The sequence below is a fragment of the Sagittula sp. SSi028 genome (assembly GCF_048553715.1).
GTDB lineage: Bacteria > Pseudomonadota > Alphaproteobacteria > Rhodobacterales > Rhodobacteraceae > Sagittula.
In genome coordinates, this window is sequence record NZ_JBLZNC010000002.1 from 1 (window position 1) to 57,671 (window position 57,671).

Below are 57,671 nucleotides of genomic sequence, written 5' to 3' on the forward strand. Positions count from 1 at the left end.
AAACACGAAAGGAGGCCAAAACATTGACCGCGTCATAAGCCACGACGCATAACTGAGGGTGGGTCAAATCTCGGTGAAAATACCGGGTCAGTTCTCAGTGACAATCAACACCCGCGCGCCCTTTTCGAGATCCCAGACGAACCGGGCCTCCTTGTCGCGCACGAGACCGTTGAGGCCTCGACAGTGGATTTCCCGGAACCCACGCTTCAGGGTGGAAGTTCCTAAAACCTTCCAGGTTGCAGAACGAAGGCGGATGACGGAGCCGGGAGTGGGGTGCGCTGAGATCATAAACGGTCCGTATCTATAAGGCCGCCGTACATAACCTCGATCCGCCGACCGAAACCTATCGCACAGCGATTTCGTTAATTTCGCGCATGGGCGCCGTAATCGGGCCGCCCGACGTCCACGCTGCTCCGGCCATCCAAAGCCATTTTTTGCAGGTATTCAACCCGGTTAGAGAGGGAAAACGAACCGGCAGTTTTGATCGTTTCACCCCTCTTCTAAACCTGACATGCGGCCTTCGATTCCGGCCCGAAACCGTGAAACCATACAGCTTCGACTGACGGTTCCCCTCTGGTGATGTGAGACCGCGACGTCCTACACATCGCGCCTTGCCGCGCGGAACGGGCTGTCGGCGGCTGCGTTCTGCCGAGAATTCGGCATGTTGTTCCCGTCGGTTGTCGATGGTGACCCTTCTGCCGTATGAACGATGGCATATCTCGGGGGCTTTCCACGGACCCATCTGGCGGACCGGTCCCCGATATCTCTCGGAGAGCGGCGGATTTCGTTCCGCGATAATTCTTCCCCACCGATGCCTTAACTGCCAATGGCCAAATACCTACAAAGAGCGATTGCAGAGAACGTTTCGCACCATAAGATATTGAGATAGCATAGTTTCAATTTCAGCGCAGCTTAACTGCCGTGTTTAACCACATGAGCGCATTGCACTTCCTCTCGTAAGGCATCATTGCTGTGCATCTCCGAGAGAGGGTCGCCATGGACACTGCGCTTCCAATTTCTGTGCCTCTGCTCCCGAGGGAGACGGCTTCGTCCTTCTTGTCTCGTTTGGCCAGGGCGAACGGTGTGAACGCCCAAACGTTCGCGCTTGAACTCGACCTATCGTTCAAGGGCGTAATCGATGGCAGCATCCAAGACGTGAGAAGGCTGGCCGCTTTAGGATCCACGTCCATCGATCAACTGCGGGCCTGGTCTCCAATATACCTCGGGAACAGTCACCATAGTTTCAGGGGCGAAACATTTCACGCCAGCGCATTGCGTAGCCCGACCGTTCGGGGTTGCCCTAAGTGTCTGGAAGACTGTTTGGCCGGCCAGGATGGCATGCACCTACAAGGCCACTGGGCACTCACACACGTCACGATCTGCTTGGACCATGGGCACGCACTGGTTCCTCTATGGCGCGAGAACGCTATTTACCCTCGCATGGATGCGGCCGAACAATTTCGACTGCTTGAAGACGACATCTGCGCCGGCGTCCTGACCTCAAGCTTAAGGAGGATCACGCCCTTCGACCTATGGCTGGACAATCGGCTTGCCAATGGCGCGGGCGACAATTGGCTCGATGGATTTCCCCTCCATGCGGCCGCCAACTTCTGCCACCTGCTTGGCCACGCCCTTATGCGCCATTTCACTTCGGCACCGTCTCGTGTCGAAAAGGAAGACCGCTGGATGCAGTATGAGCTTGGCTTCGCTGTGGCATCGAAAGGCGAACAGGCTATTCGATCAGCACTGCAGGAACTTCAGGAACTGCCAGGCGGTCCTTCAGATGGCCCCAAGAAGATCTTTCCGCTGCTCTATGATCGCCTCGCCAGAGACTACGCCGGCACGCCAGATTACCAGGATTTCAGGCGCATCCTGCGAGAGCATCTACAGGAAACTTGGCCCTTGGGACCAGGCGATGACATCATGGGGGAACCGGTCTCGGAGCGACGATTGCACTCTATCAAGACGGCGTCTCGCGCTACGGGAATTGATGCGCGACGGTTACGCAAGATGCTCGAGAGCAGCCCCATCTTGTCGAAAGAGATGGCCTCCCGGCCAGATGCCTGGGCCGTCTTTGATGCCACGCTTGCGGAAGATTTCCTGAGTTCCGCAACCGAACTTGTCGACGCAAAAACCTTCCAGGAGACCATGGGCATTTCCAGGTCACAGTTTGACTTGCTCGTTGAAGATGGCGTCCTGGCGCCAGCAATCGATACGCCTGAGGTAAAAGCAGTCTGGGATCCGCGAGAAGGCAACACCTTGATCGAAAGGCTCTTGCGAGGGGCGATCTTGTTGCGCCAAGCCCAGCACAGTTGGTGTCACCTGTCCAAGTCCGCTGCAAGGTTGAAGATCCGTCAAGGTGCTTTGGTACGCGCTATTCTCGAAGGCCAGATTCGCCGTGTGGGCAACCATGCCGATTTCGACGGTTTCGCTGCCATCTATGTTGACCATGACGAAGTCGTGGCGCTGCTTTCGGACCAGGGTGCTTCGGCACTCACCATCGAGCGGTTCGCCAAATCCGTTGGAATTGGCAATCCAACAATACTGAAGCGCCTGATCACCGACGGGCATACTCCCTACACCGAGCTGAGGAACCCGCGGACACATACACTTCAGGCTTACATCGCCGAAACCGACGCCGCCGAATTTCACACGCGTTTCTTCACGCTCAGGACCATGTCGCTTCATTTCGGCATGTCGTGGCAACAGCTGTCGTCCAGACTTCGTGCCCGCGGAATCCAGCCCTTCTCACCGGAGGGTGCCGATTTCGGAAGCCTGTACCTTAGGTCGGAGGTCCCTGAAGACCTTTGAACGGGACAAGCCAAAACAACCTATGCGAAAGCAAAAATGGAGCGGAAATTCCGCTCCATTTTACTTTAATTATAACACCTTAGGCGCTAAGGGCCTCGGAAATTCATCGCCAACCGAGGGGTTGCGCACGCTCTTAAATTTTCTTTGCGCACGCTTCTCCTTTTTCTGGCTATTTCCCGCGCCTCAAATCACCCGCACTTGGAATGTCCGCAGGAGGAGCAGGTCATGCAGCCCTCGACCATCATCATGGTGAACTGGCCGCACGACGGGCAGGCTTTGCCGCGGGGGGCGTCGAGGCCTACGACTTTGGCAGTCGGATCGGCTTTCAGGCCCATGCCCTCCCCTTCGAGGAAGCCGGTGGCCACCAGATGCTGCTCAATCACGCCGCCGATGGCTGCAAGGATCGAAGGAATGTATTTCCCCTTCACCCATGCCCCGCCGCGCGGGTCAAACACCGCTTTCAGCTCTTCCACGACAAAGGACACATCACCGCCGCGACGGAACACCGCCGAGATCATCCGGGTCAGCGCCAACGTCCAGGCGTAGTGCTCCATGTTTTTGGAATTGATGAAGACCTCGAACGGACGGCGATGCCCACCAACGATAATATCGTTGATCGTCAGGTAGATGGCATGCTCGCTGTCGGGCCATTTCAGCTTGTAGGTGTTGCCTTCGAGGTGCTCGGGGCGGTCCAGCGGCTCGGCCATGTAGATCACGTCGCCATGGGGTGTCTGCGGCTCTGCGTCGTCGTTGGCGACCACGGCGGGCGCTTCTTTCTTCTCCTCGGAGACCGACAGAACCGAACCGGTCACATCGTTGGGACGGTAAGTGGTGCAGCCCTTGCAGCCGGTTTCATAGGCTTCGAGGTAGACCTCTTTGAACGCCTCGAAAGAGATGTCTTCGGGGCAGTTGATGGTCTTGGAAATCGAGCTGTCCACCCACTTCTGCGCTGCGGCCTGCATGCGCACGTGGTCCAGCGGCGCCAGCGTCTGCGCGTTCACGAAATACTCAGGCAGTTCCGCATCGGCGCCGAATTTCTCGCGGTACATCTGAACCGCGTAATCGACCACTTCCTCTTCGGTGCGGGTGCCGTCCTTTTGCAGAACCTTGCGTGTGTAGGCATAGGCAAAGACCGGTTCGATCCCCGAGGACACGTTGCCCGCATAAAGCGAAATGGTGCCGGTCGGCGCAATGGACGTGACAAGCGCGTTGCGGATGCCGTGGGTGCGCACCGCCTCGCGGACATCGTCATCCATCGCCATCATATTGCCAGAGGCGAGGTATTTCTCCGCATCGAACAGCGGGAACGGGCCTTTTTCTTTGGCCAGTTCCACCGACGCGAGATAAGAGGCGCGCGCGATCTGTTTCAGCCAGGCTTCGGCCACGCCAGCCGCTTCGACGGTGCCGTATTTCTGGCCACACATCAGCAGCGCGTCCGCCAGCCCCGTCACACCCAGACCGATGCGGCGCTTGTTGCGGGCCTCTTCGGCTTGTGCGGGCAGCGGGAATTTCGACACGTCGACCACGTTGTCCATCATGCGGACAGCCCGCGCCACCAGTTCGTTCAGTGCTTCCTGGTCCAGATCCGCGTCCGCCTCGAACGGGTTTTTCACCAGACGGGCAAGGTTGATGGACCCCAGCAGGCAGGCACCATAGGGCGGCAGCGGCTGTTCCCCACAGGGGTTGGTCGCCGCGATGGTTTCCACATAGTTGAGGTTGTTGGCCTTGTTGATGCGGTCGATAAAGATCACACCGGGCTCGGCGTAGTCGTAGGTCGCCTTCATGATGGTGTTCCACAGATCGCGCGCCTGCACGGTCTTGTAGACGACACCGTCGAACTTCAGCTCCCACGAACCGTCTGCCTTGACCGCTTCCATGAAGGGATCGGTGACCAGAACGGACAGGTTGAACATGCGCAGACGCGCACTGTCGGATTTGGCGGCAATGAACTGTTCCACATCAGGGTGGTCGCAGCGCATGGTCGCCATCATCGCACCACGGCGCGAGCCTGCGGACATAATCGTGCGGCACATGGCGTCCCAGACATCCATGAAGGACAGCGGGCCAGAGGCATCCGCCGCCACGCCCGCCACCGGTGCGCCCTTGGGGCGGATGGTCGAGAAATCATAGCCGATCCCCCCACCCTGCTGCATGGTCAACGCCGCCTCTTTGAGCATGTCAAAGATGCCGCCCATGCTGTCGGGCACGGTGCCCATGACGAAACAGTTGAACAGGGTCACGGTGCGGTCGGTGCCTGCGCCTGCGGTGATGCGGCCTGCGGGCAGGTATTTGAAATCCTCCAGCGCGTCGTAGAACTTCGCTTCCCATGTCTTGGGATCGGCTTCGGCCTGCGCCAGCGCGCGGGCGATTCGACGCCATGTGTCTTCTACGCTGGTGTCGATCGCCGTGCCATCGGCTTCTTTGAGACGATATTTCATGTCCCAGATCTGTTCAGCAATAGGCGCGGCAAAGCGGGTCATGGCAGGCGATTCCTCTTGGTCGATATAAGGCGTTGAGCAGGCGCTTTGGGTAGCCAATCCGCGCCCTCATTTGAAGCCCAAAATTGGCTGCCCTGACGTGAATTTTGACTACCACTTGAAGCAGCACAGCGTTTGACTACTATATACAGCCTCAGAGGGGAAATTCGTAGTGGCTGATTTGACACACTTGGTAAAGCTCTCGGCAGGCACCGAAAGCGTTGAAAGCCTGATGGCCTGGCAGTCGGGATTCGCCAAACGCTTCGCCGACGGGCGGCCGCGCCACCGCACCCGCATGTGGCCCAAGAAAGAGCCGCAGATCGTCGGCGGGGGATCTATCTACTGGGTGATCAAGGGGTTGATCCAGTGCCGTCAACGGGTTCTCGCGATGGAGGAGATGATCGCAGACGACGGCATTCGCCACTGTCTGTTGGTGCTGGATCCGCAAATCGTGCGCACCACCACCGCGCCCAAGCGTGCCTTTCAGGGCTGGCGCTACCTGTCGCCCGATGACGCCCCCAAGGATTTGCCCAAGGGCCGCGCCGCCGAAGAGCCCCTGCCCCCGGAACTGGCCGGTATGCTGGCGGAAATCGGTGTCATCTGAAACGCAAAAAGGCGGCCACGGAGGCCGCCTTTTCTTATCCATGCATTCTGAACGGCCTCAGAAGCCGGTCGCGCCCAGAAGCGAGGTGACACCATTGCGGTGAACATCAAGGCTGCTGCTTGCGACCGAATTGGCCGGAACGCGTTTGCGCTGCGCATCGCCGAGCAAAATGGTCGCCCCAAGCGACAGACGGTCGCCATCGGCAAAGGCAAAATCGGAATTGCCGGTGGCATTCGCATATTCACCGCTGAACATGACACCCTGCCCGCCCAGATCGGCGGTGTAGGACAGGCCCAGAGACGCCACATTGGCAGAGCCCGTGGTTCCATCGACGCTCATCGACTGGTAGCTGGCAAAAGTGCCAAAGCCGTTGTCCATCAGCACAGACCCACCAATTGTGGTCGAATGCACATCGGAATCAGCACCGGCACCATCGGGGCGCGACCGCACGTGCGAGCCCCAGAGGCTGAACATATGCGACAGATCCGCCTGCACCGTCAGACCGACGTCATTCATCGTTCCGGCGTTCTCCAGATCGGTTTCGCCAAAGAACAGACCGCCTGTGATGCCGTTGCCGGTCACCTTGCCTTCCAGACCGTAGCTGAGCGCGTCGATCTCGAAATCGTCGTTGAACTCAATCTGGTCCTTGGCAAGGTAAATGCCGCCGCCAAAGCTGTTCGTGAACCAGTAGGTCGGTGTGACATCCACGCCAAAATGCGTCGCGTCATCGCCATCATCGGACAGCTGGTTCACGCCCAACGCCAGATCCAGCTCCAGATTGCCAGACCGCATCCCGTGCTCAAGATCCAGCGACACACCGCTGGCGTCTTCGTCCTGCAGGGACACTTGGCCAAAACCCAGACCGATGGCGGTGCTTTGATAAGACTCTTGCGCCAAGACCGGCGCGGCCAGAAACAGGCCGCCCGCGGCGGCCAAAACCAGTTTGCTCATAATTTGCCTCAATATTTTTTTGATTGGTTTCTGTGGTTTGGTAGCCTGCCGTAGGTCGATCCGACAAGTGTTAAAGATGCCAGAAGCAGATATTTTTGGTTGACCAAGCCACCACATAGAGTCCCGCGCCAACTCCCGACCACTGCATGTAGCACCCCCACCCCTATCTGCATGCGCGCACAGGGGGCGCTGCACAATCCGCCCTTCCATCCGGCGCATCATTCGCTACCTTCTGCCCCAAGCAACAGGAGCGATCATGACCGACACTTATACCCCCCCTAAAGTCTGGACCTGGGACGCGCCCTCGGGCGGCGCTTGGGCCAACCTGAACCGCCCCATCGCAGGCGCCACCCATGACAAGGACCTGCCCAAAGGCGACCACCCCTTCCAGCTGTATTCCATGGGCACGCCCAACGGCCAAAAGGTCACCATCTTGTTCGAAGAGCTGCTGGCCGCCGGGCATGCCGCCGAATATGACGCATGGCTGATCAAGATCGGAGATGGCGACCAGTTCGGATCGGGCTTTGTCGAGGCGAACCCCAACTCGAAAATTCCGGCACTGTGGGATCACAGCGGTGATGCCCCCGTGCGCGTCTTCGAATCCGCAGCGATCCTGATGCATCTAGCAGAGAAATTCGACGCCTTCCTTGGACCGCGCGAACAGCGCGCCGAAATGCTGTCGTGGCTGTTCTGGCAGATGGGCAGCGCGCCCTACCTTGGCGGCGGCTTTGGTCACTTCTACGCCTACGCGCCCGAGAAATATGAATACCCCATCAACCGCTTCACCATGGAGGTCAAACGACAGATGGATGTTCTCGACCGTCATCTGGCCAGCAACCAGTTCATGGTGGGCGACCATTACACCATTGCCGATATGGCGATCTGGCCGTGGTACGGGCGCACCGTCCATGGCGAGGCTTATGACGCGGGCGAATTCCTCGACGTGGGCATCTACAAAAACCTCAAACGCTGGGCGGACGAGATCCTTGACCGCACCCCTGTGCAGCGTGGCCGGATCGTCAACCGCTCGGGCGAGGGCCTGCTGGAAAACCGCCACAGCGCGGCAGATATTGACGCCGTGCTCAAGGGCTAAGCGTTTCGCTCCCGTAGGGCGGGGCTGTGCCCCGCCCGTCTGGGGCACACCAGCGGCCTTTCCAAGACATATCGGCCCGCTAGATCACCGGCTATGAGCACCGATGACAGCCGCCCCGTTCCCCAGTCCCGCCTTGCCCGCGCCGCAGGTCTCGGGCGCCTGACCACGGCCACGCTGGCCAATGCAGCCGTGACCGCCTCTGGCCAACTGATACGCGGACAGCGCCCCGACGCGCGCAGCAGCTTTGTCACCCCCGCCAACATCACCCGCCTGACCCGCGAGCTGTCGCGCATGCGCGGTGCCGCTATGAAGCTTGGGCAGTTGATGTCCATGGAAAGCGCCGACATGCTACCGCCCGAACTGGCACAAATCATGGCGCGCCTTCGGGCCGAGGCCGCGCCAATGCCGCCCGCCCAGCTTAAACAGCGGCTTGTTGAAAGCTACGGGTCAGACTTTCGCGCCCGCTTCACCTCCTTTGATCCACGCCCCATCGCCGCGGCCTCCATCGGGCAGGTGCATCGCGCCACCGCGCGCGACGGGCGGAAACTGGCGCTGAAAATCCAGTACCCCGGCATCCGCCAATCCATCGACTCCGACATCGCGAACCTTGGCAGCCTGCTGCGGCTGTCGCGCTTGCTGCCTGCTGACGTCGATCTGGACCGGCTGCTTGGTGACGCACGGGACCAGCTTCATGCAGAGGCGGACTATCTCCTTGAGGCGCGCAATCTGCGCCAAGCCTCGACCCTTCTGGACGGCACCCCCGACTTCATCGTGCCCACCCCGCACGAGGATCTGTCCACCCCGCATATTCTGGCCATGGGTTTCATCGACAGCCATCCGCTGGAGGAAACCGCCCTGCCCGATCAAGCCAGCCGCGATCTGGCCATGACACGTCTGTTCGATCTGTTCCTGCGCGAGCTGTTTGACTGGGGCGTGGTACAAACCGACCCCAACCTCGCCAATTATCGCATCGATCCCGCAGGGCGTCTGGTGTTGCTCGATTACGGCGCGGCGCGCGATTACGCCACGGACAGGATCGTGCAAATGCGCCAGTTGCTACGCGCCACCATCACAGGCGACGGCTTTGCCGAGGCCATGGCGGACAACGGATATACCGCCCCCGACACAACGGACGCCCAATGGGATAGCCTGCATCAGATTGCCGGATTGGTGAAAGACGCGCTGTCCACCGATGCCGATTTCAACTTCGCGGACACCCGCGCGCTGGAGCAGGCGCGCCGCCTCGGGCAGCGCTTGACGCTGGAACAGGGCTACAGCCGCCTGCCCCCGACCGACGTTTTGCTACTACAGCGCAAGCTCGCCGGTCTGGTGCTGATGGCCACACGGCTTGGGGCACAGGTGCCCCTTGGCCGCTTGGTCAAACCCTATCTGTGATCACTCGACGCCCAGTTTTTCGCACAGGGCGCGCAGGGTGTTGCGCTCCTGTGTGTCCACCCGCGCCTTGCGCGATCTGAACAGCGTGGCCTGCGACCGCAGCACCGGCTCTTCGCCCAGCACCTTGAGGTGATTGGCGCGCAGGGTCTCTCCGGACGAGGTGATATCGGCCACGGCCTCGGCGGTCAGGTTCTTGACCGTGCCCTCGGTCGCGCCCTGACTGTCGATCAACTGGTAGTCGGCCACACCGCCGTCATGCAGGTACTGACGCACCAGACGGTGGTATTTGGTGGCAATCCGCATCCGGAACCCGTGACGCGCCCGAAAGGCAGAGGCCGCCGCATCCAGATCGTCCAGCGTGTCCACATCCACCCAACAGGCAGGCACGGCAATGATCAGATCCGCATGGCCAAAGCCAAGCTCGGCCAGCGGTTCGACCTTCTGGTCCCATTGCACCAGTTTTTCCTGCACCAGATCGATACCGGTCACGCCCAGATGGATCCGGCCCGCGGACAGTTCCCGCGGGATTTCCCCGGCGGACAACAGCACCAGTTCGACACCATCGATGCCTTCGACCGCGCCCGCATATTCCCGTTCCGATCCGGTACGCATCAGCGACACGCCGCGCGCGCCGAACCAGTCGAACGTCTTTTCCATCAACCGCCCCTTGGACGGCACACCCAGTTTGATGGTCATGCGCGGTCCTCCAGACGACAAATCAGATCGGGACGGATGACACCGCCCACCGCAGGGATCTCGCGCCCCTGCCCCAGCCGCGCCACCAGCGCGTCATAGCGCCCGCCCATGGCCACCGGCCCCAGATCAGGTTGACGCTCGGGCACAAAGCCAAAGACGAAACCGTCGTAATATTCCATAGAGGTGCGGCCATAGCTGCCCTCGAAGGCGAGCGCATCCACATCCACCCCCTTGGCGGACAAGGCATCACAGCGGGCGCTGAACCGTTCCAGCGCGGGCACAATCGCGGGCAGATCGACCGAGATATCGCGCAGCTGTTCCAGCGCAAAAGGCGCGGTTTCCCGCACGTTCAGAATGGAATCCAGCAAGGCCACCTGATCGGCGGACAAAGGGGCCGCCGCCGCGTCATCGCGCAGCGCCGTGATACGCGCGGTGATTTCCGCCCCGCTGCGCAGACCGATCATCGGCACATCGTCGGACAAAGGCGCGTCAGAGGCCAGCAGCGCCTTGCGCGCAGCCGATGGCTTGCCCTTGCCGGAAAACCGATCCAGCAAAGCGCGGAACCGGCGGGGACGCCAGATGTGCCGCATCAAGGCCGCCTTGCGCGCGTCCGTGGTGTCCAGCCCGGCCACAGCCGCCGACAGGATGCCGATGTCTCCGGTCACGGGGGCAACGGGCAGCCCCTGCAACTGGCCTGCCAGCGTCACGAAGGCTTCGGCATCTGCCTCGGCCCGATCCTCGCCGAAAATCTCGTAGCCCACCTGCCAATATTCGCTGGCGCGGCTGTCGTCCTCTTCCTGACGGCGAAACACCATGCCCGCATAGGCATAGCGCGCCGGATCGGCCCCGACGGTCATATGCATCTGCACCACCGGCACGGTGAAATCCGGACGCAACATCAGCTCGCCCCGGCTGGGGTCCTGCACCGTATAGGCACGGGTGCGGATGTCTTCGCCATACAGATCCAGCAGGGTTTCCGCCGGTTGCAGGATCTCGCAATCCAGACGCACCGCCCCTGCGGCGATGAACCCTGACAGCATCTCTTCCGCCTTCAGGCGGGCATCGGCGAGCTGTTTCATGTCTCACCTTCATACAGCGACAAGATCTCGCGCACTTTGGCCACCAAAGCGTCGCGCGGCACCTCGTATTGGCTGGGGCGGTCTTTCCATTCGTCCAGCGTGGCGTTCTCTGCCAGCTTCGCGCCAAGGATCAGATCCTTGATCTGGATGACCCCACGGTCCTTTTCATCGCCGCCTTCGATGACAGCCACGGGCGAGAGACGTTTGTCCGCGTATTTCAGCTGGTTGCCAAAGTTCTTGGGGTTGCCAAGGTAGACCTCGGCGCGGATGCCCGCCTGCCGCAGCTCCGCCACCATGGCCTGATAATCGGCCATGCGCGCCTTATCCATAACGGTGACAATCACCGGTCCCTGCTCGGTGCCGCCAATGCGGCCCTTTTCACGCAAGGCCGCCAACAGACGGTCTACACCGATCGACACGCCGGTGGCAGGCACCACCTGCCCGGTGAAACGTTTGACCAGATCGTCATAGCGACCACCGCCCGCCACCGATCCAAACTGCCGCTTGCGTCCCTTTTCGTCGAGGATCTCAAAGGTCAGTTCCGCCTCGAACACCGGACCTGTGTAATAGCCAAGGCCACGCACCACCGACGGGTCGACGACGATGCGGTCGGGGCCATAGCCCTGCGCGGCCAACAGTGATGCGATCTCTTCAAGCTCGGCCACGCCTTCGGCACCAACCGCGCTGTCGCCGACCGCCGCGCGCAGATTGGCCAGCGTTTCCTCGTTCGTGGTGCCCTTGGAGGTCAGGAAAGCCACGACCGGCTCGGCCTGCGCATCGGCCAAACCAACCCCGTCGATATAAGCGCCAGAGGCATCCAGACGCCCCTTGCCCAGCAATTCGCGCACGCCCGCTTCGCCCACCTTGTCGAATTTGTCGATGGTGCGCAGAACATCCGCCGATTGCGCCTCGTCGCTGACGCCCATCGCCTCGAGCACGCCATTGAGCACTTTGCGGTTGTTCACACGCACCACGTAATCGCCACGCGGAATGCCCAAAACTTCGAGACAATCCGACAGCATGGCGCAGATTTCCGCATCCGCCGCCACGCTTGCCGCGCCCACGGTGTCCGCGTCACATTGATAGAACTGGCGATAGCGCCCCGGCCCCGGCTTCTCGTTGCGCCAGACCGGCCCCATGGCAAAGCGCCGATAGGGCAAGGGCAGATCGTTGCGGTGCTGGGCGTAGACCCGCGCCAAAGGCGCCGTCAGATCATAGCGCAGCGCCATCCAGTTGTCGTCATCGTCCTGCCAGGCAAAGACGCCTTCGTTCGGGCGGTCCACATCGGGCAGGAATTTCCCCAGCGCCTCGACCGTTTCCACGCCAGAGGATTCCAGCGCCTCGAAGCCGTAGCGATGATAGACCCCGGCGATGGCGCGCAGCATCTCTGTGCGCTCTGTCACCTCTGTTCCGAAATAGTCGCGGAACCCCTTGGGCGTCTGCGCCTTGGGGCGGGGGGATTTCTTCACTTTGGCCATGGGTCACCCGGCAGTTGGTTTGTCGCGCATCCTCTACCGGCTCCGGCGCAAGGGGGCAAGCAAGCCGACCGACGCGGCCCTTGCGGTGTGGCATTGTCCTGCATAGACAGTCCGCACCACCGCGAAAGGCTTATCCCATGTCCGACACCACGCAGGCGCTTGAAGAGCGGATCGCGCATTTGCAGCACACCGTGGACGAGCTGTCCGATATCGTGGCCCGTCAGGATCATGAGTTGCTGACGCTCGCGCGCAAGGTCGAGGTGCTGATCCGGCGCGAGGCTGAACGCCAAGCCGATGATCCCGGCTCGGCCATCTTTACCGGCGACCGCCCGCCCCATTACTGACACCCGTCCGGCGGCCACGAAAAAAGGCGCCCCAAAGGGACGCCCTACGTTCGCTCGGCACCCAATGGCGCCCGTCGCGACGAATCATTCGTCGTCGTCGACCAGATCGGGATCATCCTTGGGCATATCGAATTCCAGACCGTGGGCGGCACGGATCTTATCCTCGATCTCCAGCGCCACGCGCTTGTTTTCCCGCAGATAGGTCTTGGCGTTCTCGCGGCCCTGACCGATGCGCTCGTCCCCGTAGGAGTACCACGCGCCGGATTTGTCCACGACACCGGCCTTCACGCCCAGATCCAGCAGCTCGCCCATTTTCGAGATGCCTTCGCCATACATGATGTCGAATTCCACCTGCTTGAACGGCGGCGAGACCTTGTTCTTGACGACCTTGACGCGGGTCTGGTTGCCCACCACTTCGTCGCGGTCCTTGATTGCGCCGATGCGGCGAATGTCGAGACGGACGGACGAGTAGAATTTTAGCGCGTTACCGCCGGTCGTGGTCTCGGGAGAGCCGAACATCACGCCGATTTTCATCCGGATCTGGTTGATGAAAATCACCATGCAGTTGGACCGCGCGATGGAGCCTGTCAGCTTGCGCATCGCCTGGCTCATCAGGCGGGCCTGCACGCCCACATTGCTGTCGCCCATGTCGCCCTCAAGCTCGGACTTGGGTGTCAGCGCAGCAACGGAGTCGACAATCACCATGCTAACCGCGCCGGAACGCACCAGCGTATCGGTGATTTCCAACGCCTGTTCGCCGGTGTCGGGCTGCGAGATCAAAAGCTCGTCCAGATCGACGCCCAGCTTTTTGGCATACTGCGGGTCCAGCGCGTGTTCCGCGTCGACAAAGGCGCAGACGCCGCCCTTTTTCTGCTCTTCAGCCACGCAATGCAGCGTCAAAGTCGTCTTACCCGAGGATTCAGGGCCGTAGATTTCGATGATCCGCCCCTTGGGCAAACCGCCGATTCCCAAGGCGATGTCGAGGCCCAGAGAGCCGGTCGAGGTCGCCTCGATATCGCGGATGGCGTTTTCGCCGCCCAGCTTCATGATGGACCCCTTGCCGAACTGACGTTCGATCTGGGCCAGCGCGCTGTCGAGCGCCTTTTGCTTGTCAGCGTTTTTCTTGTTGTCCATGCTCAGAAGATCTGCCGTTGCCATTGCGGTTGGCTCCTTATTTCATACGGACGAAAGAGCGGCAATCGCTGCTTTTGTTCGCATCTTGTTCTCACGCAAGATGAGTACAAATTAAGAACATTTCAAGTAAAATCTTTCCTTCCCGATCCTTGCATCGGATGGTTAAAAGAAGATTGAGAAATTGCAGGGGTTTGTAAGCGATGTTGGTATTCTGGAAACAGCGGCTGGTGATGCTGGCCGTGCCCAAAACCGGAACATCCGCCTATGCAGTCGCGCTTGCCGATCAGGCCTCGATGGTGGTCAATGACCCGCCGGAGCTGAAACACGCCCCTGTCTATCGCTACAACCGCTTCTTTCGGCCCATGTTCGAAAAGGTCGGGGGCGAAGATCTGGAGCTGCTCGCGGTGATCCGCGAACCTGTGTCGTGGCTGGGGTCATGGTACCGCTACCGCCAGCGTGGATTTCTGGAAGGCAAGCGCACCTCCACTCGCGGCATGAGCTTTGACGCCTTCTGCCGTGCCTATGCCAGCGATGACCGCCCGCCCTTTGCCAATGTGGGCAGTCAGGCCAAATTCGTCGAACCCCGCCCCAACGGGGTGTCTGTCAGCCACCTGTTCAAATACGAAAACCAAGCGGGGTTGCTGGCGTTTCTGGAACAGCGGTTGGGCTGTACGATCGACCTGCCGCGCGAAAACGTCTCGCCGCATCGTGGCGATCTGGAGCTGTCTGCAGACACCCGCGCCCTGTTGCACGATTACTGCGCCGAAGATTTCGCCACGTGGGAGCGCGCGCGGTAGCCTCAGGACAGCTGACGGTTCACCGTTTCAGTCAGTTCAGCCAGCGAGAACGGTTTGGGAAGAAATACCGAATTCGGGATTTCCTCGGACCCTTCGCCGAAAGCATCCTCCGCATAGCCTGACACAAACACCACGCGGGTGTCGGGGCGGTCTTCGCGCGCTTTGCGCACCCACGAAGGCCCATCCATCCCCGGCATGACCACATCGGTCACAAACAGATCCACGTCGAGCGCGCGATCCTCCAGCGTTTCCAGCGCCGTCTCGGCGGTATCGGCCTCGATCACTGTATAGCCGCGCAGCCGCAGGGCGCGGGCCGCAAAGGCGCGTACGGGGGCCTCGTCCTCGACCAACAACACCACACCACCGCTTTTTTGCAACAGATCCTGCGGGTCCTGGGACTTGGCGATCTGCACCGCGGATTCTGCCGGAGCCTCGTAGGCCGGCAGCAGCAGCGTGAAACAGGTCCCCTGCCCCATCACACTGTCGACAAAGATAAAACCGCCGGTCTGTTTGACGATGCCGTAAACCGTCGACAGCCCAAGGCCCGTCCCCTCGCCGGGGCGTTTGGTGGTGAAAAACGGCTCGAACACCTTTTGCAGCTTGTCTGCGGGGATGCCGGTCCCCTCATCAACCACCCGCACGGACACATAGGTGCCCGGTGCGACAATGGCGCGATCCCGTTTCATCGCCTCACGCAGAACGCGCCGCTCGGTCTCGACCACGATCTCGCCACCGTCGGGCATGGCGTCGCGCGCATTCACCACAAGGTTCATCAGAACCTGTTCCAACTGGCGCCGGTCCCCGCGCACCGCAGGCAACACCGGATCATGGCGCAGGGTCAAACGCACACGTTCGCCCACCAGCCGGTTCAGCAGATGCGTCAGTTCCGACAGGGTGTCGCGCAAATCCAGCGTCTCGGGCTGCAAAGTCTGCTTGCGCGAGAACGCCAGAAGCTGTCCGACCAGCGAGGCCGCACGGTTGGCGTTCTGGTTGATCTGGACCAGATCCGCATATTCCGGATCGCCTTGGTCGTGCCGCAACAACAGCAGATCGCAATGGCCGGAAATGGCCGTCAGCAGGTTGTTGAAATCATGCGCCACGCCGCCCGCCAATTGGCCGATGGCCTGCATCTTCTGGCTTTGGACAAATTGCGCCTCCAGCGTCTTCAGCTCGGTCGCGTCGTTGAGCACGGCAATCAGGTGGGTCTGCCCCCCCTCTTGTGTCCGCTTCAGCGTCACCTGCACAAAGACCTCGCTGTCAGGCCGGGTCAGGCGCAAAAACTCCGACCGGTGCAGCCCGCGCCCCTCGGCGGCCTCTTGCAGCCAGTCCTGTAAAGGGCGGCCCAGCCCCTCCATATGCTCTGCGATATGACCGTTCTGCCCTGTCGGCAGGTCCAGAAGACGACGCGCTTCGGGATTGGCGTTCAGGATCTGCCCCTCTGGCGTGACCTTGAGCAAGGGCACCGGCAGACCGTCAAAGGATTCCGTCGCCTCGGGCTTGGCCGGAGGCTCTTCGATCAGGGACAGCATCACCTCTTGTCGGCCAGCTCCCAGATCAGAGGCCTGCACTAAAACCTTGCGCAGGCTTTCGCCCGTTGTGGTCAGCCGATGGACGCTGCCGGGGCGTAACGGCAGATCGTCGATGATCTCATCAAGCTTGCGCACGGGGCGTCCCAACAACGCGCGCGCCTGTGCGTTCATATATATGATGGCTCCGTTGCGTTCGACCGACACAACCGCCTGATCCACCACCGTCTGCAATCCCGCGCCGGGCCGTGTCTCGAGACGCCACACCACAACGCCGCCATCCACAGCGCGGGCAAAGACGCGAAAGCCTTCGGCATGGCTGGTAATATCCTCGCAGGCCGCGCCCTCATGCACGGCCCTGTGCTGAATGCGGTACAACACCCCCTCGGCCGAGGCGAAGACATCGCCCAGAACCTCGGCCAGACGTGCCCCCATCATGGGAGAGAACCGTTCCCGCGCCATGGCATTGGCCGCCAGAATGCACCCCTCGGGGTCACAGATAAAACTGAACGCAGGTTCCGGTTCGATCAGTTCGGCAAATTGTGCCACCCGCGCACTGGTGCGGCGGGTCACCATGACTTCGCCTGCCAGCCAGAACAGGGCTGCGGCCCCCAATGCACCGGTGGCCGCCAATGCCGTGATCTCGGCCATGCGGCTGTCCACCACTTGCGCTGCCAGAAAACACCCCGCCGCCCCCGCCACCAGCGCGCAGACACCAAAAACCGAAGACAGCCGTGTTTGCGGTTTCCAATCTAGCACAGCGATGTCACGCACGGGGCCCTCACTCTTGCGACTTACCGCGGCATCGAACCGTAACTTGGTTAAGACCCCGTTAATGGACCCGAAGCCAGACCGGCTCGGATCAAGGATCACCTCATGCGTGACAACAAATCAACCCTGAGGTTTGACCACACAGGCGACAAAGAACCCGTCGCCCCCGTCCGCCGGCAGGAACCGGCGCTGGGTTGCCGCGCGCCAGTCGGGGTGATCCGTCAGGAATTGCGCAAGCCGGTCCTCGTTTTCACAGCGCAGCACAGAACAGGTGGCAAAGGCCAGACAGCCCCCCGGTGCGACGTACCCGGCGCAGGTGTTCAGGATCTCGCTCTGGATACGGTTCAGCTCTGACAGGCGCTGCGGGGTCAGCAGCCACTTGCCCTCTGGAGCGCGCCGCCATGCCCCGCTGCCAGAACACGGCACATCCGCCATCACCACGTCATATGCCCCCTCGGGCGCATCGACACAGCGCACCGACACACCCGCCCGTGCCGCCCGTTGGGGCAGATCGCTCATCCGGCGGGGATCGGCGTCATGGGCGTGCAGCTCGGCCTGCGGTGCGCGCGCGGCCAAGGCCAGCGTCTTGCCACCGCCGCCCGCGCAGTAATCCAGGATGCGCGCGGGGGCGTCCATCACGATGGCATCGACCACCGCCTGACTGGCCGCATCCTGCAGTTCCACCAGACCGGCGGCAAAGCTGTCGCTGCGCGCCACGCCCCGCGCGCCGCTCAACACCTCTAACGCGGTGGGCGAGAGCGGGTGGCTGCGCGTCTCTATCCCTTCGGCGGCGAGCTGCGCCTGCGCCCGCGTCACATCCGCTTTCAACAGATTGACCCGCAAGAACACCGGCGCGCGGGTCTTTAGCGCTTCTGCCGTGGCCTCTGCCGCATCCGCCAGATCCTGCGTGAACCGCTCCGCCAGCCAATCCGGCAAATCCATCGCCTCGGCGCCCTCGGGGGTATGGCCCGCTTGCGTCTCGGCCTCGGACAGGGGCGCGGGCGCATGACCCTGACCGGTGAACAGCTCGGCCACATCCTGCCCCTGCGCGCGCAGCAGGCCGATCATTCGGCCACGCCCGCTTTCTGCCCCCCCAAGCGCCGCCGTCGACCGCCACATGCGCAGCACGTCAAAGACATGATCGCGGATCGCGGCGCGGTCCTTTGATCCGGCAAAACGCGACCGCCGCCCCCATGAGGTCAGCGCCTTCTCCGCAGCCTCCCCCGACTGGATCCGGTTCAGGATATCAATTGCCGCCTGTACCCGTGCTGCTGGTGTCATTTTTTGGCCCCTTGTCGCGTTCCTGCCATCACCCCGCATGGGTCTGCCCTGTCTCTACCCCCGCCCGCGCCCCAGCCGCAAGAGCCGCACATTTGACAGACCACGCCACCCGTGGGACAGTTTCGAAAAACCCGCAAAGAAAAGGCGCGCGATGCCCCTGCCCAAACTTTCGCTTCAAGTGCTGGAGGCCTTCGAGCGCGTGGCCTTTCACGGCTCTGTACAGGCGGCGGCCACGGAATTGGGGCAATCCATTTCGGCCGTCTCGCACCATGTCTCGCGCCTTGAAGAGGCGTTGGGCGCGCGGCTGCTGGACCGCTCGACGCGGCCCTTTACCCTGACCCGCGAGGGGCGCGAGACGCTGCACCACCTCACACTGGGTCTGCGTCATCTGCGCCGCGCCACGACAGAGACCATGGTGGTCGGCCTGCTGGGCGCACGGTCTCTGCGCATTGGCCTGATCGAGGATTTCGAAGGCACGCTTGCCCCCGATCTGGCAGTCACGCTGGCAGGGCGCATGCCGCAGGCCAATCTGTCAATCAGCAATGTGTTCAGCCACACCGCCCCGGACCTGCTGCGTCGCGGCACCTTGGATATTGCCATCGCCACCCTGCCCGACCCGCTGCCCGATGATATTGTCAGCTATCCCATTCTGTTAGATCCCTTTGTCTTGGCCCTGCCCGACAGCCACCGCATGGGCCTGCCTGATCTGGCGACACCCCCGGATCTGCCGTTCCTGCGCTTTACGCCAGAACACCGCATTGCCCGCCAGATCGAGGCGCATTTGTCCCGCAACAAGATCACGCTGCCCCAAAGGCTGACCTTTGACACGGTGCAGATGATCCTCGCGGTCGTGGGCAACGGCGACGGGTGGTCCATCATCCCCGCACTGGGGCATCTGCGCGCAGCACGCGACGCGGGACACGTCCACCTCGCCCCCCTGCCGCTGCCGCTGATCCGGCGACGGATTGTCTTGATGACCCGCGCCGATGTAGACCCAGAGGTCGCAAGCGCGCTGGCCGATCTGCTGCGCGACCGTATTGCACACACCATCACCGGCCCGTCTCATGAACTCTACCCCTGGCTGGCGCGCTCATTCGTTGTGCAAGACGACGTTCCCTGACCGCCCCCTTGCCAGACTGGCAAGCTCAGTTTCGATTTTATCGAAACCGATCCCTCCCGAATAGACAGTCACCCCCCTGCTGTTTGTCCTGCCGTCAAAGAGACCCGCAGCCGCAAGGAGAAACAGATGCGCGATCAGGCCAGAGTAGTCATCATCGGGGGCGGCATCGCGGGCTGCTCTGCGCTGTACCACCTCACCCAAGAGGGCTGGGCCGATGTCATGCTGATCGAGCGTGACGAGCTGACCTCCGGCACCACGTGGCATTCGGCCGCGCAGGTCACCAACTTTGGCATGACCCAGACGATGATCGGCCTGAAAAGCCATTCCATCAAGCTGTACAAAGAGCTGCGGGACGATCCCGACTACCCCGTGGGCTACAATCACGGCGATGGCGGCATCCGTCTGGCCAACACCCCTGAACAGATGGACGGCTACCGCCATTTTGCCTCGGTCGCCGCAGGCATGGGCGTCGATTTCGAGGTCATCGATGCCGAAGAATGCGCCCGCCGTCACCCGCTGATCAGCACCGACAATCTGCTCGGCGGCCTGTGGGACCCCTCCGACGGGCATATCGATCCCGCCCAGCTATGTCAGGCGCTGGCCCGCCGTGCGCGTCTGGCCGGGGCCGAGGTCAACCGCCACACGCCCGTCACCGGGCTGACCCAGCATGCCGATCACACATGGACCGTGCACACCGAAAAAGGTGACGTCAAAGCCGAGATCGTGGTCAACGCAGGCGGCTACCGCTGCAACGAGATCGGCGCAATGATGGGGGTGCAGCACCCTGTCGCCTCGATGGAGCATCAGTATTTCCTGACCGAAGACATCCCCGCCATCGCGGAGGCCGGCCACCGCATCCCGCTGCTGCGCTGCCCCATCAGCGATTACTACAGCCGTCAGGAAAAGGGCGGCCTGCTGTTGGGATTCTACGAACAGGACTGTCGCACATGGGGCATGGACGGGATCGATCCGAAATTCACCAATGACCTGTGCCCCGATGATCTGGACCGAGTGACGGATGTGCTCGAAGGCGCGTTTGCGCGGATGCCGGTGCTGATGGAAACCGGCATCCGGTCTATCGTGAACGGGCCGATCACCTACACAATTGATGGCGCGCCGCTGGTGGGGCCGATCCCGGGCAAACGCAACGCCTTTTGCATCATCGGTCTACGCGCAGGACTGGGCGAAGGCGGCGGCCACGGCTGGTTGCTGGCGCAGCAGATCGTGCATGGCGAGGCCGAGTATGACACATGGGTCATCGACCCCCGCCGCTTTACCGGACATGCCTCCGTGGAACTGACCGCGCTGAAGGCGATCGAAGACTACCAGAACGAATTCCGCTTTCACTTCCCCCACGAACACCGCCCTGCCGGTCGCCCGATGAAAACCACCCCGCTGACGCCGGTTCTTGCTGCCGAGGGCGCACATTTCGGCACGGTCAACGGTTGGGAACGTCTGGACTACATCGCCCCCACCCCCGACTTCACCGAAACACTGGGCTTTCGCTTTAACGAAGTGCATGCCCTCACCGCCGCAGAGGTCGCGCATGTCAGCACCGGCGTCGGCATGACCGAAGTGTCGGGGTTCAACCGCTTCGAGCTTACAGGCCGCGATGTGCACAGCTTTCTGGATCGCATGACCTGCGGGCGTATCCCGACAAAGGAAGGCCGCGTTGGTCTGGCCTATCTGCTCAACCATCACGGTGGGCTGAAGGGAGAGGCCACGCTGGCCAACCTGCCCGCCTCGGACCGTGGTCCGGCCCGCGTCTGGTACGGATCGGCAGCCGCGTCAGAGTATCACGATATGGACTGGCTGACACAGCATGTCCTTCCCGACGAGGACGTGCAGATCCGGTCGCTCACCAACACGCACACCATCCTTGTGCTCGCCGGTCCCAAATCGCGTGACGTGTTGCAGGCGGCAGCGCGCGGCGACTGGTCCCGCGCAGCCTTCCCGTGGCTGTCGGTGCGCGAATGTCATATCGGCATAGCCCCGGCGACCGTGCTGGGCGTCAGCTTTTCCGGGGAACTTGCCTATGAAATCCATGTCCCGAACCAAAGCCTCTATGCCGCCTATCTTGCCATGCGCAAAGCGGGTGAGGCCCACGGGCTGACACTGTTCGGCGCGCGGGCGGTCGACTCCATGCGGATGGAAAAGGGCTTCCTGCACTGGAAGGCGGACATTCTGACAGAATTCACCCCGTTCGAGACCGGCCTCGACCGTTTTGTGAAGATGGACAAGGGCGATTTCATCGGCAAGGCCGCGCTTCAGGCGCAGCATGCCACGGGCCTGCGCCGCAAACTGGTCTGCCTGCGCATTGACACCACCGATGCCCCCGCGCAGGGCGGTGCTTCTGTGCGGAACAGGGACGCCATCGTGGGCACCGTGACCTCGGGCGATTGGGGACACCGCACAGGGCTGAACCTGGCCTATGCCTTTGTCACGCCGGAGATTGCGGAGACGGGCAGCCGCCTGACAGTGGATATTCTGGGCCAACAGATCGCAGCACAGGTGATTGACCCCAGCCCCTTTGACCCCGATCACAGTCGCATGCGCAGCTAACCCTCCACGCATCACATCTGGATATAAAGAAGACGACTTCTGGCCCTACGCGTCGGAGGTCGTCTGGCCTTATACCCTTGTCAGCGCCCTCCTGATTCAAAGGTCTTTGCCATGACGCACCACAGTGCAAACTTCATCACCCCCGAAGATGTCTTTACCGCCTACAAGGGCGTCAACCTGATCGCAGGGCAGCGGGTCGCGACGCAAGCAGTGCTGGATGTCATCAACCCCGCCACCGGCGCGACGCTGGGACAGGCCGCAGCCAGCAACGCGGCAGAGACCGACGCCGCCGTCACAGCCGCCCGCAAGGCCCAGATCGCGTGGGCGCAGGTGCCCGCGCGCGATCGCGGCAAACAGGTGGCCGCCGCCGCACGTGCCGTGGCCGATCAGGCAGAGCTGATCGCACAGGTTCTGGCCCGCGAGACCGGCAAGGCAATCCGCACCGAATGCCGCGGCGAGGTGGCGGTGGCTGCCGATATCGTCGAATTCTATGGCGGGCTGGGGTCCGAGCTGAAGGGCCAGACCGTGCCCTACAACCCGCGTATGCTGACCATGACCACGCGCGAGCCGCTGGGCGTGGTTGCGGCCATCGTGCCGTGGAACGTGCCGCTGGTGCTTTTCGCGCTGAAGGTCGGGCCCGCGCTGGTCGCAGGCAACACCGTGGTGGTGAAATCCTCCGAAGAGGCCCCCTTTGCCACCTATCTGATGGCCGAATTGATGATGAAGCACCTGCCGCAGGGCGTGCTGAACGTGGTCAACGGCACCGGCGCGGTCTGTGGCGACGCGCTGACCCGCAATGCGGATGTGTCCAAGATCACCTTCACCGGATCCGAGGCCGTGGGCGAGACCATCAACACCATCGGCGCGGGCCGCATCATTCCCGTCTCGCTGGAGCTGGGGGGCAAATCGCCCATGATCATCTGCGAGGATGCCGATCTCGACAAGGCGGTGGCCGGAGCTATCTCGGGGATGCGGTTCACCCGTCAGGGGCAAAGCTGTACCGCCGCCAGCCGCATCTATGTGCATGACAGCCTCAAAGCGGCCTTTATGGACAAGCTCGCCGCCGCTCTGAACGATCTGAAAATCGGTGATCCGCTGGATGAGGCCACCGACGTCGGCACCATCATCAACGCCCGTCAGGTCGCCACGATCAACCGCTACGTCGCCATGGCAGAGGCCACCGAGGGCGCACAGGTCTTGCGCTTTGGCAGCCTACCCGACGATGCGGCGCTGTCCCCCGAGCTTTACGTGCAGCCCACCATCCTGACCGATCTGCCCGACGATCACCCCTGCGTCATGGAAGAGATCTTTGGCCCCGTGGCCGTGGTGCAGGGCTGGTCGGATTACGAAGGCGTGCTGGCGCTGGCCAACTCCACCCACTACGGGCTGGCCGCTTCGGTCTGGACCCGCAGCCTGTCCGTCGCGCTCGACAGCACGGCGCGGCTGAATGCGGGCTATGTGCAGGTCAACCAGAACCTGACCATCCAGCCCAATGTGTCCTATGGCGGCTTCGGGCGCTCCGGTCAGGGCAAAGAGGCCTCTCTCGAGGCAATGGTGGAACATTTCACCCGGTCCAAAACCATCGTCATGAACTTCGACTGATCGCATGACCGATCTGACAGTGCTGGCCGCCGCGACCCTCGCGGCGGGTTTTCTGCGGGGCGTGACCGGGTTCGGTTTCGCCCTTGCGGCCGTTCCGTTCTATTCGCTGAGCGTCCCGCCGCTGCAAGCGGTCATCCTTGCCCAGATGTTGCAGATCGCCGCCGCCCCCACCGATGTGGTGGCCAACTGGCGGCATCTGGACCGCCGCGCCTTGGGGCTGTTGTGTGCGGGCGCGATCGTCTGCACGCCACTGGGGGCCTATTTCGCCACACGGCTGGACGCGGATGTGATGCGGCTGGCCATTGCCGTCGTCGTGCTGCTGGGCCTGTTTGCCCTGCTGGCCAAGCTGCGCATCCCCGAGGGGCGCATCCCCGCCATCGCCGCCGGTGGCATCGCCGGACTGCTGGGCGGACTGGCCGCAATGCCGGGACCGCCTGCGGTGGCCTATTTTCTGGGACGCGGCGCGGACAAGGCCACCAGCCGCGCCTCCCTACTGCTGTTCTTTGCCTTCACTGCCAGCATTGCCCTGGCGTCTCTGGCGCTTGGGGCGGATGTGCTGTCATGGGCGATGCTGTGGCAGGCGGCGGCGATGTATCCGCTGATGCTGGCGGGTACATGGGCGGGCACCTTGTTGTTTCGCCGCCTTGGTGATGGCCACTACCGCAGCGCGGCGCTTGGGGTGTTGTTCCTGTCTGCAATCCTGACCGGCGTCAAAGGGCTCGGCGGCCTGCTGTAACCCCCTACGACATGAAAAACGGCGCCCCGAACGAGCGAGGCGCCGTTAGTGTTTCAGTCGTTGGATCAGGTCAGGACTTGCCTTTCCACGGCACCAGCCATCCTTCGGCCTTGCGCATGACGATATCGATAGCAAAGCCGATCAGGCCGATAATCACGATACCCATGATCACAATATCGGTGGCCTGAAATTTAGAGGCCGCGACGATCATCTTGCCCGCGCCCTTTTCGGCGGCGACCAGTTCCGCCGCGACAACCGTGCCCCAACAGACGCCCATGGCCACACGCGCACCGGTGAAGATCTCCGGCAGAGAGTTCGGCACGATCACATGGCGCAGCACCTGCCATTTCGACGCGCCCAGCGAATAGGCGGCGTGCACCTTGGTGATGTTGACGCCGGACACACCGGCCCGCGCAGCAATAATCATGACCCACAGCGCGGCAAGGAACAGCAGCACGATCTTGCCCTGCTCGCCGATGCCGAACCAGATGATGACCAGCGGGATCAACGCCAGGGGCGGCACGGGGCGCATGAATTCGACGATGGGATCAAACCAGCCGCGTGCCCAACCGGACAGCCCCATGGCATAGCCCAGCGGAATGCCGATCATCGACCCCAGAACAAAGCCCGCAAGCACGCGCCACAGCGACCAGCCCACATGCTCCCAAAGCGACACGTTCTGATAGCCGTCACGCGCGATCTCGAAGAAACGGGCGGCCACATCCTCGGGCGGGGGCATCCAGATCGGCTCCATCTGCAGGCCGCCGGCAGGGGTAAAATTCAACGACCCTTTGGCGGTCATCGTAACCTCGCCATTAGGCACCTTGACGGTATCGCCGGGGGCGATGTCCTGACCGGCCACCAATACGATCTGCGCATCCTCGCCATCGTTGCGCTGCGCGCTGATCAGCTTGGAGCGCCACGCAGCCACGGTGGCCGTGTCGTTCTGGGCAAAGCTGTCGTTTGGCGCGGCCTCGGGGGTGTCCACATCCGCGCCGGTTTCATGCACCAGAACCGTCACGGTCGCATCGGCGCGCGTGCCGTCGGGTGCCTCGGCCACATAGTCAAAGGAGGTCGTGCCGGTATAGGGTCCGGGCACATGGACCGGCACCAGTTTCGATCCGGTGAAGGCGCCCCACACCAGAAACACCACCACGACCGAGATGATCGAGGCCCAACGGTCCGGCACGACCGCGCTTTCGTCGCCAAAGGTGACCGTCTTCAGGGACCGGAAATCGGTGACCTTTTCCATCGACCGCCGGACCAGCGTGACCGCCATGGCGGCACCGGCAAACAGCGCGATATAGACAACCAGAATGATCAGACCGCTCATGTCTCGGCTCCGCTCATGATTTGCTCTTCCATTTCCCAGATCATGCCAAGGATCTCTGCCTTGGTCTGACCAAAGGCCGGATCATCCTTGACCGTGCGCAGGTCCGCCCCCACCGCGCGTTCTGCAAACGGCAGGCGGTATTCCTTGTGGATGCGACCGGGGCGCGGGGCCATCACCAGCAGCCGTTCGCCCAGCAAAAGCGCCTCGTCCACCGAGTGGGTGATCAGGATGATCGTCTTGCCGGTCTTCTTCCACAGGTTCAGCACCAGACCTTGCATCTTTTCGCGGGTCAGCGCGTCCAGCGCGCCCAAGGGTTCATCCATCAAGATCACGTCGGGATCGTTTGCCAGACAGCGCGCCAGTGCCACGCGCTGCTGCATGCCGCCCGACAGCTCGTAGACCGCCTTGTCCTTGAAGGCGTGCAACCCCACGGTATCAAGCAGGTTTTCCACGATGGTGTTGCGCTCCGTCTCGGGCAGGCCCTTCATACGCGGGCCGAATTCCACGTTGCGGCGCACGCTCATCCATTCAAACAGCGCGCCTTTCTGGAACACCATGCCCCTTTCAGGCCCCGGCCCCGTCACCGGCGCACCATTCAGCGTCACCCCGCCAGAGGTCTGCGCCAGAAACCCTGCAAGAATGTTCAGCAGCGTGGATTTCCCGCAGCCCGACGGCCCCAGAACGGACAAAAGCTCGCCCTTGCCGATGTCGAGCGAGACATCCTGCAAAGCCTGCACATGCCCGCCCTTGGGCAGATCGAACCGCATGGACAGATTGTCGATGCTCAGAAAGGCCATGATCCTGCGTTCCTTTCGAATTCAGACGCGGGGGCAGACCGCCCTGCCCCCGCAAATGGTGTTATTGCGACATCGCAGCGGACAGCGGGCCGGTGTTCACCGACGCCTCATAGCTGTCGAGCGCGGAGCCGATGCTGCCTGCCTCGACAAAGACGTCCGCCACACCCTTCATGAAGGTCTGCGCATTGCCGCCCAGCCACGTCTCGGACAGCTGCTCTTCGATGGTCGGGAAGGTAAAGGTCGAGATCGACGCCTCGGTCGCCTCAACGGACATGCCCGATTCAGAGGCGATCTTTTCCAGCATTTCGGGGGATTTGTTGGCCACCCATTCCGCGTTTGCCGCAGCCGTCACCGCGAGGAAATCCGCCACCAGTGCTTCGTTTTCGGTGACGAAATCGGCGGGGGCGGAGGTCACGTCGAACACCAGAATGCCCAGCTCTTCCTTCTCGGCGCCGGTCAGCAGCACATTGCCGTGCTCTTTCATGCGCGACAGGCCACCGCCGTAGCCGCAGGCAAAATCGACAGAGCCCTGCGCCAGCGCAGCCGCGCCATCGGTGGGGGCCATGTCCACAACGGTCAGGCTTTCAAGCGGCACACCAAAGTGGTCCATCTGCTTCAGGAAGCCATAATGCGCGGCGGTGCCGATCGGCACGGCGACCTTTTTCCCGGCCAGCTCTGCAGCCGACTCCTTGTCGATTTCCAACTCGGTGGCGACCACGCAGTTGTCATTCTCGGAGTAGCTGACCGCCACATCCACAACCTGCAGCGGCTGCCCCGCAGAGGCCGCGACCACAAACGGCGGCACACCCTGGCTTACCGAAATCTGCACGTCGCCCGACGCCATGGCCGCCGACATCGCGGTGCCGGTTTCAAAGGCGACCCAGTTCACCTCCATGCCCAGCGCCTCGTCATAGGTGCCGTCCGCCTTGGCCGCGAGGAACGGCATCGGCCATTCGAGGAAGTAGCCCACGGTCAGTTCCTGCGCGCTGGCGGATTGCGCGGCAAACAGCACCGCAGCGCCGGTCATCAGTTTGGTCAAAGTCTTCATTGGTGTCTCCTTGGTTGGCTGGGCCGCGCTCTTGGGTGGCACGGTCACGGGGTGCACCGCCGTCCCGGACGATGCCTGTGCCTACAAAATGCGCAGCGTCCGCGCGGCTCAATCCGTCTTAGCATCTGGACTTACGGGATACGACCTTCTGGCCCTACGCATGGCGCAATTTTGGGCACAGCCTAAGAGCCAAGCCCGCCGCGGGACGATCCGAGACGGTGCAACTGCTCTTCCTCAACTTGTATTCCACCGGAGGGATTCCCCGTGAACCAACCCACATCTGCCAATGATTTTTCCGCCGTCATCAATGCCGACCGCGCCCATGTCTGGCACCATCTGACCCAGCACAAACCACTGGAAACCATTGATCCCCGTGTCATGGTCGAAGGCCACGGCCTGCGGCTTTGGGACGCCACGGGACGCGAACATCTCGACGCGGTCTCTGGCGGGGTCTGGACGGTGAACGTGGGCTATGGCCGCGCCAGCATCGGGGACGCGATTCGCGATCAGGTGACCAAGCTCAACTTCTTTGCAGGCAGCGCGGGCTCGGTGCCCGGCGCGACATTTGCTGAAAAACTCATCGAACGCATGCCGGGGATGAGCCGTGTCTATTCCATCAGCTCCGGCTCGGAGGCGAACGAGAAAGCGTTCAAGATGGTGCGCCAGATCGCGCACAAACACTACGGCGGGAAGAAATCGAAGATCCTTTTCCGTGAACGCGACTACCACGGGTCAACCATTGCCACGATGTCCGCAGGCGGCCAGCCGGAGCGCAACGCAGGCTACGGCCCCTACACCCCCGGTTTCGTGCAGGTGCCCCATTGTCTGGAATACCGTGCCCAGTGGGACGTGGAAAACTACGGCGAGCGCGCCGCCGACGCCATCGAGGAGGTGATCCTGCGCGAAGGACCTGACACCATCGGTGCGCTCTGTCTGGAAACCGTAACCGCAGGCGGTGGCGTCATCACCCCGCCCAAAGGCTATTGGGAGCGCGTCCAGCACATCTGCCGCAAATACGACATCCTGCTCCATCTTGACGAGGTCGTCTGCGGTGTGGGCCGCACGGGCGAATGGTTCGGCTACCAGAACTACGGCATTCAGCCTGACATGGTGACCATGGCAAAGGGCGTGGCGTCCGGCTATGCGGCCATCGCCTGTCTTGTCACCACCGAAGCGGTGTTCGACAAGTTCAAGGATGACAGCGACCCCATGGGGCTGTTCCGCGATATCTCGACCTATGGGGGCTGCACCGCCGGTCCCGCCGCAGCACTGGAAAACATGCGCATCATCGAGGACGAGAACCTGCTCGCCAACACCAAGGCACGCGGGGCGCAGTTGATGGACAACCTGCGCGCCTTGCAGGACCGCCATGCGGCCATTGGCGATGTGCGCGGCCTTGGCCTGTTCTGCGGTGCAGAGCTGGTGGCCGATCGCGCAGAAAAGACCCCCGCAGCAGAGGCGCAGGTACAGGCGGTGATCGCAGACTGCATGGCTCAGGGCGTGATCATCGGGGCCACGGCCCGCGCGATCCCGATGCACAACAACACGCTGTGCCTTGCCCCCGCGCTGATTGCCACCTCCGGCGATATCGACGCCATCACAGAGGCGCTGGATGGTGCCTTGACGCGAGTGTTCGGCTGACCTTTCTTGGGGGCGCGGTGCTGTCTGCGCCCCCACCCGTTTAAGGTCCACAAATGCCAATCCCCCCCGAGATCTTCTTGCTGCCGCCCAATTCAGAGGCCACGCTGCAACAGCAGATCCAGCAGATCGTGGCAGAGGCCATCGTCTCGGGCCGCTGCGCGCCGGGGGAAAAGATGCCCTCCTCACGCAAGCTGGCCGAACATCTGGGCGTGTCGCGTATCACGGTGACGCTGGGCTATAATGAACTGGTGGCGAATGAATACCTGATCTCGCGGGACCGCTCCGGGTATTTCGTGGCCGACACCGCGCCAACCCGCCCGCAGTTCACAGGATCCACCCAAGTGGCCCACGGCGGCGTCGACTGGAGCGCACGGCTCGCCCGTCCTGTCCAGCAACGCGAAGACATCCTGCGCCCGCCCAACTGGAACGACTATCGCTACCCCTTTATCTACGGGCAATCCGATCCGGATCTGTTTGACCATGCCAACTGGCGCGCCTGTGCGCTGCGTGCCGTGGGGCGGCGGGATTTCGACAGTCTGGCACAGGACCGCTACCAGACCGATGATCCCATGTTGGTGGAATTTATCCTGCGCCACATCCTGCCGCGTCGGGGCATCCGCGCCCAGCCCGACGAGATCCTGATTACGCTCGGCGGGCAGAACGCCCTATGGATGATCGCGCAGCTTCTGCTGTCCGACGGGCAGCGCGCCATTGTCGAAAACCCCTGTTTTCCGGGGCTGCGGCGGATCTTTGACCAGATGGGCTATGTCGGCACCTCTGTAGATGTGGACGCCCACGGCCTGCCGCCCGATGCGATCCCCGCGCAAAGCGACGTGGTCTTTACCACCCCCAGCCACCATGCCCCCACCAATGTGACCATGCCGCTGAACCGGCGGCTGGAGATGCTGGACCGCGCAGGCCGCGACGATTTCGTCATCGTCGAGGATGATTACGAATTCGAGATGTCCTTTCTCGCGCCCCCCTCGCCTGCGCTGAAATCGCTCGATCAGGACGGGCGTGTCGTCTATGTGGGCTCCTTTTCCAAATCCATCTTCCCCGGTTTGCGGCTGGGCTATGTGGTGGCCGACCAGCCGTTGATCGCGGAGCTGCGCAAATTGCGCACTGTGGTTCTGCGCCATCCGCCCAGCCATATCCAGCGCACCACCGCCTACTTTCTGTCACTGGGCCATTACGACAGCCAGATCGCGCGGCTGGCGCGGGTCTACGGCCAGCGCCGCGCCATTATGGAGGACGGCATCCGCCGCTACGGGCTCACCCCCGACGTGGGCGAGATGCACGGCGGGTCGTCGTTCTGGATGAAGGCCCCCGCAGGTGTAGACACCACGCAGCTTGCGCTGGATCTGCGCCGTGCCTCTGTGCTGATCGAGCCGGGCAATGCTTTCTTTGCGCGCCGTGCACCGGACCGCAGCCATTATCGAATCGCCTATTCGTCGATTGCTGCGCCGCAGATTCTCGACGGCATGGCACGGCTTGCCGAGGCGATCGAAGACGCAACCCGCCGGATCTGACCAACCGTTTGCCCGTTTTTGCGGCAAAATACCTGCGCTTTGCATGTTTCGTGAAATTATCCGTCAGATTTTCATTGCCTGACCCGTGCGAAATGTCGTGAAAATAACGTCATAAATTTCACGACCGCCGGTTTTCCCGAAAGGCCCGTCATGGACGACCCCGACACACTTGGCAGCGACATCCGTGCCCTGCGCAGCGCGCGCAAGATGACGCTGACGGAGATGGCAGAGCAGCTTGGCAAATCCGTGGGCTGGGTCAGTCAGGTCGAACGTGGCCTGTCCACCCCGACGGTCAGCGACCTGCATGCCTTTGCCCGCGTTCTGGACACGCCGATGTCGATGTTCTTTGGCGCCCCCAAAGGCCCCGAGGACGAACGCGGGCTGGTTGTCCGCGCCTCCGGTCGGCGCGAGATCGGCGAGCGCGACAACGGACTGGTGGAGGCGCTGCTCTCCCCCGATCTGACCGACGACTTCGAGGTCATCCATTCCACCTTTCTGCCCGGCGCAGAACTGGACACGCCGCGCCAGCGCGCCACCACCGAAGTGGTCACCATGATCGCGGGCACCCTGAACATCTGGATCGGTGACACGGCATTCACCGTGCAGACCGGCGACAGCTTTCGCATCAAAGGCTCGGAATACCGCTGGGCCAATCCCTATGACACCCCGGCCCAGGCAATCTGGGTCATCTCTCCCCCTGTTTATTGAGGTCTGACATGTCTCTTCCTTCTACGGCCCGCGTGGTCATCATCGGTGGCGGTGTGGTGGGCACTTCGGCGCTGTACCATCTGGCCAAGGCAGGCTGGTCCGACTGTGTCCTGCTGGAAAAGAACGAACTGACCGCGGGCTCCACATGGCATGCGGCAGGCAACTGTCCGAACTTCGCTGCCAATTACGGCGTGATGAACATGCAGCGCTACGGGCTGGAGATGTATCGCAACCTCGCCGACGAGGTCGACTACCCCATCAACTACCACGTCACAGGTGCCGTGCGTCTGGCCCACAGCCACGAACGCATGATGGAATTTGAACGCGTCCGCGACATGGCCGCCCAGATGGGGCTGCAGATGGACATGTGCACACCCGATGAATTGCAGGGTCACATGCCGTTCATGGAGACCCATGATCTCGAAGGTGGTTTGTGGGATCCGCTGGACGGCGACATCGACCCCTCTCAGGTGACACAGGCCTTGGCCAAGGGCGCGCGTAGCCTCGGGGCGACCATCGCGCGCTTCACCCCCGCCACTGGCGTCAGCCGGGAGGGCGGCGAATGGGTCGTTCATACGGAAAAGGGCGATATCCGCTGCGAATATGTGGTCAACGCCGCAGGCTACTACGCCGCGCGCGTGGGCGAATGGTTTCTGCCCCACGGCGGACGCGAGGTGCCGCTGACCGTCATGAGCCACCAGTACTTCCTGACCGAAGCCATCCCAGAGGTCAAAGCATGGACAGAGGCCAATGGCCGCAAAGTGCCGATGCTGCGCGATGTGGACAGCTCCTACTACCTGCGTCAGGACACTCATTCTCTCAACCTCGGCCCGTATGAGCGCAACTGTCAGGTAGGCTGGGCATCGGGCAAAGAGATGCCCGAGGATTTCAGCTTTCAGCTGTACCCCGACGATCTGGACCGTCTGGAGTGGTACATCATGGACGCGATGGAACGTGTGCCGCTCTTGGGCACCCAAGGCGTGCAGCGCAACATCAACGGCCCCATCCCCTACGCCCCTGATGGCCTGCCGATGATCGGCCCCATGCCCGGTGTGCCCAATGCCTTCGAGGCGCACAGCTTTACCTTTGGCATCGCCCAAGGCGGCGGCGCGGGCAAGGTTCTGTCGGAATGGATCATGCATGGCTACACCGAATGGGACATGTGGTCGGTCGATCCGCGCCGCTACACCGACCACGCGGATGCGGGCTTTACCACCGCCAAGGCGATGGAAACCTACGGCCACGAATACGCGATGCACTTTCCGCATCACGAATGGCCCGCGGGGCGTGACAAGAAGCTGTCGCCCAACCATGACCGCCTGCTGGCCGATGGCGCACAGATGGGCGCCTACAACGGGTGGGAGCGCGTCAACTGGTTCGCCAAGGACGGCGACGACACGTCCGAGGGCGCGACCCATACATGGGACCGCAATGGCCCGTGGCAGGCGCGCGTGCGTGAAGAAGCACAGGCCGTGCGCGATCATGCGGGCATCATCGACCTCGCCGGGTTCTCGCGCTTCGGGGTGTCGGGCGACGGCGCGGCAGAGGGCCTGCGCGGTCTAATCACCGGCGCCCTGCCCAAGGTGGGCCGGATGAACCTGATCTACATCGCCGACGCCCGAGGCCATGTGCTGACCGAGATGTCTTGCATCCGCCATGCCGAGGATGACTTTACCCTGATGACCGCCGCCGTGGCGCAGTGGCACGACGGCGAGATCCTGCGCGCCGCCATGCCCGACAGCGTGACCATCACCGACAAGACCCGCGATGTGGTGGCCATGCTGCTGACCGGCCCTGCCGCGCGGGATCTGTTGTCCCCGCTCACCGATGCGGATCTGTCCCTTGGCTGGCTGACCCATCAGCAGGCCACAGTTGCGGGCAAGCCTGCGATGCTGGCGCGGGTGTCCTTTGCCGGTGAACTGGGGTGGGAGGTGCATTGCGCCCCCGAAGACACCGCCGCCGTCTATGCCGCGATCCGCGACGCAGGGGCCACGCCCTTTGGCATGTATGCGCTCAACAGCCTGCGCATCGAAAAGGGCTACCTGACGTGGAAGGGCGATCTGTCCGCCGACTACGGCCTGTTCGAAACCGGCCTTGGCCGTTTCGTCAAACTGGACAAGCCGCAGGACTTCCCCGGCAAGACCGCGCTGGCCGAAGCCCCGCAGCCGCCCGCGAAACGTCTGGTCATGCTCAAGGTCGAGACCGGCGCACAGGATGCCCCCTATATGGCCAGCGTCTTTGCCGGTGGTGAACAGGCCGGTGTGGTGCTGTCTGCCGCCTACGGCCACCGGGTGGAGGCCGCATTGGCGATTGCCATGCTCGACGCCCACGTGCCCGCCGGAATGGATGTTGAAATCGCGGTCTATGGCCAGCGCCTGACCGCCACCGTGCAACCCGACATGTGCCAGTGGGACGCGGATAACGTCCGCATCCGCGCCTAGCCCCTTCCTGAAAGGACCACAAAGATGGCTCTCCCTCCCGAACGTGCCCGCGTCGTCATCGTTGGCGGCGGTGTGATCGGCTGCTCTGTCGCCTATCACCTCACCCAGCTTGGCTGGACCGATGTTGTGCTGCTGGAACGCAAACAGCTGACCTCTGGCACCACGTGGCATGCCGCCGGTCTGATCGCGCAACTGCGCGCCACCAAGAACATGACCAAGCTGGCGAAATACTCCCAAGAGCTTTACGGCAAGCTTGAAGAGGAAACCGGCGTCGCCACCGGCTTTCGCCGCAACGGGTCGATCACCGTGGCCCTGTCAGAGGAACGGCGCGAGGAAATCCTGCGTCAGGCGTCCATGGCACGCGCCTTTGGCGTCGAGGTTGAGGAGATCAGCCCGTCGGAGCTGAAAACCCGCTACCCGCATGTGAACACCGATGACGTGAAGGCCGCCGTCTACCTCGACAAGGACGGACAGGGCGATCCCGCCAACATCGCGCTGGCACTGGCCAAGGGCGCAAAGATGCGCAGCGCTCAGGTGATCGAGCGCACAAAGGTCACGGGCTTTGGCCGCGACGGGCGGCGCATCAACAGCGTGTCATGGCAAGCAGAGACCGGCGAGAGCGGCACCATCGCCTGCGACATGGTGGTCAACTGCGCGGGCATGTGGGGCCACGAGGTGGGCCGCCAGATGGGCGTGAACGTCCCCCTGCACGCCTGCGAGCACTTCTACATCGTCACCGATACCGTGCCGGGGCTGACCCAGCTTCCCGTGCTGCGCGTCCCGGAGGAATGCGCCTACTACAAGGAAGACGCAGGAAAAATCCTGCTCGGCGCCTTTGAACCCGTAGCCAAGCCTTGGGGGATGAAAGGCATCTCGGAGGATTTCGAGTTCGACCAACTGCCCGAGGATTTCGACCACTTCGAGCCGATCCTGGAACAGGCGGTGAACCGGATGCCCCTGCTGGCAGAGGCCGGCATCCACACGTTCTTTAACGGCCCCGAAAGCTTTACCCCCGATGACGCCTATCACCTTGGGCTAGCACCGGGGATGGACAACGTCTGGGTGGCCGCCGGCTTCAACTCCATCGGCATCCAATCGGCGGGCGGCGCGGGATCGGCGCTGGCCGCATGGATGGACACGGGCGAGAAACCCTTTGACCTTGGCGATGTGGACATCGCGCGGATGCAGCCGTTTCAAGGCAACAAGACCTATCTGTTCGAACGCTCCAAGGAAACGCTGGGCCTGCTCTACGCCGATCACTTCCCCTACCGGCAAAAGGCCACCGCGCGCGGGATCCGCCGCTCGCCGCTGCATGAACAACTGCTCCGCGAAGGCGCGGTCATGGGCGAGCTGGCAGGCTGGGAGCGCGCCAACTGGTTCGCAGACGCAGGCCAGCCTGCGGAATACGATTATAGCTGGAAGCGCCAGAACTGGTTCGACAACGCCGCCCGCGAACACCGCGCGATCCGCGAGAATGTCGGCATCTACGACATGTCCTCCTTTGGCAAGATCCGCGTCGAAGGACCGGATGCCGAGGCATTCCTGAACTATGTCTCTGCCTCCAACCTGTCGGTCCCCGTGGGCAAGATCGTCTACAGCCAGTTCCTCAACGCCTCTGGCGGGATCGAGGCGGATGTGACCATCACCCGCCTGTCGGAGACCGCCTATCTGGTGGTGACCCCCGCCGCCACACGTCTGGCCGATCAGGAATGGCTGCGCCGTCACATGGGCGATTTCCGCGTCACCCTGTTTGACGCCACTGCGGCCGAGGCCGTGATCTGCGTCATGGGGCCGAACGCGCGCGAGCTGCTGTCGCGCGTCTCGCCCAATGATTTTTCCAATGCCACCAATCCCTTTGGCACCTGTCAGGACATCGAGATCGGCATGGCCGTCGCGCGGGCGCACCGCGTGACCTATGTGGGCGAACTGGGGTGGGAGCTGTACGTCAGCACCGATATGGCCGCCCATGTTTTCGAAACCCTGCGCGAAGCGGGCCGCGCCATGGACGCCAAGCTGATCGGCCTGCATGTCATGGACAGCTGCCGCATGGAAAAGGGCTTTCGCCACTTCGGCCATGATATCTCGTCCGAGGATCACATCCTCGAGGCGGGACTGGGCTTTGCGATCAAGAAGACGGACGTCGATTTCATCGGGCGCGACGCGGTCCAGCGCAAACGCGACGAGGGTCTGCAATACCGGCTGGTGCAGTTCAAACTGACCGATCCCGAACCGCTGCTGTATCACGCCGAACCCATCGTGCGCGATGGCGAGATCGTGGGCTATCTGGCCTCTGGCGCCTATGGCCACCACCTTGGGGCTGCGATGGGCATGGGCTACGTCCCCTGCGCCGGACAGTCGGTGCAGGATGTACTGGCGTCCACCTATGACATCGAAATCGCAGGCCAGCGCATCCGCGCCGAAGCCTCTCTCAAACCCTTCTATGACCCGAAATCAGAGCGCGTGAAGGTCTGACCTTTCCCGCCAGCAGGAGCACGCAACAGATGAAAATTCTCGTCCCCGTCAAACGCGTCATCGACTACAACGTCAAGGTTCGCGTCAAACCCGATGGCAGCGGTGTTGACCTTGCCAATGTCAAAATGTCCATGAACCCGTTTGACGAAATCTCCGTCGAGGCGGCGATCCGTCTCAAGGAAGCGGGCACCGCCACCGAAGTGGTCGTCGTCTCCATCGGTGAGAAGAAAGCGCAGGAAACCCTGCGCACCGCGCTGGCCATGGGCGCCGACCGCGCCATTCTGGTCAACACCGACACCAGCGACGACATCGAGCCGCTGACCGTGGCCAAGATCCTTGCCAAAGTGGTGGCCGAGGAAGCCCCCGAACTGGTGATCGCGGGCAAGCAGGCCATCGACAACGACATGAATGCCACCGGCCAGATGCTGGCGGCGCTTTTGGGCTGGGGTCAGGCGAGCTTTGCCTCCGAGGTCGAGATTGCCGATGGCACGGCAACCGTCACCCGCGAGGTCGACGGCGGGCTGCAGACCATTGCGGTCAAGCTGCCTGCGGTGGTGACCACCGATCTGCGCCTGAACGAGCCGCGCTATGCCTCGCTCCCCAACATTATGAAAGCCAAGAAAAAGCCGCTCGAAGAAAAGACCGCTGCGGATTACGGCGTCGATCTGGCACCGCGGCTGAAGGTGATCGCGACCGAGGAACCCGCAGGCCGCGCCGCTGGCATTCTGGTCGGCTCGGTCGATGAACTGGTGGGCAAACTTAAAGAACAGGGACTGGTGTGATGTCTGTACTTCTTCTGGCTGAAACCGCCGGCGATACGCTGGCAACCGATGCAACCGCCAAGGCCGTGACGGCTGCGGCCAAGCTGGGCACGGTCACGGCACTGGTCTGCGGCACCGCCGCCGCCGCCGAGGCCGCCGCCGCCATCGATGGCGTGGACCGCGTGCTGCATTGCGCCGATGATGCGGTGGCCCACGGGCTGGCCGAAAACCTGGCCGGGTTGGTGCTGGACAACGCCGATGGCGTGACCCACATCGTGGCGCCTGCCACCGCCTCGGCCAAGAACGTGCTGCCGCGCGTTGCCGCACTGCTCGATGCGATGGTCATCACCGACGTGATCGAGGTGCTCTCCCCCGACACTTTCAAACGTCCGATCTACGCAGGCAACGCCATCCAGACGGTTCAGTCGCTCGATGCGGTCAAGGTGCTGTCGCTGCGCACCGCAGCTTTTGACGCCGCAAGCACCGGCGCGCCCGCTCCGGTGGACAGCGTGTCGCTGGCGCAGCCCTCGGATCTGTCTGCCCATGTCGCGGACAAGACCGTGACCTCTGACCGGCCCGAGCTGACCTCTGCCAAGGTGGTGGTCTCCGGCGGGCGCGGTGTGGGATCGGAGCAGGATTTCGCGCTGATCTCCGGCCTTGCGGACAAGCTGGGGGCTGCCGTCGGTGCCTCGCGCGCGGCGGTGGATTCCGGCTTTGCCCCCAACGATTTGCAGGTTGGCCAAACCGGCAAGGTGGTGGCCCCGGACCTTTACGTGGCCGTGGGCATCTCCGGCGCGATCCAGCATCTGGCGGGCATGAAAGACAGCAAGATCATCGTCGCCATCAACAAGGACGAGGAGGCCCCGATCTTTCAGGTGGCAGACTACGGGCTTGTGGCCGATCTGTTCGAGGCGGTCCCCGATATGACGGACAAGCTGGGATGAGCGCCACGCTGATCGACGGCAAGGCCTATGCCGCCCGCCTGCGCGCCCGCGTGGCCGACCGCGTGGCGCAGCTTGTGCCTCAGGCCGGTCAGGCCCCGGGGCTGGCGGTGGTGCTGGTGGGGCATGACCCGGCGTCCGAGGTCTATGTCCGCTCCAAGGGGAAACAGGCGGTGGAGGCGGGGATGAAATCCTTTGAACACCGCCTGCCCGCCACCACCCCCGAACACGAGCTGCTGGATCTGATCGCGCGGCTCAACGCAGACACGCAGGTGCACGGGATCCTTGTGCAGCTGCCCCTGCCCGACCATCTGGATGCGCGCGCGGTGATCAATGCCATCGCCCCGCACAAGGATGTGGACGGCTTTCACATCTCCAATGTGGGGATGGTGGGCACGGGACAGGACGCCATCGTGCCCTGCACGCCCTTGGGCTGCATGATGATGCTGCGCGACTATCACAGCGACTTTCGCGGCAAAACCGCGCTGGTCATCGGCCATTCCAACGTGGTGGGCAAACCCATGGCGCGGCTGCTGCTGAATGCCGATTGCACGGTGATGGTGGCGCATAAACATTCGACCAACATCCCCGAACTGGCGCGCATGGCCGATATTCTGGTGGTGGCCGCCGGTGTGCCGGGTCTGGTCAAGGGCGACTGGATCAAGCCGGGGGCCACGGTCATCGACGTGGGCATCAACCGTGTTGACGCGGACACGCCGGGCAAGACCCGTCTGGTGGGGGATGTGGATTTCGACGCCGCAGCCAAGGTGGCCGGTGCGATCACCCCCGTTCCCGGCGGTGTCGGCCCAATGACCATTGCCTGCCTGCTGGCCAACACGCTCAGCGCCTACTGCCATCAACACGGGCTCGAAGACGCGCCCCTTTTACACGACGAACAGGACAGCTGATGACACGCTATTGCCTTACCGTGACTTGCCCTTCCCGGCGCGGGATCGTTGCTGCGATCTCGACCTTTCTGGCCGAACATGGCTGCAACATCACCGACAGTGCGCAATTCGATGACGCAGAGACAAACCAGTTTTTCATGCGCATCAGTTTCACCCCCGAAGACGGGGCCGCGCTGGAGGCCCTGACCGCCGATTTCGCCAGCATCGCGGACGGGATGGGCATGACCTACGCCTTCCACGACGAGTCCGAGAAGATGAAGGTTGTCATCATGGTCTCGCGCTTCGGGCACTGCCTGAACGATCTGCTGTATCGCGTGAAAATCGGCGCGCTGCCGGTGGAAATCGTGGCCGTGATCTCCAACCACATGGACTATCAAAAGGTGGTGGTGAACGCGGATATTCCCTTTCACTGCATCAAGGTCACCAAGGAAAACAAGCCTCAGGCCGAGGCCGAGATCATGAAAGTGGTCGAGGATACAGGCGCAGAGCTGATCGTTCTGGCCCGTTATATGCAGATCCTGTCCGACGAGATGTGCCAGAAGATGTCGGGGCGCATCATCAACATCCACCACTCGTTCCTGCCGTCTTTCAAGGGGGCAAACCCCTACAAACAGGCGTTTGAGCGTGGGGTAAAGCTGATCGGGGCGACGTCCCATTACGTGACCGCCGATCTCGACGAGGGGCCGATCATCGAACAGGACATCGTGCGCATCACCCATGCGCAATCAGCGTCGGACTACGTGTCGCTGGGCCGTGATGTCGAGGCCTCTGTGCTGGCGCGCGCGATCCACGCCCATGTGCATCACCGCGCCTTTCTCAACGGCAACAAAACCGTGGTCTTCCCCGCTTCGCCGGGCAGCTTTTCCAGCGAACGCATGGGCTGATACCGGCCAACACACCGGCAACAAAATGCCACTCAAAGGGTCCGAAGCACGCCTCGGACCCTTTTGCATGTTTGCTGCAAATTGCCTCGACACATCCGGCGCAATGCTGAGGGCCCAAGACACCTGTTGAGAGGACAAGACATGCTCAAACGTATCGCAACCGCGCTGACCCTGATGGCCGTTATGATGGCACCGGTTGCGGGCTCCGCCCAGCCGGCACCGCACGGGACCACGCAGCCACGCGGACCGGGGGTCGAGCTTGTGGTTGCCGCTGCCGCAGCCGTGCTGCTTGTCGGTGTGCTCGCGCACCGCCATTGACCACAAAAGCAAAACGCCCCCGCGCCAAGATCCGGCACGGGGGCGTTTGTCTGATCGGCTGATTACTTGCGGCCTGCCACGATCCGGTCAAGGATCAGCGCGCAGAACAGGATCGCGAGACCGGCAAGGATCCCCTGCCCCGCCGCCGCGTATTGCAGCGCTTCCAGCACGTCTTCGCCCAATCCCTTGGCCCCGATCAGCGAGGCCACAACCACCATTGCCAGCGACAGCAGGATCGTCTGGTTAACCCCCGCCATGATCGTTTTGCGGGCCAATGGCAGATCCACCCGCCACAGCAGATAAGACGGGGTCGCGCCAAAGGCCATCGCGGCCTCGCGCACGGTGGCGGGCACCTGCTGCAGCCCCAGCACCGTGAACCGGATCACCGGAGGGCTGCCAAAGATCATCGTCGCCACCACGCCTGCAGGCTTGCCCGCGCCGATAAAGGCCACCACCGGGATCAGATAGACAAAGGACGGCATCGACTGCATGAAATCCAGCACCGGACGCACCACCGCAAAGACCCGTGGCCTGCGTGCGCAATAAATCCCCAGCGGAATGCCCAGTGTGATCGAAATCAGCGCCGCCGCCCCCAGAAGCGCGATTGTGGTCATCGCTTTTTCCCAGAAATCCAGCACGCCAAGATAGGCCAGCGCCGCTGCGGTAAAGATCGCCACGCGTGCGCCGCCCGACAGCCACGCCAGCATGACAAAGACCAGCGCCACCACCGGCCATGGCGTGCCCACCAGCACCACTTCGATCCAGTCGAGCAAGGTGCGCATGCCCACGGTCAAGGCATCAAAAAACCCGCGCCCGTGCACTTTGGTCCAGTCGAAAATGCCCTGCAGCCCATCGCCCACATTCAGACGCCAATCGCGGTTCGTCGGAAAGGCATTGAGCAGGCCAAAGGCATCGGGCCGCGCGAATTTCATCATCGACAGGCCAATCACGACGGCGGCGATGGCACAGGCCAACACCAGCCGTTCGGTGGCCCAGCCGCTGGCCTCGCGCCGGTCGGACCGCCAGCGCACGAACTGCGCCTCCAGCGTCCAGTTGGCCAGCACAGCAATCGCCGCGCGAAACAGCACCAACAGCGCCGCACCGCCCAGCAGGTACATCACACCACCGGCAGCGGCCTGTCCGGCGGCGGCCTCTGCCCCCGCCAGCGCATCCTGCAACGAGGCAGCCGCCCTTTGCAGCGCCTCCAGCGAGGCCGCGCCCGAGGCTTCTGCCGCCTCGATCTGTTGGCGGCGCAGATCCAGCGTCTGCGCAATCTGTTCCGCCCGTAGGCGCGCCTCGCGGCCCAGATCGCCAAACAGCCCCATCCCCATCAGGATGACCGCCAGCGTGTCCAACAGCAGCGTGCCCAGAAACCACGACCACAGGCCGCGCGCGCCGAACCAGACCGGCCCAAGCAGCCCTGCGGCCATGTTTACGGTCAGCCGGTAGCCCGGCGCTTCCATCATGTGGTGGAACACGCGCCGGTAATAGCCCTGCGATTGCCCCGCAAATTCCCCGATCAATGCGTCAAGACGCGACGGTGTGCTGGCCTGAACCTTGGATGGATCGACATGCATCATCTCTGGCTCCTTACGCCTGACTGTTCTGGATCGCGCGCAAAAGGCTCGCGCGGTTGATAACACCGACGGTGTTGTGATCATCGGCCACGGTGACGACGCCATGACCGTCCACCGCCAAATTCATCAGATCGCTCAGGTCCATCTTTGGATGTGCGACCTTGGCGTCCTGTGGCACATGGCCATGCTGCGCCTGATATTCCTCCACCGGCTGCATCACCGAATGGGCGAAGATCATGTTGAGCTTTGAAATCCCGGCGACAAAATCCGCCACATAGTCGTCTGCGGGGTTCAGGATGATGTCTTCGGGCGTGCCGATCTGGACGATGCGCCCGTCCTTCATGATGGCGATGCGATGGCCGATGCGGATCGCCTCGTCCAGATCATGGGTGATGAACATCGTGGTCTTGCCCAGCTTGCGGCTGAGCGCCATGAACTGATCCTGCAACTGCTTGCGGATCAGCGGATCAAGCGCGGAGAACGGCTCGTCCATAAGCAGGATTTCAGGGTCTGCGGCAATGGCACGGGCCAGCCCCACCCGCTGTTGCATGCCGCCCGACAGCTCATGGGCGTATTTGTCTTCCCAGCCGGTCAGCTCCACCAGATCCAGCACGCGGTCCGCCTCTTCCCAGCGGCGCGCCTTGCCGGTGCCGCGAATTTCCAAGGGCATGGCCACGTTGTCGCGCACCGTGCGGTGCGGCATCAGACCAAAGTTCTGGAACACCATGGCCACGCGCCGGTTGCGCAGATCGCGCAGCCCCGCATCATCCAACCCCATCACGTCCTCGCCGTTCAGCCGGATGGCCCCCGCCGTCGGTTCCAACAGCCGGTTCACATGGCGCACAAGCGTCGATTTGCCCGACCCGCTCAGCCCCATGACGCAGAACAGCTCGCCCCGCCGGATCTGGAAATTGGCATCGGCGACGCCCACCACACAGTCGAATTCTTCCAGCACCTCGGCTTTGGTCAGGTGCTCTTCGTGGATCGCGGCCAGCGCCTGCTGGGCCTTGTCTCCGAAAATCTTCCACACGCCCTGCGCGTCGATTGCAATATCGCTGTCCATCTTACCCCGTCCCGTCAAAAGCCCCCGCCCCCCATGGGACGGGGGAGGTGCCAATCAGTTCAGGCCAAGCCAGCCATCCACGGTCTCGGCGTTCGCTTCCAGCCAGTCGGCCACGGTGGCATCCATGTCCTGACCTTCGACAACCACCTGATAGGTCAGCTGCGACAGCGCATCCGCGTCCATCTCGATCGCGCCCAGAAAGGCCGCCGCCGCCGGGTTGCGTTCCTCAAGCGAGGTGGAATAGGCGACGGTCACGGTCTTGACCACATCGCCGGTGGTGATGGAGGATTTGTTGAACCAATCCGCATCCTCGTCGGGCTGGATCATGGTGTATTGCGCCGGATCGTGGGCCGGTTCCTCGATCATGGTCACGTCATACAGCGCATGCACATAATGCGGCGAATAGCAGTAAAAGACGACGCCTTCCTCGTTTTCGATCGCGTCCTTCAGACGGGCATAGAACACCGCCTCGTCCTCGGTCGTGGGTTCAAGGAATGTCTCGATGCCGTAGTCGCGCACCTTGACCTTGTGCACATTGGTGGACGCCCAGCCCGATGCGCCAACCCAGATCTCGCCCATGCCGTCGCCATCGCTGTCAAACAGCGGCTGCGCCATCGGTGTCGCCAGATCAAAGATCGACGCGATCCCGTGTTTTTCTACCATATAGGTGGGGGTGCAGAACCCCGTCTTGCCCGCGTAGCTGCCGGTGGACAGGCCAACGGTGCCTTTGTCCTCGACATATTCCGCAACAAAGGACGCGTGGTTGGGCAGCCAGACATCGGGGTGAACGTCAATGTCACCGCGCCCGCCATCCATAGAGGCAAAGATCACCGCATTGGCCCCGGGGGCATAGCCCACCTCGCCGCCCAGACGGGTTTCGATCACCTGTCCGATGATGCGGCTCATGATGCGCGCGCCGGGCCAGCTGGGTTCGCCCACCATCACCTTTTCCTGTGCCGCCGCCGTCGACGCGACACCAAGCGCGAGCACCGCGCAGGCCGTGAATTTCACAATGTTCATGATCTTTGTCTCCAGTTGGGGTGAATGCGCTTCTCAGGCGCGCGCCCGCTTACGTTGCGGGTCGATAAAGGGAATGTCGCAGACGGTGCCGCCCAGACGTTTCATGCGGCCATCCATCTGGCCGATCTCCAGCCGCCGGCCCGTGTCGGCATGTTCAACGCCCAAGCGCACAATCGCGATGGCGCATTCCAGCGACGGCGACCGCGTGGCCGAGGTCACAACACCGACTTGGCGTTCGCCATCCAGCACCGGCGCGCCGTGATGCGGCACATCGGTCAGATCCAGCCGCATGCCGCGCAACACGCGGCGCGGGTTTTCGGCATTGCGCATCAGCGCCGCCTTGCCGGTAAACTCGGGTTTTGTCAGATCGACGGCAAAGCCAAGCCCCGCCTCAAAGGCATCCACGCCCGGGGCGAATTCCGCATTGGCGGCGGCCAGTCCGGCCTCGATCCGGATGGTGCCGAGCGCCTCTGTCCCCATGGGGGTGACGCCGAATTCCTCGCCCGCCTCCATGATGGCGTCCCAGACCGCCAGCGCGTCGGACTGCGCGCAAAACACCTCGTAGCCCAGCTCGCCAGTGTAGCCCGAGCGCGCCAGCATAAACGGTGCCCCCTCGCGGTCATGCAGCCGCGCCACAGTCACACCGAACCATTTCAGGTGATCCAGCGCGGGCACATTCGGTTGCGTAAAGGTAATTTTGCGCAGCAAGTCGCGGGATTTAGGGCCTTGGATGGCCAAATTCGGGAGCCCGCTGCCCATGTGGTGCACCCGCACCTGCAGCCCCATCTCATCGGCCAGTTCTTGCAACACGCGGCCGCTTTCCTCGGTGCCACAGCACCAGCGGAACAGATCATGGCCCAGACGGAACAGCGTGCCATCGTCAATCACCGTGCCCGCCTCGTCGCACATCAGCGTATAGGCACCCCGCCAGACCGCCATCTTGGCCACATTGCGTGTGGTCGCGCGCTGCAACAGCGTCTCGGCGTCGGGGCCGACGATGTCATATTTGCGCAGGCTGCTCATGTCCTGCACCGTCACCGCCTCGCGGCAGGCCCAGTATTCGCCCAAAGCGCCGGTGGCTGGAAAATTCACCGGCACCCAAAGATCGCGGGCGGGGGCAAAATGCTGGGTCAGCGGCTCGAGCCGGTCATGAAAGGCCGAAGGCTGGCTGATCGTCATGGGGGCGTCTTCCTTCTCGCGCCATGCCACAGCACAGCGAATGGGGGTCTCGGGGCGGTAGATCCGGACGTGCACATCCGTCGGGTTCCACCCGTTGATCGGATCAATATCGTCGGGACAAGCGGTGGAGACGGCGACCAGATCCTCCATCGCGCGCATGGTCACGTGATCGCCGGGCCGCGAATGGGATTCCTCGGTCATGATCTGGTGGCTGTTCGGGTCGATCCATGTGTTCCAAAAGAAGTTGATCGCGGGCCAGGCCGATCGCCGCCCCACCCCGAACGGGTCCAGCGCGGCAGAGATATTGTCCGAACAGTTCACATGCCCGGGAAAGCCGCGATCCTCATAGCCGCGCGCCGTGCAGGCCAGCCCATAGGTGTCGTGCCGCCCGCAGGTGTCCTGCACCACGTTCAACAGCGGCCGCATTTCTTGGTCAAAGAACTTGTCCAGCACGCCCGGACCGGGATAGGCGCGGCGCACCATCGACCGCGTGGCGGTGCCGTCGATCATCCACTCCTTGCCCTGTTGCAAACCGTCGGCGCGAAACGCGGTGAAATCGGAACATTGCTGACCTGCCACATCAATGATCTGCACATATTCGCCGCGCCGCAGCTCATAGGCCTGTGCCGTGCCACGGGTGACGGTGAATTCCTCGCGCACGTCGCCCAGCAAGGGCGGCAAGCGGTCCGCCGCGTCCTTGGCCGGTTGATGGATGACATCCACCAGACCGATATGCGCGCCCGTCACCAGCGCGTCCTGCTCCAAGGGGTTCAGTAGCCAGACCGTCACATTGGCCGTGCTGCGCAGGATCAACGGCTCATCACCCGATGCGAGCTCTGCCGCGCGCAGGCCGTCCAGATCCCCGCCACAGGCGGTGACCCAACCGATCAGCTCGGCCACGTCACAGCCTGCGAACTGTGGCACCGCCTGCCCCGCCAACCCCAAAGCCGCCAGCGCGTCCCCGCCGCGCCCGTCAAAGGCCAGCATCTGAACCTGCGTCCCGTCGGTGGCCAGCGACAGCAAATCCCCCGCCCCCAGCGTCAGCCGCAGCGCGCCGCGTGGCACCAGCGGGTGACGGCGCGGGGCTGTGGGCGATGGAAAGCCCGCAAAGCGCCGCCCCTGCGCCACAGACCCCACGTTCCGGAATTCGCGTAAGACATCATAGCGTGTCATCGGTTTGACCTGATTCTTGTCATGTAACTAGTTACATCGTCACTGTAACCGGTTACACCCGTCAAGACTCTTTGCTAATTCTGTCAAAACCGGCGACAACTGCTGCTGGAACGAACACGAACGGACAAAAACCGATGCAAAAAGAGGCAGCGCGTAAACGGGCCAATCTCCGGGACGTGGCCGAGGCAGCGGGCGTCTCCGTCGCCACTGTCAGCCGCGTGATGAACACCCCCGACAGCGTGGCCAAGACCACACGCGCCCGCGTCGAAGCGGCCATGGCGCAGCTGCACTGGACCCCAAGCGCCGCCGCCCGTGCGATCAACTCTGGCCGGACGCGTTTTGTCGGCGCTCTGGTGCCCACGCTGGACGCCGATATCTTTGCCCGCGTGATTGCCAATCTCGAAAGCCAGCTCGCCACACACGGCTTGTCACTGGTGGTCGCCACCACAGGCGGCCTGCCGCAGGTCGAGGCGCAAAAGGCCAAGGCCCTGCTCGACATCGGGGCCGAGGGTCTGGTGGTCTCAGGCGCCTCTCATGCGGATGACTTCTATGCGCTGATCGCGCGCAGCCGGCTGCCGGCCATCTCGACCTCGTGGTACGAGCCGGAATTCGTCCTGCCCACCGTGGGCTACGACAACAAGGCCGCCGCCCTTCTGGCGCTGACGCATCTGACCGATCTGGGCCACAGCCGCATTGCCGTGCTGCACGGACCACTGGCCACCAATGACAGAACCGGCGCACGGGTCAGGGCGCTGCAGGCCCACACAGATCAGCTCAGCTATCATCCCGCCGAGATGACCATCGCCGGGGCCTGTGCCGGTGCGGCCCGCCTGCTCGACAGCGCCCCCGCCACGCGGCCCACCGCTGTGATGTGCATGTCCGACCTTCTGGCCACCGGCCTGATTTACGAATGCCAGCGGCGCGGCGTGCAGGTGCCACGGGATCTGTCGATCGTCAGCACCGATGACCTGCCCGCCTCGGCACATCTGGTGCCTGCGCTGACCACGGTGCATTTGCCGGTGGACATCATGGGGCGGCGCGCGGCGGATGCCATCGCGGGCTGGGTCGAACACCACCAGCGCCCCGCCGATCAACTGCTGGACATTGCCCTGATGGTGCGCGACAGCACCGCCCCGCCGCGGCCATAAAAAAGGCCGCGGCACAAGCGCGCCACGGCCCTGTCTGCATCACCCAGCCGGATCAGCCGATCCGGTAGTTCGGGCTTTCACGCGTGATCTGCACGTCATGGACGTGGCTTTCCTTCAGACCCGCGCCGGTGATCTTCACAAAGTTGGCGTTTTTGCGCATGTCATCGACCGTGGCATTGCCGGTGTAGCCCATGGCCGCGCGCAGACCGCCCACCAGCTGATGGATCACGGTGCCAGCCGGCCCTTTGTAGGGCACCTGTCCCTCGATGCCCTCGGGCACCAGCTTGTCGCTGGCCGCGTCTTTCTGGAAGTAACGATCGGCAGAGCCGCGCGCCATCGCGCCCAAGGACCCCATCCCGCGATAGGACTTGAACGACCGCCCCTGATACAGGATCACCTCGCCCGGGCTTTCATCGGTGCCCGCAATCATTGAACCGACCATGGCGCAAGACGCCCCGGCGGCAATGGCTTTGGCAAAATCGCCCGAGAACTTGATGCCGCCGTCGGCGATCACCGGCACATCGCCCGCCTCGCGCGCGCAATCCATGATTGCGGTCAACTGCGGCACACCCACACCGGCGACCATGCGCGTGGTGCAGATCGACCCCGGACCGATGCCGACCTTCACCGCATCCGCGCCCGCGTTGATCAGCGCGCGGGTCGCCTCGGCGGTGGCGACGTTGCCTGCGATCACCTGCACCTCGTTGGACAGGGATTTGACGCGGGTCACAGCTTCCAGCACGCCAGCGGAATGGCCATGCGCCGTGTCGACCACCAGCACGTCCACGCCGGAATCCACCAATGCGCCAGAGCGTTCAAAGCCCGCATCGCCCACGCCGGTTGCCGCAGCCACCCGCAGGCGGCCCAGATCATCCTTGCAGGCGGTGGGGTTCAGAACCGCCTTTTCGGTGTCTTTCAGCGTCAGAAGACCGGTCAGCTTGCCATCCTTGTCGGTGACCAGCAGCTTTTCGATCCGGCGCGCGCGCATCAGGCTGATCGCCTCTTCGCGGTCCGCCGGTTCGTGCAGAATCGCCAGATTGTCGGTGGTCATCATGACCCGCACCGGCGTGTCATCCTGCTGGGCAAAGCGCATGTCGCGGTTGGTGACAATCCCCACAACACGGCGATTTTCGTCCACCACCGGAAAGCCGCTGAACCCGTAGCGTTCAATCAGCGCCTTGGCATCCGCCAAGGTCTGATCGGGCGTCAGCGTGACAGGATTGTAAACGATGCCGGATTCGAACCGTTTGACCCGGCGCACTTCGCGGGCCTGCGTTTCCACATCAAGGTTCTTGTGGATCACCCCCATGCCACCGGCCTGCGCCATGGTGATGGCCATGCGGCTTTCGGTGACGGTATCCATCGCCGAAGACAGCAGCGGAATGTTGAGCGTGATCGCCCGCGTCACCCGTGTCCGTGTGTCCGCCGTCGACGGCAGCACGCTGGACGCGGCGGGAACAAGCAGTACATCGTCGAAGGTCAGCGCCTCGCGAATCTCCATGGCAGGGGCTCCTGTGCAGAGGGTTCGGTTGGCACGTCCCTTTCTCATGCCCCGAGGGAAATGGAAAGGGCGAAATGGCCGCAGATGGCGATCAAACGCCGCGCCTTGTGTTCTTGGCACGCCATAGCTGCGCGGCGATCCCCCCTTGCACAGCCCTCGCCCGCGCGCCACCCTGCGCTGCGAAAGGAACCCCCATGTCCCACAGCTATGACACCGGCCGTCTGAACCTGCCCTTCACCGGCATCTGCACCTTCGCCCGCAGCCCCTATCAACCCGACTGGCAGGCGCTGGACACGGATGTGGCGGTGCTGGGCGCGCCCTTTGACGCGGGCACCCAGTGGCGGGCCGGTGCGCGCTTTGGCCCGCGCGCCATCCGCGAGGCATCGACACTGTTCAGCTTTGGCCACAGCGGCGCCTATGACCACGAGGATGATATAACATACCTCGAAGGTGTGCAGATCACCGATATGGGCGATGCCGACATCATCCACACCGACACCGACCAGAGCCACGCCAACATCCGCGCCGGGGTCGAGGCGGCACTGGCTGCAGGCGCGCTGCCCGTCACGCTTGGCGGGGACCATTCGATCAACATCCCCTGCATCGAGGCTTTCGAGGGCCAGCCGCCCTTTCACATCCTGCAAATCGACGCCCATCTGGATTTCGTCGATGAACGCCACGGGGTGACACGCGGTCACGGCAATCCGATGCGCCGCGCCGCCGAGAAACCCTATGTCACGGGGCTGACGCAGGTGGGCATCCGCAACGTGTCATCGACCGCACGCGACGGGTATGAGGACGCGCGCCGCTTTGGCTCGGACATCGTGTCGGTGCGCCAGGCCCGTGAGCTTGGCCCGCATGGGGTGGCCAGCCTGATCCCCGCCCGCACGCCGGTCTATATCACCATCGACATCGACGCCTTCTGCCCCTCGATCGCGCCCGGCACCGGCACCCCCAGCCATGGCGGTTTCCTGTATTACGAGGTACTGGAACTGCTGCAGCATGTGGCCCGCAGCCATGACGTCATCGGCATCGATCTGGTAGAGGTCGCGCCCGATTACGACCCCACAGGGTCAACCTCGATCCTTGCGGCGCAGCTTTTGCTGAACCTTTTGGGGTTTGTCTTCCACGCCCGCCGCGAAAGCTGAAATCCACGGCATCCGGTTGATCCCGATCAAGGACATCGGCCGGTTTCTGCCGCAGTGCGGCACGGCAGGCCGTCTGCCCCCTTGTCGTCACGGGGATGAAACGCTTTGCTGACAGAAAACAGGCAACCACAGGCAGGAGACCGCTCCGATGACAGCCCCGCTTTCAGGATACACCATCCTAGATCTGACCCATGTTCTGGCGGGTCCGTTCTGCACCATGACCCTGTCTGATCTGGGCGCAAATGTTATCAAGGTCGAACCGCCCCGCACCGGCGACGACACCCGCGCCTTTCCCCCGTTCAAGGACGGCAAATCCGCCTATTTCGCGGCCATCAACCACGGCAAGAAATCCATTGCCCTGAACCTCAAGGACGACGCCGACCGCGCGATCTTTGAACGGCTGCTGGCGCGTGCCGATGCGGTGGTGGAAAACTACCGCCCCGGCGTGATGGACCGTCTGGGTTACGGGTGGGAGGCGCTGCACGCCCGCTATCCCCGGCTCGTCTACGGCGCGGTGTCGGGCTTTGGCCACAGCGGGCCGGACAGCAAACGCCCCGCCTATGACATGGTGGTGCAGGCGCGCGGCGGGGTGATGTCCATCACCGGCGAGGCGGGCCGCGAGCCAGTGCGCGTGGGCGCGTCGATTGGCGATATCATCGCGGGCATGTATCTGACGCAGGGCATTCTGGCCGCGCTGATGGACCGCGACCGCAGCGGCGTGGGGCGCAAGATCGACGTGGCCATGCTCGACAGCATTCTGGCCGTTCTGGAACACGCGGTCGCGCTGACCACCACCACCGGCAAGGCCCCCGGCCCCACCGGCGCGCGCCACCCGTCGATCACCCCGTTCGAGACCTTCCATGCCTCGGACGGGCTGTTTGTGATCGCCGCAGGCAACGACAAGCTGTTTGAAAAGCTCTGCATCACGCTGAACCTGCCACTGGCGGATGATCCCCGCTTTGCCACCAACCCCGCGCGCTGCGACAACGCGCGGCTGCTCAAACGCCTGATCGAGGCGGTCACGCTGGGCGACACCTGCGCCGCATGGATCGCCAAGCTGACGGCGGCAGGCATTCCAACCGGCCCGATCCAGACCATCGACCAAGTGCTGAAGGACCCGCAAATTCTGGCGCGCAACATGGTGGTTGATGTGCTCGACCGCAACGGGCGGCAGGCCTACAAGGCCGCAGGCAATCCCATCAAGATGACCGATGCGCCTGACCCCACCTCGCGCGGGCCGGCCCCCGATCTGGACGGCAACCGCGGGGAAATCCTGCGCTGGCTGGAACAGGGCTGACCTCCGCAGCACATCGGCCATGACGGTTTCATGTCGCAGCCTGTCGGGTTGGCGCTTTTCCTTTTGCGGCGAATGGCTATGTTCGCCCGCAGACGTCAGGAGCCGCCCATGACCCAAGACCCCCTTGTGATCTTTACCCCCTCTGGCAAGCGGGGGCGTTTTGCCAAAGGCACGCCGGTTCTGACCGCCGCCCGCCAGCTTGGCGTGGATCTGGATTCCGTCTGTGGCGGGCGCGGCATCTGTTCCAAATGTCAGGTGCAGCCCAGCTATGGGGATTTCTCCAAACACGGAGTGTCCGTGGCCGATGACGCGCTGTCGGATCGCAACGCGGTCGAGGATCGCTATGACCGGGTGCGCGGGCTGAAACCGGGCCGTCGTCTGGGTTGTCAGGCCACGGTGCAGGGCGATGTGGTCATCGACGTCCCCCCCGAAAGTCAGGTCCACCGGCAGGTGGTGCGCAAGGCGGCGTCTGACAAACCGATCACCATGGACCCCGCCACCCGCCTTTACTACGTCGAGGTGGCAGAGCCCGACATGCACGACCCCACCGGCGATCTGCAACGGCTGGCTGCAGCCCTGCGCGACCAATGGGGCATCGCCGACGTCACCCTCTCGCCCGCCCTGCTTCCCAGTTTGCAAAAACACCTGCGCAAGGGCGGCTGGACCGTCACAGCCGCGCTGCACACCCCCCACACCGGCGCCACACCGCAGATCATCGCCCTGTGGCCCGGCCTGCACGAGGGGGGCATCTACGGGCTGGCCATCGACCTTGGGTCGACCACGGTGGCGGCGCATCTGACGAACCTCGACACCGGGGCGGTCATTGCCTCCAGCGGGATCATGAACCCGCAGATCCGCTTTGGCGAGGATCTGATGTCGCGCGTCTCCTACGCCATGATGAACCCCGGCGGCGAGGTCGAGATGACCCGCGCCGTGCGCGAGGCCATCGACACGCTGACCCAAGACATCGCCCGCGACGGCGGCATCGACCCCGAACTGATTGTCGAGACCGTCTTTGTCTGCAATCCGGTGATGCACCACCTTTTGCTGGGGATTGATCCGGTGGAACTGGGACAGGCGCCTTTTGCGCTGGCCACCTCGGACGCGCTGAACCTCTCGGCGCGCGACATCGGCCTGCAGGCCTTGCCACACAGCGCGCAGATCTACGTGCTGCCCTGTATCGCGGGCCATGTGGGGGCCGATGCCGCCGCCGTCGCCCTGTCCGAGCGTCCCGATCAGGCGCAGGAGCTGACGCTGATTGTCGACGTGGGCACTAACGCGGAAATACTGCTCGGCGATGGCACCCGCACGCTGGCTTGTTCCTCGCCCACCGGACCGGCCTTTGAGGGGGCGCAGATTTCGTCAGGCCAGCGCGCCGCCCCCGGCGCGATCGAGGCTATCCGCATTGATCCCGTCACCAAAGAGCCGCGCTTTCGCGTCATCGGCTGTGATCTGTGGTCGGACGAGGACGGCTTTGTCCTGCAAACCGCCCAAACCGGCATCACCGGCATCTGCGGATCGGGCATCATCGAGGCGGTGGCCGAAATGCGCATCGCCGGACTGCTGGATGCCTCGGGGCTTATTGGCGGGGCGGAGGCCACCGGCACGGCGCGCTGCCAGCCCACGGGGCGCACCCATGAATACCTCATCCATGACGGCACCGCCGAAGGCGGTCCGCGCATCACCGTCACCCAAGGCGACATTCGCGCCATCCAGCTGGCGAAATCGGCGCTTTATGCGGGGGCGCGGCTGCTGATGGACACGCGCGGCACCGATACGGTGGCGCAGGTCGTGTTGGCGGGGGCCTTTGGCGCGCATATCTCGCCGCTGCATGCGATGGTGTTGGGCATGATCCCCGATGTGCCGCTGGACCGTGTGACCAGCGCGGGCAATGCCGCAGGCCACGGGGCGCGCATCGCGCTGTGTTCCCTGACCGCCCGCCGCGAGATCGAGGCTCTGGTCCACAAGATCACAAAGGTCGAAACCGCGATCGAGCCGAAGTTTCAGGAACATTTCGTCAACGCAAACGCCATCCCGCATGCCACGGACCCGTTCCCGAACCTGCTGACAGAGGTCACCCTGCCCGATGTCAGCTTTAACGCCGGGACCGAGGACAAGGGCGGCCGCCGACGCAGACGCCGTTGACTTACTGGTCGTTGTTGCGCGCCTCGCGCGCGGCACGGCGCGCCTGACGGATGCGGCGCTGCTCGGCCTTGGCCTTCTGGCGGGACTGGTCCGCCTCCATATCCATATTGTCGGCCATCTGGTTGGCGTAAGGGTCGCGCGACTGCCCCTGCCGTGGCTGCCCCATACGGTCCATGCCCGCCTTCACGCCGCGATTGACGAATTGGCGGATCACCTGATTGACGACCATGCGGATGATACGGTCCAAGTTCATGCCTACCTCCTGTCACTGGCCACGCGGGATGCGCACCGGTTCTGATATGGTGCCTCGGGGTGGTCGAAACCACCCCGCCCCGGCTTTGCGCCTGTATCCCGCAACAATATGCCGATTTTTTGGCAAATCTCGGGGAATGTTCCTAGTCCTCGAACAATTCCGACTGGCCCTCGCCTGCTTCTGCCGCATCGGGGTCCTCGTCCTCGCGCCCGACCGCCCCCAAAGGCGAGGGACGGTTGTCCAACAGACCGGCGGCGCGCAGATCCGCAAGCCCCGGCAGATCCCGCGCGCTTTCCAGCCCGAAGTGGTCCAGAAAGGTCTGCGTCACCACAAAGGTCACAGGCCGCCCCGGCGTCATGCGCCGACGCCCGAAGCGGATCCAGTCCATCTCCAGCAGTTGATCCACCGTGCCGCGCGACACCGCGACGCCGCGAATTTCCTCGATCTCGGCGCGGGTGACCGGCTGGTGATAGGCGATGATCGCCAGCGTCTCGACCGCCGCGCGCGACAGCTTACGCGTCTCGGTGACCTCGCGGCTCATGAGAAACCCAAGATCCGAGGCCGTGCGAATGGCCCATGCATCGCCCACACGCACCACCTGCACACCCCGCCCTTCGTAGCGTTTGCGCAGATAGACCAGCGCCTCTGCCGGATCGCAGCCATGCGGCATCCGGTCGCCAAGCTCCTTGACCGTCACCGGCTCTGCGCTGGCGAACAAGATGGCCTCGACCATGCGTTCCTGTTCCGCCATGGGCGGCGCCTCGAACAGGCTGTCACGGGGCGTGTCTGTCATTCGCGCTCTTCCTTTCTGCGCAGCTGGATCGGGGCAAAGGTGTCCTCTTGCCGGATTTCCAGATGCCCCTCTTTGACCAGTTGCAACGAGGCCGCAAAGGTCGCCGCCGTGGCCGAGCGCCACATGGTGTCATCCTCGCCCCAACCCACCGGCAGATAAGACGCGATATCCGTCCATGCGCCTGCAAAGCCGATCATGCCGCGCATCCGCTCCAACGCCTGCTCCATGGTGAACACCTTGTCCCGGTCCATCACAAAGGGGCGGAATTCATCGCGGGTGCGGATACGTGCATAGCCCTGCATCAGATCCAGCAGTGTTGCGGTATAGACCACCTTGCGCGTGGGCTGCATGTCCTCTGGCACGCCACGGGCAAAGAAATCACGCCCCTTCTGGTCCCGCGCCATCAGCTTGGCCGCAGCCTCGCGCATGGCCTGAAGCCGTTCCAGCTGATAGGCCAGATGCGCGGCCAGATCCTCGCCCGAGGGGCCATCTTCGCTGGGATCGGGGGGCAGCAACAGCCGCGATTTCAGAAACGCCAGCCACGCCGCCATCACCAGATAATCCGCCGCGAGCTCAATGCGCAGCGCCTTGGCCTTTTCCACAAAGGCCAGATATTGCTGCGCCAGGGCCAGAACACTGATCGCGCGCAGATCGACCTTCTGGGTGCGCGCCATGTTCAGCAACAGATCCAGCGGCCCCTCAAAGCCGTCCACATCCACCACCAAAGCCTCCGCCGCCATGCGGTCGGCGACAGACAACGGCAGTTGCGGTTCGGCTTCGTCAGACATCAACACATCCCGATGCGGGCAAGGTTCAGGCGATCAAGCGGTCAAATTCCGCATTGAGCGCGGCGATGTCAATATCGTCTGGTGCCTGACGCGCGGCCAGCGCCGCCTCGGCGCGGGTTTGTGCCGCGCCGTCCATGGTCCCGCAGTCGGCCCAGATGGACTGCATCTCCGCCAGATCGCCGTTGCAGTGCAACACCAGATCACAGCCCGCAGCCCGTGCCGCGACGCCGCGTTCGGCCACGCTGCCTGACAGCGCCTCCATGCTGATGTCATCGGTCATCAGCAGCCCGTCAAACCCGATCAGCTTGCGGATCACATCCACCATCACCGGCGAGACCGTCGCAGGACGCGGGTCGATCGCCTCGAACACCAGATGGGCGGACATGCCCAGCGGCAGATCGTTCAGCGCCTTGAAAGGGGCGAAATCCACCGCCTCCAGCGCGTCCGGGGCGGCATTCACGCGCGGCAGGTCCTTGTGGCTGTCCAGCGTGCCCAGCCCGTGACCGGGCATGTGCTTCATCACCGGCAAGACGCCCCCCGCCATCAGCCCGTCAGCCACCGCCCGCCCATGCAGGGCAACGGTTGCCGCATCCGTGCCATAGCATCGGTTGCGCAGAATGGCGTGGGTCTGGTCGCGCGCCACATCCAGCGTGGGGATGCAATTGCCGTCGATCCCCAGCGCGCGCAGCTCATACGCGATCAGCCGCGCCCGCAGCCAAAAGGCGCGCGCCCCAAGCGCGGCATCCTCCAAAGGCGGGCGGAATTCGCGGGCCAGGGGCGCGCGCAGCCGCTGCACGCGGCCACCTTCCTGATCAATAAACACCGGCGCGTCATGCCCTGCCGCCATGCGCATCTCGTCACACAGGGCGCGGATCTGATCCGCAGTGTCCAGATTGCGGGCAAACAGGATAAACCCGAAGGGGCGCGCCTGCGCAAACAGCGCCTTTTCCTCGGCGCTCAGACGCAGGCCCGCGCAACCAAAGATGGCCGCGCCGAAACGGCTCATCGTGTGACCACCGGAATGCAGTCGACTTTCTCTGCCACAAAGGCTGCGCAGAAGCGGCGCGCATCGGCCAGATCCACGAACCCTTCGGCACGCAGACGATAGAACGTCCGGCCACCGGATTGCGCCTGCTGGATCACGCGGCCTTTGCCATCAAGGAAATCACCAAAGCGGGTTTCCAGACGCGTCCATTCGCTGCGCGCGGTCTCGGCACTGTCAAAGGCACCGATCTGCACCAGACGGGTCCCCGCAGGCAGGCTCGACGGATCGATCTCGCGCGTGGCCGAAGACGCCGCAGCGACCACCGTCGCATCCACCTGCCCGACCGAGGCAAGCTGCAGCCCCGAGGGCCGTGTCTTGGGCCGCAGCGAGCGCGGCAGGCCCGGCCCCAGATCGGCGGTGATCTCGGGGGTGTCGGTGATCTCTTCCACCAGCGCATCCGCCCCGGCAGAGCTTACGTCCTGCGCATTGGCAAAGGGGCTGTCTGCGGCGGGCGTGTGCTCCGGCAGATCGGACAGCGGTTCGTTGTCGGCGGCGATCTGCGCGGCCAGTGCCAAAATGGGGTTGTCCTCGGCCAGCGGGTCCGCCTCGGTCGCGCCGTTGGTCAGCGACACCTCAACCGGCTGCTGTGCAGGCTCGTCGATGGGCACCATGGCGTTGGCGGCCACGTCCTCGGCCGCAAGGCCCGCCGGCACCGGCGCCAGCAGCAACTGGTCCGCCGGCCCTTCGGCCGCGCCCAGACCGGCCACTGCGTTCACCGCCAGCCCTTGGTGGTCTGCCAATGTGCCGCCGGGGTTTTCCGGTGCCACGCGCATCGGCCCTGCCATCGCCTGCACCACCGGCACGCCACTGACGTCGCGTGACATGACACCGTAGCCCCAGACACCGACGCCCACGACCAAGGCCAGCGATGCAACCGCGCCCGCCATATTGGTCAGCGACGCGGTTTTGCCAACGCTTGAAGACACGGGGGCCTGATACCCCCCATCATAGGTGTAATCCGCCATCTCTGCCTCGTGTTCCCCCTTTGGACACAAGGCCCAAAGGGTGGTTCTGCTCGTTCCGAAGCCCCGGCGGCGCGCCTTATATCAGCGCATTTCCTCGACCGGGGTTACGCCCAAAATACCAAGACCTGCCGAAATCACAACCGCCGTGGCACGTGCAAGGGCGATTTTTGCCTGTGTGGCCTCAGGCGTGGCCTGAATGAAACGCAATTCGGGGCGGTCGTTGCCCGCGTTCCACAAACCGTGCAGCTCTGCGGCCAGTTCGGACAGGTAGGTGGCGATGCGGTGCGGCTCGTGCGTGCGGGCAGCGATTTCCACCAGACGCGGCCATTCCGCCAGCT

Annotated in this window: 46 protein-coding genes and 1 pseudogene (1 of these 47 running past the window's edge); 25 read left to right on the top strand and 22 right to left on the bottom strand. The window is 63.3% G+C overall.

The window, feature by feature from the left end; translation table 11 throughout:
* Positions 1 to 996: 996 nt before the first annotated feature.
* Together ACN5AZ_RS03490 and ACN5AZ_RS03495 are read left to right on the top strand one after the other, a co-directional pair.
* A pseudogene (locus tag ACN5AZ_RS03490) lies at positions 997 to 1,392 on the top strand (TniQ family protein); the annotation flags it as partial.
* A 48-nt stretch (positions 1,393 to 1,440) separates the two neighbouring features.
* The gene (locus tag ACN5AZ_RS03495; protein WP_419427988.1) at positions 1,441 to 2,811 is read left to right on the top strand and encodes a hypothetical protein; all 1,371 of its coding nucleotides are present in this window, start codon (positions 1,441 to 1,443) and stop codon (positions 2,809 to 2,811) included.
* A gap of 188 nt (positions 2,812 to 2,999) precedes the next feature.
* Here the strand turns inward: ACN5AZ_RS03495 and ACN5AZ_RS03500 are convergent, their stop codons facing one another.
* Positions 3,000 to 5,291 carry an adenosylcobalamin-dependent ribonucleoside-diphosphate reductase gene (locus tag ACN5AZ_RS03500; RefSeq protein ID WP_419427469.1) on the bottom strand — a complete coding sequence of 764 codons (2,292 nt, stop codon included), beginning with the start codon at positions 5,289 to 5,291 and terminating at the stop codon, positions 3,000 to 3,002.
* A gap of 169 nt (positions 5,292 to 5,460) precedes the next feature.
* Here ACN5AZ_RS03500 and ACN5AZ_RS03505 point away from each other — a divergent pair, with 169 nt between their 5' ends.
* Positions 5,461 to 5,892 (top strand): DUF1489 family protein, encoded by a 432-nt coding sequence (locus ACN5AZ_RS03505; RefSeq protein WP_419427470.1) that lies wholly within the window; start codon positions 5,461 to 5,463, stop codon positions 5,890 to 5,892.
* A 57-nt stretch (positions 5,893 to 5,949) separates the two neighbouring features.
* Here the strand turns inward: ACN5AZ_RS03505 and ACN5AZ_RS03510 are convergent, their stop codons facing one another.
* Complete coding sequence (locus ACN5AZ_RS03510) at positions 5,950 to 6,843, bottom strand: hypothetical protein (RefSeq protein ID WP_419427471.1); 894 nt, start codon at positions 6,841 to 6,843, stop codon at positions 5,950 to 5,952.
* Positions 6,844 to 7,099: 256 nt separating this feature from the next.
* Between ACN5AZ_RS03510 and yghU the strand changes: the two genes are divergently transcribed.
* Together yghU and ACN5AZ_RS03520 are read left to right on the top strand one after the other, a co-directional pair.
* Complete coding sequence (yghU, locus tag ACN5AZ_RS03515) at positions 7,100 to 7,936, top strand: glutathione-dependent disulfide-bond oxidoreductase (protein ID WP_419427472.1); 837 nt, start codon at positions 7,100 to 7,102, stop codon at positions 7,934 to 7,936.
* Positions 7,937 to 8,029: 93 nt separating this feature from the next.
* Positions 8,030 to 9,331, top strand: coding sequence for an ABC1 kinase family protein (locus ACN5AZ_RS03520; RefSeq protein WP_419427473.1), 1,302 nt, complete (start codon positions 8,030 to 8,032; stop codon positions 9,329 to 9,331).
* Here ACN5AZ_RS03520 and hisG read toward each other — a convergent pair whose 3' ends face one another.
* The 3 genes from hisG to hisS are packed head-to-tail and all read right to left on the bottom strand — an operon-like array spanning position 9,332 to position 12,584.
* The gene (hisG, locus tag ACN5AZ_RS03525) at positions 9,332 to 10,027 is read right to left on the bottom strand and encodes an ATP phosphoribosyltransferase (protein ID WP_419427474.1); all 696 of its coding nucleotides are present in this window, start codon (positions 10,025 to 10,027) and stop codon (positions 9,332 to 9,334) included. It abuts the gene before it with no gap.
* On the bottom strand, positions 10,024 to 11,106 hold the full coding sequence (locus ACN5AZ_RS03530; RefSeq protein WP_419427475.1) for an ATP phosphoribosyltransferase regulatory subunit: 1,083 nt from the start codon (positions 11,104 to 11,106) through the stop codon (positions 10,024 to 10,026). The genes hisG and ACN5AZ_RS03530 overlap by 4 nt, the downstream gene beginning before the upstream one ends.
* Positions 11,103 to 12,584: a histidine--tRNA ligase gene (gene hisS, locus ACN5AZ_RS03535; RefSeq protein ID WP_419427476.1), complete on the bottom strand. Its 1,482-nt coding sequence runs from the start codon at positions 12,582 to 12,584 to the stop codon at positions 11,103 to 11,105. The genes ACN5AZ_RS03530 and hisS overlap by 4 nt, the downstream gene beginning before the upstream one ends.
* A 137-nt stretch (positions 12,585 to 12,721) precedes the next feature.
* On the opposite strand from hisS, the gene ACN5AZ_RS03540 reads away from it, so the two are divergent.
* Positions 12,722 to 12,928, top strand: coding sequence for a SlyX family protein (locus ACN5AZ_RS03540; RefSeq protein WP_419427477.1), 207 nt, complete (start codon positions 12,722 to 12,724; stop codon positions 12,926 to 12,928).
* A gap of 84 nt (positions 12,929 to 13,012) precedes the next feature.
* On the opposite strand, the gene recA is transcribed toward ACN5AZ_RS03540, so the two are convergent.
* Positions 13,013 to 14,086, bottom strand: coding sequence for a recombinase RecA (gene recA, locus ACN5AZ_RS03545; RefSeq protein WP_419427478.1), 1,074 nt, complete (start codon positions 14,084 to 14,086; stop codon positions 13,013 to 13,015).
* Between the two features lie 176 nt (positions 14,087 to 14,262).
* Here recA and ACN5AZ_RS03550 point away from each other — a divergent pair, with 176 nt between their 5' ends.
* Entirely contained in the window at positions 14,263 to 14,859 is a 597-nt protein-coding gene (locus ACN5AZ_RS03550) for a gamma-glutamyl kinase (RefSeq protein ID WP_419427479.1), read from the top strand.
* Between the two features lie 2 nt (positions 14,860 to 14,861).
* Here ACN5AZ_RS03550 and ACN5AZ_RS03555 read toward each other — a convergent pair whose 3' ends face one another.
* Complete coding sequence (locus ACN5AZ_RS03555) at positions 14,862 to 17,159, bottom strand: ATP-binding protein (protein WP_419427480.1); 2,298 nt, start codon at positions 17,157 to 17,159, stop codon at positions 14,862 to 14,864.
* Between the two features lie 117 nt (positions 17,160 to 17,276).
* Positions 17,277 to 18,437: an RsmB/NOP family class I SAM-dependent RNA methyltransferase gene (locus ACN5AZ_RS03560; RefSeq protein WP_419427481.1), complete on the bottom strand. Its 1,161-nt coding sequence runs from the start codon at positions 18,435 to 18,437 to the stop codon at positions 17,277 to 17,279.
* Between the two features lie 151 nt (positions 18,438 to 18,588).
* Between ACN5AZ_RS03560 and ACN5AZ_RS03565 the strand changes: the two genes are divergently transcribed.
* From ACN5AZ_RS03565 to ACN5AZ_RS03580, 4 genes are all read left to right on the top strand, one after another.
* Positions 18,589 to 19,557 (top strand): LysR family transcriptional regulator, encoded by a 969-nt coding sequence (locus ACN5AZ_RS03565; protein ID WP_419427482.1) that lies wholly within the window; start codon positions 18,589 to 18,591, stop codon positions 19,555 to 19,557.
* A 126-nt stretch (positions 19,558 to 19,683) separates the two neighbouring features.
* The gene (locus ACN5AZ_RS03570; protein WP_419427483.1) at positions 19,684 to 22,119 is read left to right on the top strand and encodes a GcvT family protein; all 2,436 of its coding nucleotides are present in this window, start codon (positions 19,684 to 19,686) and stop codon (positions 22,117 to 22,119) included.
* Positions 22,120 to 22,230: 111 nt separating this feature from the next.
* Positions 22,231 to 23,721, top strand: a complete 1,491-nt coding sequence (locus ACN5AZ_RS03575) for an aldehyde dehydrogenase family protein (RefSeq protein ID WP_419427484.1) — start codon at positions 22,231 to 22,233, stop codon at positions 23,719 to 23,721.
* Between the two features lie 4 nt (positions 23,722 to 23,725).
* A complete protein-coding gene (locus ACN5AZ_RS03580; protein WP_419427485.1) occupies positions 23,726 to 24,457 on the top strand; it encodes a sulfite exporter TauE/SafE family protein in 732 nt (243 codons plus the stop codon).
* A 70-nt stretch (positions 24,458 to 24,527) separates the two neighbouring features.
* Here the strand turns inward: ACN5AZ_RS03580 and ACN5AZ_RS03585 are convergent, their stop codons facing one another.
* The 3 genes from ACN5AZ_RS03585 to ACN5AZ_RS03595 form a co-directional block, all read right to left on the bottom strand.
* Positions 24,528 to 25,781, bottom strand: coding sequence for an ABC transporter permease (locus tag ACN5AZ_RS03585; RefSeq protein ID WP_419427978.1), 1,254 nt, complete (start codon positions 25,779 to 25,781; stop codon positions 24,528 to 24,530).
* Positions 25,782 to 25,786: 5 nt separating this feature from the next.
* Positions 25,787 to 26,587 (bottom strand): ABC transporter ATP-binding protein, encoded by an 801-nt coding sequence (locus ACN5AZ_RS03590; RefSeq protein ID WP_419427486.1) that lies wholly within the window; start codon positions 26,585 to 26,587, stop codon positions 25,787 to 25,789.
* A gap of 61 nt (positions 26,588 to 26,648) precedes the next feature.
* Complete coding sequence (locus tag ACN5AZ_RS03595) at positions 26,649 to 27,635, bottom strand: ABC transporter substrate-binding protein (RefSeq protein ID WP_419427487.1); 987 nt, start codon at positions 27,633 to 27,635, stop codon at positions 26,649 to 26,651.
* Positions 27,636 to 27,899: 264 nt separating this feature from the next.
* Here ACN5AZ_RS03595 and ACN5AZ_RS03600 point away from each other — a divergent pair, with 264 nt between their 5' ends.
* From ACN5AZ_RS03600 to ACN5AZ_RS03645, 10 genes are all read left to right on the top strand, one after another.
* Positions 27,900 to 29,276: an aspartate aminotransferase family protein gene (locus ACN5AZ_RS03600; RefSeq protein ID WP_419427488.1), complete on the top strand. Its 1,377-nt coding sequence runs from the start codon at positions 27,900 to 27,902 to the stop codon at positions 29,274 to 29,276.
* 53 nt (positions 29,277 to 29,329) lie between these two features.
* Positions 29,330 to 30,805 carry a PLP-dependent aminotransferase family protein gene (locus ACN5AZ_RS03605; protein ID WP_419427489.1) on the top strand — a complete coding sequence of 492 codons (1,476 nt, stop codon included), beginning with the start codon at positions 29,330 to 29,332 and terminating at the stop codon, positions 30,803 to 30,805.
* 150 nt (positions 30,806 to 30,955) lie between these two features.
* Positions 30,956 to 31,513: a helix-turn-helix domain-containing protein gene (locus ACN5AZ_RS03610; protein ID WP_419427490.1), complete on the top strand. Its 558-nt coding sequence runs from the start codon at positions 30,956 to 30,958 to the stop codon at positions 31,511 to 31,513.
* 8 nt (positions 31,514 to 31,521) lie between these two features.
* Positions 31,522 to 33,954: a GcvT family protein gene (locus tag ACN5AZ_RS03615; RefSeq protein ID WP_419427491.1), complete on the top strand. Its 2,433-nt coding sequence runs from the start codon at positions 31,522 to 31,524 to the stop codon at positions 33,952 to 33,954.
* 24 nt (positions 33,955 to 33,978) lie between these two features.
* Positions 33,979 to 36,426, top strand: coding sequence for a GcvT family protein (locus ACN5AZ_RS03620; protein WP_419427492.1), 2,448 nt, complete (start codon positions 33,979 to 33,981; stop codon positions 36,424 to 36,426).
* A 29-nt stretch (positions 36,427 to 36,455) separates the two neighbouring features.
* Complete coding sequence (locus tag ACN5AZ_RS03625; RefSeq protein WP_419427493.1) at positions 36,456 to 37,208, top strand: electron transfer flavoprotein subunit beta/FixA family protein; 753 nt, start codon at positions 36,456 to 36,458, stop codon at positions 37,206 to 37,208.
* Entirely contained in the window at positions 37,208 to 38,131 is a 924-nt protein-coding gene (locus ACN5AZ_RS03630) for an electron transfer flavoprotein subunit alpha/FixB family protein (protein WP_419427494.1), read from the top strand. The genes ACN5AZ_RS03625 and ACN5AZ_RS03630 overlap by 1 nt, the downstream gene beginning before the upstream one ends.
* A complete protein-coding gene (gene folD / locus ACN5AZ_RS03635; RefSeq protein WP_419427495.1) occupies positions 38,128 to 39,036 on the top strand; it encodes a bifunctional methylenetetrahydrofolate dehydrogenase/methenyltetrahydrofolate cyclohydrolase FolD in 909 nt (302 codons plus the stop codon). The genes ACN5AZ_RS03630 and folD overlap by 4 nt, the downstream gene beginning before the upstream one ends.
* The gene (gene purU, locus ACN5AZ_RS03640) at positions 39,036 to 39,920 is read left to right on the top strand and encodes a formyltetrahydrofolate deformylase (RefSeq protein ID WP_419427496.1); all 885 of its coding nucleotides are present in this window, start codon (positions 39,036 to 39,038) and stop codon (positions 39,918 to 39,920) included. Before folD ends, purU begins: the two co-directional genes overlap by 1 nt.
* 141 nt (positions 39,921 to 40,061) lie before the next feature.
* Positions 40,062 to 40,238: a hypothetical protein gene (locus ACN5AZ_RS03645; RefSeq protein WP_419427497.1), complete on the top strand. Its 177-nt coding sequence runs from the start codon at positions 40,062 to 40,064 to the stop codon at positions 40,236 to 40,238.
* 62 nt (positions 40,239 to 40,300) lie between these two features.
* Here the strand turns inward: ACN5AZ_RS03645 and ACN5AZ_RS03650 are convergent, their stop codons facing one another.
* Genes ACN5AZ_RS03650 through ACN5AZ_RS03665 form a run of 4 tightly spaced genes read right to left on the bottom strand, consistent with a single transcriptional unit; the run spans position 40,301 to position 46,250 of the window.
* Positions 40,301 to 41,818, bottom strand: a complete 1,518-nt coding sequence (locus tag ACN5AZ_RS03650; RefSeq protein ID WP_419427498.1) for an ABC transporter permease — start codon at positions 41,816 to 41,818, stop codon at positions 40,301 to 40,303.
* Positions 41,819 to 41,828: 10 nt separating this feature from the next.
* The gene (locus tag ACN5AZ_RS03655) at positions 41,829 to 42,878 is read right to left on the bottom strand and encodes a quaternary amine ABC transporter ATP-binding protein (RefSeq protein ID WP_419427499.1); all 1,050 of its coding nucleotides are present in this window, start codon (positions 42,876 to 42,878) and stop codon (positions 41,829 to 41,831) included.
* A gap of 54 nt (positions 42,879 to 42,932) precedes the next feature.
* A complete protein-coding gene (locus tag ACN5AZ_RS03660; protein WP_419427500.1) occupies positions 42,933 to 43,898 on the bottom strand; it encodes a glycine betaine ABC transporter substrate-binding protein in 966 nt (321 codons plus the stop codon).
* Between the two features lie 33 nt (positions 43,899 to 43,931).
* Positions 43,932 to 46,250 carry a DUF1989 domain-containing protein gene (locus ACN5AZ_RS03665; protein ID WP_419427501.1) on the bottom strand — a complete coding sequence of 773 codons (2,319 nt, stop codon included), beginning with the start codon at positions 46,248 to 46,250 and terminating at the stop codon, positions 43,932 to 43,934.
* 134 nt (positions 46,251 to 46,384) lie between these two features.
* On the opposite strand from ACN5AZ_RS03665, the gene ACN5AZ_RS03670 reads away from it, so the two are divergent.
* Positions 46,385 to 47,398 (top strand): LacI family DNA-binding transcriptional regulator, encoded by a 1,014-nt coding sequence (locus ACN5AZ_RS03670; protein ID WP_419427502.1) that lies wholly within the window; start codon positions 46,385 to 46,387, stop codon positions 47,396 to 47,398.
* Between the two features lie 52 nt (positions 47,399 to 47,450).
* Here the strand turns inward: ACN5AZ_RS03670 and guaB are convergent, their stop codons facing one another.
* A complete protein-coding gene (gene guaB / locus ACN5AZ_RS03675; protein ID WP_419427503.1) occupies positions 47,451 to 48,899 on the bottom strand; it encodes an IMP dehydrogenase in 1,449 nt (482 codons plus the stop codon).
* A gap of 194 nt (positions 48,900 to 49,093) precedes the next feature.
* On the opposite strand from guaB, the gene ACN5AZ_RS03680 reads away from it, so the two are divergent.
* From ACN5AZ_RS03680 to ACN5AZ_RS03690, 3 genes are all read left to right on the top strand, one after another.
* A complete protein-coding gene (locus ACN5AZ_RS03680; protein WP_419427504.1) occupies positions 49,094 to 50,047 on the top strand; it encodes an agmatinase in 954 nt (317 codons plus the stop codon).
* A gap of 148 nt (positions 50,048 to 50,195) precedes the next feature.
* Entirely contained in the window at positions 50,196 to 51,344 is a 1,149-nt protein-coding gene (locus ACN5AZ_RS03685) for a CaiB/BaiF CoA transferase family protein (RefSeq protein WP_419427505.1), read from the top strand.
* A gap of 108 nt (positions 51,345 to 51,452) precedes the next feature.
* The gene (locus ACN5AZ_RS03690) at positions 51,453 to 53,489 is read left to right on the top strand and encodes an ASKHA domain-containing protein (RefSeq protein ID WP_419427506.1); all 2,037 of its coding nucleotides are present in this window, start codon (positions 51,453 to 51,455) and stop codon (positions 53,487 to 53,489) included.
* Position 53,490: 1 nt separating this feature from the next.
* Here ACN5AZ_RS03690 and ACN5AZ_RS03695 read toward each other — a convergent pair whose 3' ends face one another.
* The 6 genes from ACN5AZ_RS03695 to argS form a co-directional block, all read right to left on the bottom strand.
* Positions 53,491 to 53,742, bottom strand: coding sequence for a hypothetical protein (locus ACN5AZ_RS03695; protein ID WP_419427507.1), 252 nt, complete (start codon positions 53,740 to 53,742; stop codon positions 53,491 to 53,493).
* A 142-nt stretch (positions 53,743 to 53,884) separates the two neighbouring features.
* The gene (gene scpB / locus ACN5AZ_RS03700; RefSeq protein WP_419427508.1) at positions 53,885 to 54,535 is read right to left on the bottom strand and encodes an SMC-Scp complex subunit ScpB; all 651 of its coding nucleotides are present in this window, start codon (positions 54,533 to 54,535) and stop codon (positions 53,885 to 53,887) included.
* The gene (locus ACN5AZ_RS03705; RefSeq protein WP_419427509.1) at positions 54,532 to 55,323 is read right to left on the bottom strand and encodes a segregation and condensation protein A; all 792 of its coding nucleotides are present in this window, start codon (positions 55,321 to 55,323) and stop codon (positions 54,532 to 54,534) included. The genes scpB and ACN5AZ_RS03705 overlap by 4 nt, the downstream gene beginning before the upstream one ends.
* A gap of 25 nt (positions 55,324 to 55,348) precedes the next feature.
* Positions 55,349 to 56,329 (bottom strand): glycoside hydrolase family 3 N-terminal domain-containing protein, encoded by a 981-nt coding sequence (locus ACN5AZ_RS03710; RefSeq protein ID WP_419427510.1) that lies wholly within the window; start codon positions 56,327 to 56,329, stop codon positions 55,349 to 55,351.
* Positions 56,326 to 57,333, bottom strand: coding sequence for an SPOR domain-containing protein (locus ACN5AZ_RS03715; protein ID WP_419427511.1), 1,008 nt, complete (start codon positions 57,331 to 57,333; stop codon positions 56,326 to 56,328). Before ACN5AZ_RS03715 ends, ACN5AZ_RS03710 begins: the two co-directional genes overlap by 4 nt.
* Positions 57,334 to 57,414: 81 nt before the next feature.
* Positions 57,415 to 57,671, bottom strand: the end of a protein-coding gene (gene argS, locus ACN5AZ_RS03720) for an arginine--tRNA ligase (RefSeq protein ID WP_419427512.1). It continues 1,489 nt past the right edge of the window; 257 of the gene's 1,746 nt are visible here — the last part of the coding sequence; its start codon lies beyond the right edge, outside the window; its stop codon occupies positions 57,415 to 57,417.

Bases quoted from the DNA above. Each gene is read 5' to 3' on its own strand.
- ACN5AZ_RS03495 (WP_419427988.1), top strand. From the start codon at position 1,441: ATGGATGCGGCCGAACAATTTCGACTGCTTGAAGACGACATCTGCGCC.
- ACN5AZ_RS03500 (WP_419427469.1), bottom strand. From the start codon at position 5,291: ATGACCCGCTTTGCCGCGCCTATTGCTGAACAGATCTGGGACATGAAA.
- ACN5AZ_RS03510 (WP_419427471.1), bottom strand. From the start codon at position 6,843: ATGAGCAAACTGGTTTTGGCCGCCGCGGGCGGCCTGTTTCTGGCCGCG.
- yghU (WP_419427472.1), top strand. From the start codon at position 7,100: ATGACCGACACTTATACCCCCCCTAAAGTCTGGACCTGGGACGCGCCC.
- ACN5AZ_RS03520 (WP_419427473.1), top strand. From the start codon at position 8,030: ATGAGCACCGATGACAGCCGCCCCGTTCCCCAGTCCCGCCTTGCCCGC.
- hisG (WP_419427474.1), bottom strand. From the start codon at position 10,027: ATGACCATCAAACTGGGTGTGCCGTCCAAGGGGCGGTTGATGGAAAAG.
- ACN5AZ_RS03530 (WP_419427475.1), bottom strand. From the start codon at position 11,106: ATGAAACAGCTCGCCGATGCCCGCCTGAAGGCGGAAGAGATGCTGTCA.
- hisS (WP_419427476.1), bottom strand. From the start codon at position 12,584: ATGGCCAAAGTGAAGAAATCCCCCCGCCCCAAGGCGCAGACGCCCAAG.
- ACN5AZ_RS03540 (WP_419427477.1), top strand. From the start codon at position 12,722: ATGTCCGACACCACGCAGGCGCTTGAAGAGCGGATCGCGCATTTGCAG.
- recA (WP_419427478.1), bottom strand. From the start codon at position 14,086: ATGGCAACGGCAGATCTTCTGAGCATGGACAACAAGAAAAACGCTGAC.
- ACN5AZ_RS03550 (WP_419427479.1), top strand. From the start codon at position 14,263: ATGTTGGTATTCTGGAAACAGCGGCTGGTGATGCTGGCCGTGCCCAAA.
- ACN5AZ_RS03560 (WP_419427481.1), bottom strand. From the start codon at position 18,437: ATGACACCAGCAGCACGGGTACAGGCGGCAATTGATATCCTGAACCGG.
- ACN5AZ_RS03565 (WP_419427482.1), top strand. From the start codon at position 18,589: ATGCCCCTGCCCAAACTTTCGCTTCAAGTGCTGGAGGCCTTCGAGCGC.
- ACN5AZ_RS03570 (WP_419427483.1), top strand. From the start codon at position 19,684: ATGCGCGATCAGGCCAGAGTAGTCATCATCGGGGGCGGCATCGCGGGC.
- ACN5AZ_RS03575 (WP_419427484.1), top strand. From the start codon at position 22,231: ATGACGCACCACAGTGCAAACTTCATCACCCCCGAAGATGTCTTTACC.
- ACN5AZ_RS03580 (WP_419427485.1), top strand. From the start codon at position 23,726: ATGACCGATCTGACAGTGCTGGCCGCCGCGACCCTCGCGGCGGGTTTT.
- ACN5AZ_RS03590 (WP_419427486.1), bottom strand. From the start codon at position 26,587: ATGGCCTTTCTGAGCATCGACAATCTGTCCATGCGGTTCGATCTGCCC.
- ACN5AZ_RS03595 (WP_419427487.1), bottom strand. From the start codon at position 27,635: ATGAAGACTTTGACCAAACTGATGACCGGCGCTGCGGTGCTGTTTGCC.
- ACN5AZ_RS03605 (WP_419427489.1), top strand. From the start codon at position 29,330: ATGCCAATCCCCCCCGAGATCTTCTTGCTGCCGCCCAATTCAGAGGCC.
- ACN5AZ_RS03610 (WP_419427490.1), top strand. From the start codon at position 30,956: ATGGACGACCCCGACACACTTGGCAGCGACATCCGTGCCCTGCGCAGC.
- ACN5AZ_RS03615 (WP_419427491.1), top strand. From the start codon at position 31,522: ATGTCTCTTCCTTCTACGGCCCGCGTGGTCATCATCGGTGGCGGTGTG.
- ACN5AZ_RS03620 (WP_419427492.1), top strand. From the start codon at position 33,979: ATGGCTCTCCCTCCCGAACGTGCCCGCGTCGTCATCGTTGGCGGCGGT.
- ACN5AZ_RS03625 (WP_419427493.1), top strand. From the start codon at position 36,456: ATGAAAATTCTCGTCCCCGTCAAACGCGTCATCGACTACAACGTCAAG.
- ACN5AZ_RS03630 (WP_419427494.1), top strand. From the start codon at position 37,208: ATGTCTGTACTTCTTCTGGCTGAAACCGCCGGCGATACGCTGGCAACC.
- folD (WP_419427495.1), top strand. From the start codon at position 38,128: ATGAGCGCCACGCTGATCGACGGCAAGGCCTATGCCGCCCGCCTGCGC.
- purU (WP_419427496.1), top strand. From the start codon at position 39,036: ATGACACGCTATTGCCTTACCGTGACTTGCCCTTCCCGGCGCGGGATC.
- ACN5AZ_RS03645 (WP_419427497.1), top strand. From the start codon at position 40,062: ATGCTCAAACGTATCGCAACCGCGCTGACCCTGATGGCCGTTATGATG.
- ACN5AZ_RS03650 (WP_419427498.1), bottom strand. From the start codon at position 41,818: ATGATGCATGTCGATCCATCCAAGGTTCAGGCCAGCACACCGTCGCGT.
- ACN5AZ_RS03655 (WP_419427499.1), bottom strand. From the start codon at position 42,878: ATGGACAGCGATATTGCAATCGACGCGCAGGGCGTGTGGAAGATTTTC.
- ACN5AZ_RS03660 (WP_419427500.1), bottom strand. From the start codon at position 43,898: ATGAACATTGTGAAATTCACGGCCTGCGCGGTGCTCGCGCTTGGTGTC.
- ACN5AZ_RS03665 (WP_419427501.1), bottom strand. From the start codon at position 46,250: ATGACACGCTATGATGTCTTACGCGAATTCCGGAACGTGGGGTCTGTG.
- ACN5AZ_RS03670 (WP_419427502.1), top strand. From the start codon at position 46,385: ATGCAAAAAGAGGCAGCGCGTAAACGGGCCAATCTCCGGGACGTGGCC.
- guaB (WP_419427503.1), bottom strand. From the start codon at position 48,899: ATGGAGATTCGCGAGGCGCTGACCTTCGACGATGTACTGCTTGTTCCC.
- ACN5AZ_RS03680 (WP_419427504.1), top strand. From the start codon at position 49,094: ATGTCCCACAGCTATGACACCGGCCGTCTGAACCTGCCCTTCACCGGC.
- ACN5AZ_RS03685 (WP_419427505.1), top strand. From the start codon at position 50,196: ATGACAGCCCCGCTTTCAGGATACACCATCCTAGATCTGACCCATGTT.
- ACN5AZ_RS03690 (WP_419427506.1), top strand. From the start codon at position 51,453: ATGACCCAAGACCCCCTTGTGATCTTTACCCCCTCTGGCAAGCGGGGG.
- ACN5AZ_RS03695 (WP_419427507.1), bottom strand. From the start codon at position 53,742: ATGAACTTGGACCGTATCATCCGCATGGTCGTCAATCAGGTGATCCGC.
- scpB (WP_419427508.1), bottom strand. From the start codon at position 54,535: ATGACAGACACGCCCCGTGACAGCCTGTTCGAGGCGCCGCCCATGGCG.
- ACN5AZ_RS03705 (WP_419427509.1), bottom strand. From the start codon at position 55,323: ATGTCTGACGAAGCCGAACCGCAACTGCCGTTGTCTGTCGCCGACCGC.
- ACN5AZ_RS03710 (WP_419427510.1), bottom strand. From the start codon at position 56,329: ATGAGCCGTTTCGGCGCGGCCATCTTTGGTTGCGCGGGCCTGCGTCTG.
- ACN5AZ_RS03715 (WP_419427511.1), bottom strand. From the start codon at position 57,333: ATGGCGGATTACACCTATGATGGGGGGTATCAGGCCCCCGTGTCTTCA.